Consider the following 57671-nt stretch of genomic DNA (forward strand, 5'->3'; position numbering starts at 1 on the left):
GCTTTGGTCGTAGTGCGTTGATATGTAAAAAGGCTGGATTTAGTGGTGTTGAGATACATGCTGCACATGGTTATTTGATTAATCAATTCTTATCACCATTACACAATTTAAGAAATGATGAGTGGGGAGGTACTCCAGAAAAACGTCGCAAGTTTTTAATGGAAGTCTATGCAGAAATTAGAAAACAAGTAGGGGCATATTTTCCAATTGCGATAAAGCTTAACTCAGCGGATTTTCAAAAAGGTGGATTTACCGAGGAAGACTCTTTAGCAACCATTAAGGCTTTGTCTCAAGCAGGAATTGATTTAATTGAAATTTCAGGTGGTACTTATGAGTCAGGTGTAGCTAAAGCACCTCAAAAAGCATCAACTATTGTCCGTGAAGCATTCTTTATCGATTTTGCTGAAAAGGTTAGGGCACAGGTAAAAACACCATTAATGGTGACAGGTGGCTTTAGGAGTGTTGAAGGTATGAATCAAGCTTTAGGATCAGATGCTTTTGATGTGGTTGGGATTGCTAGACTGATGGCAATTGATCCTGATGCTCCCAAATATCTATTAGCAGGAACCAATAGTGAGCAAACAGTTCAACCAATTAAGACTGGCATAAAAAAGATTGATCAACTTGGGGTTATGGAAGTACTTTGGTATACCCAACAACTTAATCGCATTGCCAAGGGAAGTAATCCAAAACCTAAGGAAAGTGGCTTATGGGCATTTATCAAATCAGTTTTACGTAGTGGTTGGGGAACTTACAAAACACAGCGTACTCGAATCAAATAATAATTTAGTATTTAAATTTATAAAAAAGCACTCTCACAGGAGTGCTTTTTATTATTCAGCTTTTTGGTGAATAGTTCGAGATCCAATTTCAGCACCTGTCACTTTATCAATTACAATCGGTTGAATTTCTGTACCTTGTTCAGCATCAAGAAATATAGGCATTTTCTCAGGATTTTCAAAAGGTTTATGCTTACGACCCCATGCACCGATTACAAATAAAACGGGTAAGAAATCTTTGCCTGCTTGAGTTAATACATATTCTTCACGTGGTGGGTGTTCAGAATATTGTCGTTTTTCAAGTAATCCTTCATCTACTAAAACGGACAAACGTTTAGTCAGCATCGTCGGAGCAATGCCTAAACTTTTACGAAATTGATCAAAGCGTGTAAATCCTGCATGTGCATCACGTAATATCAACATGCTCCATGCATCGCCAAGAACGGATAGACTTCTTGCAATAGGGCAGATTTCTAGGTTGGTATTTTTAGTCATAAAATTAACAAACTTTATAGTAACTACTTAAATGATATTAACATGGTTGGTTTTTTTAAACTATTAAAAATGGCGATTAAGAGCCATATAGATACATTGTATTTAGATTGATTGCATCCATTTAACTTTGTGTGATGGGCTCAATTTTCAGGAAACAATTAGTTTAGCTAAGCAAATCAATTAGCAGAGCAGTAGTGTTCTATCAAGAAGCTTTAAATCATCTGGCACGGTAGGGCTATGGCAATGCCAGTTTTGAGGTTGGAGTTGAAGAAGGCTTAGATATTGTTGAGGAGTTTTACTCGGATGAATCCAAACCAGAACAACATCATCAAACGCATCACTTGAGTCATGTTTAGAATATTCAGAAAGGTTTGCAGCAGTCAGTGCAAGCTTGGAATCAAGAATAAAAGGGATACTTTAATGTATCCCTTTTATTCTTGTCTAAAGAACTATTTTAAATTTTTTTCAAAAAAAATAGCTAATTTATTAAATGGAATTAAATTGACTCTATCGTATAAATCAACATGTCCTGCACCTTTGACATAATAGAGTTCTTTGGGGTGTCCAGCCAGTTTATAAGCTTCCTCACTAAACTCCTTTGAATGTGCCTGATCACCTGTGATAAATAGCATTGGACGAGGTGAAATAGTTTCTATGTCATTAAATGGATAAAAGTTCATAAACTTGATGTTACTAGTTAGCGTTGGATGTGTAGTTGCTTTAGGATCAGCGCCTTTAGGTGTAAATTCCCCACGTGGAGTACGATAGAAGTCATAAAACTCACGTTGAATAGGATGAGTATTGGCAGTGAGCTCGTGTACTGTGCCACTGGTATATTCTATTTTTGCACCTGTAAACTCCGCATAACGCTGTTGAACTGCATCGGCAATGATCTGTTTTCTTTGCTCTAAACTCTGAGAGTGATTCAATGCATTACGATTGGCTGCACCCATATCGTACATGCTAACGGTTGCAATTGCTTTCATGCGTGGATCAATTTTTGCAGCGCTAATGACGAAGCTGCCACTACCACAAATTCCTAAGGCACCAATACGTTCACGGTCAATAAAATCACGGGTGCCTAGATAATCAACTGCTGAGCTAAAAGCTTCACTATAGATGTCATGGGAAACGGCATTGCGAGGTTGTCCTTCGCTTTCACCCCAAAATGGCAAATCAATTGCAAGAGTCACAAAACCTTGCTCTGCCAATTTTTGGGCATACAGCATGGAGCTTTGTTCCCTGACTGCACCCATTGGATGACCAATTATAATTGCAGGTGATTTTGTCCATTTTTTAAGGTCTTTAGGGATCACCAAATTACCTACTACTGCCATATTGTATTGGTTTTTAAAAGTCACTTTCTGGATATTGACTTGACTGCTTTGATAAAAATTATCTGCACCATTTGACATATCTGCTGCCATCGCTGTGGTAGAGGAAAATAAACTTACTGTTGTTGCGGTAATGACTGCTAGCGCAGATTTACGAAATTTGTCGAAGTACTGAATGACGAACATAACGATCTCACTTAATCACAATTGGGTGGCTATTTCACTTGGCGAATCACAACGGTAAATTCAGACTGACTCAAGAATGCTTTCGGCAGATTTTCTATTTTTCCTAGAAAAATAAGTCCATTGGCATAACCGACATCGGAATCTTTATAGAAAATTGCTAAATTTCCCCAAGGCGCGTAATAGGTCAGATCACCAGCTTGGCCTGTGTAACCTTTGGGTGCGGATTGTTGGGAGAGTCTATGAGGTAAGGTGGCAATTTTTTCTGAAGATGCATAATCACTAAGCTTTAATGACAGAGGCAATTGCTTAATAAAATCCTGAGTAGTTGGTGAGGACTCTAAAGTTACAAAAACAGGCTGCTCTGTGCCTGCAATCTCAATCTGAATTTTCATCTTTGATGCTCTTGTTAGAGTCGAATGATGGTCTCGTGGTGGTTTGGCTGTTGTCCATAAAGAAAAACAACTTAAAAAAATTGCCAACATGATCGAACAGCCAATAAAAGCAAAAGAATATTGATTTCTACTCATAATTAAGATGCTCTTAAACTTATTGATTCAGATGCCTATTTACTAACAGATTTTCCAACTTATTCTTGTAATAAACAGGTTGGAAACCTAAGATGAAATTAGTTTAGGTAGTTTTGTTAAGAATGATTAGAGTAAAAAAACAGCATGGACTTATGAATAGCATTCATGAGTTATTCATTGAATTGGCTTATTTCAAGCTATACTGATCGCCATAGCCATTAATACAAAAGCAGATTTTTTATGATAACCAAGGAAAATTACAACGATCTCTATGCTTTTCTAATGGTGACGAGAGAGGGAAGTTTTACTAAAGCTGCTGGAAAACTAGGGGTTTCCCAATCTGCACTTAGCCATGCCATTCGGGGGCTGGAAGAAAGGCTGGGTATGCTGTTACTGACTCGAACAACAAGAAGTGTGTCACCGACAGAAGCAGGAGAACGTTTAAGGCAAACCATTAGTGCCAGTTTCGATCATATCGACAATGAGCTTTCATTGTTGAGTAAGTTACGGGATACACCTGCAGGAACTGTCAGGATTAATGCTAGTAGCCATGCCATCCGACAGATTCTACTGCCAAAACTTCAGCAACTAACACAACGTTATCCTGACATTAATATCGAGTTAACAGCCAACAGCGGAATGGTGGATATTGTTGCTGAACGATTTGATGCAGGTGTCCGTTTTGGTAGCCGTGTTGCAGAGGGTATGATTGCCGTTCGGATCGGCAATGATGTCAAAATGGCTGTGGTGGCAACACCTGACTATTTTGCAAAACACGGTCTGCCGCAGTCTCCACAGGAGTTGACCCAACACGCTTGTATTGGTTTTCGACTCACGACTCATGGCGGCATTTATGCTTGGGAGTTTGAGAAAGATGGACTGGAAATAAAGATCAAGATTAATGGGCAATGGGTTTTTAACGAGTCCTATCATAGTGTTGATGCTGTAAGACTAGGATTGGCAATTGCCTATATTCCAGAAGATATGGTTGAGGATGACTTGCGTAGAGGTGATTTAATCAAGGTACTGGATGAATATAGCATCCAGTTTTCAGGTTACCATTTATATTACCCACATCGCAGACAGCAATCTCCAGCCTTAAGGCTAGTCATTGATACCTTGCGTTTAACAGATAGCGCCATGTAAATGAGGAAAATAGGACACCGATCACCAAGATGATTGCACTTAAAATAACGGTTGCTTGATAGCCTTGCCAGTCGAAAAGTAAGCCACCCGCAGTTGCTCCTAAAGTAATGGCCAACTGAATAATAGCGACCATCAGTCCACCGCCGGCTTCTATTTCATGGGGCAGGGAACGAGTGAGCCAAGTGTTCCATGCTACTGGTGCGGATGTACCAATCAAACCCCATAAAACCATCAATGCTGCAATGATCCAGACCTGATGCCCAAATAAGATAAACGCGCCTGCTAAAAATGCCATTGTGAGTGGAATCAAGATTAAATAACGATACAGATGTTTATGTAATATGTGACTGATCATAAAAGTACCGATCAAACCTGAAACTCCCATGATTAATAGCAAGCTAGAAAGCTGGTTTGCATCCACCAAAGTCACCTTTTCTAAAAAGGGTCGTAAATAGGTAAACAGCGAAAACTGTCCCATAAATAAAAATAAGATAGCAAACATACCTAAGCAGATCACCGGCCGTTTTAATAATAGGAATACATTACCACTCATGTGCTGAGTCTTTATGGGAGGTAGGGACGGCATGGTTTTAACTTGCCAGAGTAGAGCAATGACGGCAATGGGAACAATACAAAAGAAAGCGCCTCTCCAACCAATCACTGAACCCAGAAAACTGCCTAATGGTGCTGCAATTGTGGTGGCTAGGGCATTGCCGCCGTTTAAAAGTCCCAATGCTTTTGGTACTTCATTGAATCGTACTAGTCGCATCACAATGGCTGTGGACATCGACCAGAAGCCACCAATCACAACGCCTAGAATTGATCTTCCAAGTATAAATAAAAGGGAGTTGTGGGCAAAAGTGATAATGACTCCAGACAGTATCATTAGCAAAGTAAGTCCCAACATCACGGAACGGCGATCCCATTTTCGAGTAAATTTGCCAATGGTTAAACTGGCTATGACAGCAAAAATCCCTGAAATTGCAATCGCCTGTCCAACCTGACCCTCAGTCATCTTGAGGTCAAATGCAATTGGTGTAAGCAAACTCACGGGCACAAACTCAGAGGCGATCAGCACCGAACAACATAGAGACATCACGATCACCGCACTCCATGTAGATGTACTCGGCGTTAGATCGGTTGGAGATTGTTTTTCAATAGATAAAGACATACATATCCTGCTTAAAAAAGCATATAGAAATTTAAACTGGAAAGCAGGACACACTAGCAAATCGCTAGGTTGTGAGTTAGGTGCTTTTATTGAATAGAGTTATGAATAATCTGTATGAATGGATAATTTTCAATAATGATTTTTTTACATAAACAGATATTAAGCATACTTTTGAATGATGATTTTTTAGTGAAGAAGTCAATTTTTGAAAATAAATAAAGATATATTTAACTTTTCGATAACTAAATATCAGAAAATTCAGGAAAAATGAGCTCAAAGCAAATACCATCTGGAGTATTGTAAGCCAAATAATCACCTTGATGAAGGGTCATAATTGAGGCAACGATGGATAAACCAAGACCTCCAGTTTGGCTGGTTTGATGGCGGCTAGAAGTGCATTGATAAAAGCGTTCAAATAGAGAATCAAGATGCTCATTTGCAATACTCGTATCACTGGTGATCACATACAAACTAGTTGTTGAGCTTGATCCATCTTGTTGGTTGTTTCGACTACCAATATAAATCTGACGTTGCAAACCACCATGTGTTAGTGCATTCGAAATTAAATTATAAAGTGCTCGTTGTAGTAATTCTGGATCAGCCAATATTTGGGTTTGTTTTAACTGCAAAATAAACTGGCAAGCTTGTTCTTCAGCTTGATGCTCAAAAATGTCACAAATCGTCTCAATCAAGTTGGATAGATCGATCCATTGTTTATTTAACATCACCATCTGACGATCCGCACGTGCAAGAAACAGCATGCTATCAATCATACGTTTTAAGCGTTGGTAATCTTCTAAATTTGAATACAGTACTTCTTTATATTGCTCATTTGTACGCTCACCCATGAGCATAATTTCCGTTTGTCCAATCAGGTTGTTGAGTGGAGTACGAAATTCATGGGCAATATCTTCTGAGAATTGGTTGAGTTGCTGATATCCGATTTCAATTCGGTTCAGCATGGTATTGATGTCTGCCGTCAGTTGTTCAATTTCTGATGGAGCTTGATCAAGCTGAATTCTTTGCTGCAATTTATGGACATTGATTGCCTGAGTTTGTTGTTGCAGTTTTCGTAAAGTACTGAGTCCAAAACGGCTAGCCAGAGCAGACAATATAAAAATCAGTACAATCCCGATGCTCACTGAAACCAATAAGCCATTACGGAATGGCTCAAGAATATTGAGACGTTCAGACCATTGCTTGCCTGCAATGAGCACATAAGGCTTTTGATGAATGTTAATCGTTTTCCATGACAAGCGTGTTGGGTGTTCGGTCTGAGTCAAATCAGTAAATTGGATGCTGCTTGATGTTGTTAATTTAGGAAGGGGAATATTTAAAGGATTAATATCAATCAGGCGTTGATTATGATCCATTAAAATAAATAAGTTATCTTGGTTTCCTAACATATTTTGATAGAGCTTAGGGCGAGCAACAATTTGATTTATATTTTCACTATCTTGTAGAAGTGTTTCGAGTCGTTCAATTCGGTCCGTCAGAGCACGATCTTGTTGGATAATTAAAATTTGATTAATCCCAACATAGCTAATCATTGCCACTACGCATAAAACTAGAGCGCTGCAAAAAGTCACCAGTAGGGTGAGTCTCAATTCTAATGAGTGAAAAATATGATTCATCATGCTTGAACCGATAGCTTATAACCTAAGCCCCGAATCGTATGAATTAACTTTAAATCATGTCCATCATCAATTTTGCTGCGTAAGCGACGTACAGCTACATCGATAAAGTTAGTATCAGTATCAAAATTAATATTCCAAACTTCTGAGGCAATTTGGCGGCGCGTAATAATTTCATCTTGATGCAAAAGCATAAATCGAAGTAGGTTAAATTCCTTCTTACTGAGGTCGATTAATGCATCTTCTCGCCAAACTTTGTGTTGTGTTAAATCCATCTTTAATGACGCAATCGAGAGCTCATTTTCTTGATTATATTGTTGGCGCCTTAAAAGACTTTTGATACGAGCAAGTAATTCAACATAGGAAAATGGTTTTGCTAAATAATCATCAGCTCCCAATTCTAAGCCTTTGACACGATCTAAAATCTGATCCTTTGCAGTTAGAAATATCACGGGAACCTTAGAAAATTGGCGAAGTATTTTCAATACATCCCAACCATCAAGATCAGGCAACATTACATCTAAAATCACCAAAGAATAGGATTTCATTTTTAATCTTTCCAAGCCTTCAAGTCCTGAATGGACGCACTCCGCTGTATAGCCTGACTCAATTAAGCCTTTTACTAAATAAGACGCGATCTTCGTTTCATCTTCGATAATCAGAATACACATTTTTGTTCAGACTCTTTGTGAACATGACAATTTTGTAATGTGATTGTCATGCTGTGGCGGAATAGATTTGTTTAAGATTTTCAAAGCATATCAGGCAGGAATCAATATGAGTAAGCTTAAAATTCTTGGTTTAACGTTACTGTTCAGTAGCACTGTTGCACACTCTGTGGAGCTGAAGCAAGTTTATTCATTGGATCTTCAAACAGCCAAAGTATTAGCCAGTGAAGCTGAGCGTGTATGCAAAAACATTCAGCAAAATATTGCAGTCGCAGTCGTTGATCAAGGTGGTAATACGCTTTATGCACACCGTCATGAGTCTGTGGGTCCACACAATTTAGATGCTGCAGAGCAAAAAGCATTTACAGCATTATCAACGAAAACAGCAACCTTGGCTTTGAGTCAAACAGCAAATAGCAATCCTGATGCAAAAAATTTGACCACCGTGTCTAAGCTGCTGTTATTGGGCGGTGGACTACCTATTCGATATCAAAATCAAGTGGTCGGAGCGATTGGCATTGCTGGAGCAGGCGGTGCTAAAAACGATGATTACTGTGCTACATCTGCCATTCAAATATTGAAAAATCTGTGAGGAGTTTGTGATGTTAAAGAAAATCTTACCTTATTCGCTTATCTTATTCTGTTCAGCAGCATTTGCTGAACAGAACCCATTGAGTGTCCATGTTCTAAATTTGGAAAATGGTTTACCTTCAGCCAATGTTGAAGTTGTTCTTGAAAAAAGCTCTGGTGATCAGTGGATAAAATTGAATCAGAAACTTACGTGTGAAAATGGGCGGATTACTGCGCTATATCCTGAGAACAAAGCGTTGGAAAAAGGGGTTTACAAAGTGACCTTTAAAACTGAGGCTTGGTTCAATCAACAAAAGCAACAAACCTTTTTTCCAGAAGTTCCTGTGATTTTTAAAGTGGATGGAACCGTTAAACATTATCATATTCCTTTATTACTCAGTCCTTATGGTTATTCAACCTATCGCGGAAACTAGAATATAAAAGTGTTGAACATATATTTTCCTTATCGCGTACAGTAAGTTAGCTAGTGTTGAATGTTTCATTCAATGCTAGTTGTACTGCGTTCACTCTTAATTTACATGCCTTGTAAGCGGTCATTGATTCTTCCGCAATTTTCATCAGATTATCGATGTCTAGTTCTTCCTGTGCTTATAGTAATTCAGAATTTTTTAAGTAATGCGTAACCTTTTTTAAAGCTTAGCTCATTTTTACTCTTTAGTGCTTCATTTATATCAAATTTTATTGTTCTCATATGTTTAAATAATCTAAATTTTTTTGATTAGAGTCGGTGTATGGATTTAGTAGCAATTTCTTAACGAGATATCATCACAGGCTGAATAATTGTATTTATTATAAATCTAATCATATTAAGTAAGAAATATTGGCTTATTCATTTGACAACAATACTTTTGTATAAGCCTTTTAAAAGAGACTATTAAAATCAAGAGTTGATTAATTGATCGTATTTAAGCTTTAGTTTATTTATATCAGACTGTATTAAATATGGGATTAATTGATCAAAATTTTCAGGTTCTAAATCATATAAATTTAAATTTAGAAGTTCTTCTATAACATTATCGCTGAAGCGCATTTTTACAGCTTTAGCAGGATTTCCTGAAACAATGCTATAAGGTGCAACATCTTTGGTTACAATACTGCCTGAAGCAACAATTGCACCTTCTCCAATAGTAATTCCTGGCATAATCATAGCTCTCATACCAATCCAAGCACCATCTTGAATTATCGTATCTCCTTTCATTTGATATGCTTCAGTAATATGTTCCATAAATGGATATAAACTAAACCAATCCGTACGATGTGTATTATTTCCTCCCATAAGGATGACAGCTTCTGCTGCAATACATACATAACTACCAATATATAGCCGATCTATTTCCCATAAAGGCTCCCAAGCTTTTAAACTATATTCATCACCATACAGATATCGTACTACGCTTTGTTCAAAGGAATCACTCCATGCATTGCTGTAGTGACTAGTTGTACCTTTAATATGAATATTTGGATTTTTTACTGTCTTGTGTAAATATTCAACTTGAAACCAATGAGGTTTGTTCATTAGCATGATTTAGATCTTAACTATTCGAAGTAAAAAAATTTAAATATATTTAATAAGTGTAGATATATATTAAATGTTATATTATGTAATTTTTGCAAATAGTAAAAGATACAATTAAAAAGGGTTTAGAGTTATTTATAAATATTTTTTAGTCAGGTTAACTTTGTCATATTTTTTGCTTTCAATAAGAGGATTTCATTATACATACTGTTAAGTATGCATAGTATGATTTGAAAATTTATTGCTAGCTAGAAGGAAGTTTTATTGTTTAATTTTTATGTAATAAAGCTAACTTTAAATAATATTAAATCAGGTTAAAAATGGTAGATCATTATAATTATTGGGAGTAACCCCTGTGTACTGACGAAAAAAAGCTATGAAAGCACTATCACTTGAAAAGTCTAAGAATTGTGCGATTTCATTTGTACTCTTATTATCAGCTAACATCTCCATTCCTTTTAATAGTCTCCATTGCTGGCGCCAACTTTGATAATTCATTCCTGTATCCCTTATAAAAATTCTACTAATTGTACGCTCACAAGCACCTATTTTTTTTGCTAAAACATTTAATCTTAGTGGCAATATACCTTGATGAATTTGTTCTATCCATATAGATAATCGATCATCTTGAGGGAATTTCAAATCCCAGCTTTCTTTCGGAGCAGTATGAAGCTCATCAATAAAAACATTAAGAATGTTATTTTGACAGTCTGTAGGCATAGTCCAAGGCCAAAAAGACATACGCTCAATAATTTCAAACAAAAGAGCGTTCACGGAAAAAACCTGTAATGGAGTTTTTGAAAATGGTAAATCTATTGAAAAATATAAAGAGCGATATGCAGTAACGCCTCTCATCATAACGCGATGTACAACACCAGCTGGAATCCACATAGCCCGTCTAGCTGGCAACAGGTATAAAGTTTTTTCCATTTCTATAGTCATGCAACCAGTTGTGGAAAACAAGAGTTGATGGCGGCTATGAGAATGTGGACCCGAGTCATGAGTAGGCATATCTGCAGCAATCCCAACTACTGGTATAGTGAAATAATCTGCATTAAAACAAGTTTCTGAACTAATTTTTACCACGGTGTCCGATTTTAGATATAAATAGTCTTTATTATTGTAATTAGACTTAAAATTTATCGCAATAATATTAATAATTTAATATTTCAGAGAAAATTTTAGCCATGGCAAGTCGTCCACCATTATGGATATTAGTTCTACTAATTATGTTTCCACAATTGGTAGAAACGATTTATAGCCCAGCATTACCCAATATTGCTTTATCTTTTAATATAACTAATGAACGCGCAGCTCAAACTCTTTCGGTATACTTTTTTGCTTTCGCAATTGGTGTAGCGTTGTGGGGGCGGTTGAGTGATGTCATAGGACGACGTCCTGCAATGATTCTTGGTCTAATTATTTATGCATCTGGTTCACTTTTAGCAATTGTCGCTCAAGACTTTAATGTATTGCTATTTGCTCGCATGATTTCTGCTTTAGGTGCAGCTGCAGGATCTGTAGTTGTTCAAACAATATTAAGAGATAGTTATGAGTCAATAATTTTGGCAAAAGTTTTTTCCATTATGGGAGCAGCAGTAGCTGTCAGCCCTGTATTTGGATTAATAAGTGGTGGCTGGATAGTGAGCCTATATGGTCATATGGGCATATTTATAGGATTAACGATACTCGCAATAATTTTAATTCTACTTGTAATTTTTAGTTTACCTGAAACACGTCCAACGTATTCAATTAAACAAAATATAATGAAATTATCATTTTTAATGGCAAAAGATACTAAGCTTTGGCTAAATGCAATCTTAGTTTCATTATTCAATACGATGATCTTTAGTTATTACAGTTTAGGCCCTTTCTTATTTGAAAGACTAGGGTGGGAATCAAAAGAATTTGGATGGACAGGTTTGGCTTTAGCTATCTCAGCTTTATTTGCTAGTTATTTAAATCGTAGATTATTAGCAAAAAGCTTTAAACCTGAAGAGCTAATTCAATATGCTTGTCTATTGTCTATATTATCTAGTGTATTTGTTTTTTTATTGCAAAACTCTCTATGGGTTATTGTTCCAATTTTAGGTGTGGTGATGGCCTATAGTATTGCCATTCCAAACTTACTTAGCCAAGCTTTAATTAGCTATCGTGCGCAAGCTGGAACAGCAGGAGCTTTATTTGGTTTTATTTATTATTTTTTATTAAGTCTGATGCTAGCTATTTCTGGCTTAGTACAAGATTTAGGACTCGTATTAATAGTTTGTGCGCTAACAGCATATTTATGTAAATCAAATTCTATCAACTTCTTAAGATCGTATAGTAATTAATGCGTATACATTATCAAAGGTATTTATAATGAAGTATTTAGTTGTCCCCCTAATATTTATTGTATGTAACAGCATTATGAAGACATCTTATGCGGAAACTATACGTTATAAAAATAGCAAATCTAATGTTCCTGTTGCGACAGCTGTCGAGGTACCACCACTATATTCAACAGTCTATTTATCTGGAAAACTACCAATTAGGAATAGTTATGATAACAATACAAAAAAACAGACTATTCAAGTTCTTAAAGAGATAGAAAAAAGCTTATTGAACATGGGTTTAAGTTTAGCTGATATTGTTAAGCTTCAGGTTTTTTTAGTTGGTGTACCTGAGCTAAATAATAAAATGGATATTGATGGCTTTTCACAAGCTTATATTGAGTTTTTTGGTACTAAACAGCAACCGCATCTACCTAGCAGAACCTTAGTTCAAGTTGCTGCTTTATCTAACAATATGTTAGTTGAAATTGAAGCCACTGCAGTTCGAAAAGTGAATAGTGAAAAATCATCAGCAAAAGATATTTTCCAAAGAGATTGATTTTTTTCAAGCGTTTTTTTTAATGGTAATGATGGATATGAATTTAATGTCAAAAAGTCAAAGTGTGATTGGCACACTTATATTTACAGTATGTATTTCATCGACTAATGCTTCACCATTAGAGGATAAAGTGAACTTGCTTCAACAAAAAGGATGGAAGGTTGGTGTATCAATATTTGATTCTAATTCCAAAAAACTTGAATCAGTAAATGGAGATACTCGTTTCCCATTAGATAGTACTGTCAAAGCTTTAGCATGTGCAAACGTACTTTCAAATGTAGATAAAGGATTGTTATCTTTAGAAAATAAAGTATTGATCGAGGAAAAAGATGTTGTTTCACACTCTCCTGTCACAATGAAACTTATAAATAAAAGCATTACGCTTAGAGATGCTTGTGCTGCAACAACAGCTTATAGTGATAATACTGCTGCAAATATCGCTATATCTTCAGTTGGAGGTCCTCAAAAATTAACTCAATTCATGAGAGAGTTAGGCGATACAAAAACAAGGTCTGATAGATATGAACCAGAACTTGTTATTAATCCAGAATTTGATTTAAGGGATACAACAACTACTGATGCAATGAGTGAAAGTTTAAGTAAGTTACTAGTTGGAAATACACTTTCTAAAAAATCTAGAGAACAACTTAAAAGCTGGATGATGGATAATAAGGTTGCTGACAATATGCTACGAGCGAGGTTACCAAATGGCTGGTCAATAGCAGACCGCTCTGGGGCTAGTGATTATGGTATTAGAGGTATAACATCAATGGTGTGGTCAAAGACTCAAGAACCCTTATTTATAAGTATATATGTAAGAAAAAGCAATACTACACTTGATGAAAGATCAAGAGTAATTAATGAAATTGGCGAAGTTATTTTTAATAGATATAATTAAAAACTAAGATATATGACCTGATCGATAGAAAGCTATTTCATTTCTTAATTATATTTGAAATAGCTTTTTTAACTAATATTTAAAGTCAATACATGCTAAATTTATTAATCTCAAAGATTTCATTGAAAGATATATTGATATCAGTAAACAGCTCCTCAAATTGCATTATCTTTAGCCATTCGACAAATTTAATATCAATTAAATCAAAAAAATCGACATTTTTTAAATCCCGCCCAACTTGTTCCCAAAAATCAGAGTAAAACTTTGCAAAATTAATTACGTAAGAAAAGTTCCCGTAATAATATGAAATATAACTTCGTATATGTATTGGAAGATTTACTACTACATGACTAAGAGCAAAATTAATTTTTAATTGTTGATTATTCCATATATCTGAATTAGGAAATGGGAGTTCAAGATTATTCTCCGACATCCATAATGAAGATCTTTTCATATTCAGCCTTAATTATATTTGATTAGAGTAAGTATAACTTTTAGTTAATTTTATTTGTGTAAATTTTTTTAAAATCAAGCACTTGTTTCTGGCTTCGTAACAAATATAACCCAATCCGCCATATGTCTGTTACATTTTTCAAGATAAGCTCCAAGTTAAGCAGCTTTAACTTCGCGAGGCAGCTTATGAGCCAGGGCATGATGGCAGATCTCACGAGAATAAACAGTTCTGTCAGCTGACCAGATCGAAAGCCATGTGAAGTAATAACACGATTTTTGGGGGATCAGTATAGCCTTAGTAATTTTATGATGAATTAATATCTGATCAGCATAAATCAAAGATCTGCTAGAAATGTTTTCACGGCAATTGAGGATTCTTGATGTATTATCATCAAGTCGATGAATTAAATAATTTTCAATAAATAAACACAAAAAAATTAGTAAAATTTTTTGTAGTAAAAATAGTAGTAAAAAAATTAAATATTTTCATTAGGGTCTGTTGACATTTCATAAAGGTAACCAGATGTATATAAGCTAAAGCAACGGCATTTGAATTTTACTTACTTGTTATTTTTTATACTGCAAATGTCAACACTCCCTAACTGGTCAATTTTTTATTTTTGAAAGTTATACCTAATATTTAGGTCGTTAGATAAGAATAGGTTCCGCTGCTAATTTTTCTGCCAGATATTGAATGAACACACTCAATTTAGGTGGAACATGACGGGTAGGTGGATAGAGCAACCATGCACCACCACTATAATTGGTTTTAAAATGCCAATCAGGTAAAGCTTGAACCAAACTCCCTTGTTCTAAGGCATGGCGTGCCACGAAATAAGGCAAACTGGCAATGCCTAAATGCTGCAAAGCAGCACTCAGACGCACGCCAGTATGATTGGCTGCATAACGACCACGGACGGGTACAGTAATCGATTTCTGTTCTTGCTGGAATTTCCACTTCGAATCATTGGCTTGTTCACCTAAATAAATACACTGGTGCTGCTTTAAATCATGTGGATGTTGCGGTATGCCATTTTTCTGTAAATATTCAGGTGTAGCACAAATTAAATGATCAATATCAATCAGTTTACGTCCCATCAATCCACCTGGCGGTTGTTCAGTAATGCGAATCGCTAGATCTACACCATCATCAATCAAGTCAATATAGCGGTCTTCCAATAGCAGTTGAATATCAATTTTTGGATACAGTGCCAAGAATTCAGGTAGATGCGGATGTAGCATAAAATGCCCAACGGCTTTGGGCACACTGATCCGAATAATACCCTGTGGTTCAATATGAAACTGACCTGAGCTTTCCATCACCGCTTGTGCGGCATTGACCATGTCGACACAGCGTTCATAGACCTGTTGACCACTTTCACTTAAGCGCAGTTTACGGGTCGTACGATGTAATAAACGTGTGCCTAGAGCCCGTTCTAAACGGGCAATCGCACGGCTTACTGCAGAAGGGGTTGAACCGAGCTGACGTGCCGTTTCAGAAAAGCTTTCGGTTTCGACAACTTTGACAAAGGTTGCCATTTCATTTAACAGAACCAGACTTTGATTTGTGCTCATGAAGCAAAAGTTATTTGGATTTTGATTGGATTATCGCGCTTTAAAAAGCGAAATACAATCTTTTTCCTGTAGTCATGATGGAGATAAATCAAATGTGGCAGTTGTATGGACATGAGTTTCTGGCCTTGGCATTGATCCATTTTATGGCAGTCGTTTTACCAGGTCCTGATTTTATTATTACAGTACGACAAAGTGTTCGATATGGCTATTTGATTGGTTGTATCACTGCAATCGGCATTGGTGTCGGCATTTCGGTGCATGTGTTTTATACCTTGGTGGGTGTTGGCGTGCTGATCCAGCAAAGTGTCTGGTTAATGTCGGTATTACGCATAGCTGGAGCGGTTTATTTGATTTATTTGGGCTGGCAATGTTTACGTAGTCAACCGAATGCCAATCTGGATATTTTGGCAGGTGAGGTGATGGGTAAACCGAGTTTAATCCAAGCCTTTAATATGGGATTTCTAACCAATGCGCTGAACCCCAAAGCGACAGTTTTCTTTCTGGCGATTTTTACTACCATTGTTAGCCCGACCACACCGTTAAAGATTCAAATTGGTTATGGCATCTGGATGTGTCTAGTCAATGCTGTGTGGTTTATTTTGGTCAGCATTTTGTTTGCTCAGCCTGTTGTACGGAAACGCTTTTTAGAGTTTGGGGTGTATTTTGAGCGGGTGATGGGGGTTATTCTCGGTGTAGTTGCAATACGATTGATTTGGAGTGTTGCATTTGCCTGAACATAAAAAAGACTGCGCTGAGGCAGTCTTTTTTATTGGAGAGGGGTTAGGCACTTCGTTTGTTTCTGGTCAGTTGATGTAAGACTGACACCAGCAAATCAATTTCTTCCGTGGTGTTATAAAACGCCAAAGAAGGGCGTACAGTTTGTTCTACTCCAAAACGACGCAAGATCGGTTGAGCGCAATGATGCCCTGAACGCACTGCAATCCCATGTTGATTCAGTGCCTTACCCACTTGTTCGGTTGAATAACCGTCAAGGGTAAAGGATATGACACTGGCTTTGTTTCTCGCAGTGCCAATCGGTCTCAAACCTGCGACGCTGCTTAACGCATGCTCGCCATATTCCAGTAAGTCATGTTCATAACGGGCAATATTATGAATGCCAAGGCGCTCAACATATTCCAAAGCAGCACCTAAACCCACCGCATCAGCAATATTACCTGTTCCTGCTTCAAACTTATTTGGGGCAGGTTGGTAAACCACTTTTTCAAAGCTCACATCCTGAATCATATTGCCGCCGCCTTCCCACACTGGCATGGTCTCCAGAATTTCAGGTTTGGCATAAACTGCACCAATGCCTGTCGGTCCAAATACTTTATGCCCTGAGAACACAAAGAAGTCAGCATCAATCGCTTGTACATCAGTTGGCATATGCGAAACAGATTGAGCACCATCGACCAATACGCGGACACCTTTGGCATGGGCAATCTTGATCACTTCTGCCACAGGTGTGACCGTACCTAAGGCATTCGACACTTGGGTAATCGAAATCAGTTTGGTGCGCTCATTAATCAGTTTTGGCAGTTCTTCCAAAATGATTTGCCCCGTATCATCCACAGGAATGACACGAAGCTTGGCACCGACTTTTTTGGTGAGCTGAAACCAAGGTACGATATTGGCGTGATGCTCAAGATGCGAAACAATAATCTCATCATCTTCACCAATATTCTGTTCGCCCCATGTCTTGGCAATCATGTTGATGCCTTCGGTGGTGCCACGAACAAAAATAATTTCTTTTGATGATTTTGCTCCAATAAAACGTGCCACCACATTACGTGCATGTTCATAGGCGTCGGTTGCACGTGCTGCCAGCTCATGTGCAGCACGATGAATATTGGAATTTTCGTGCTGATAAAAATACGCAATGCGATCAATCACACTTTGTGGCTTCTGCGTGGTCGCTGCATTGTCAAACCAAACTAAGGGCCGCCCATTGACGCGTTCTTGCAAAATGGGGAAGTTACGACGGATCGCTTGAATATCCAAGGGCTGAGCGGCATTGGCAACAAACTGTGGTTGTGAAGGTTGGTAAGTGCCATAACCCGCGTTGCTTTGTGGCAAATCTAAAAAGTAGAAACTTGAAGATGCAGTACTTTTGGGTTGGGTTGAATTCGGCTGATCTTGCTGCAACAAGCTTTTTAACGCATCGCCATGTGGTAATTGAAATGATTGTGCAGTAGCAAAACTGGCAGCATCAAATTCAGAACTTGATGTGCTGGGTGCTGCAAAATCACTTAAAAAATAAAATGGAGATGCCTCGCTTGCCGATGGATGAGAAGGTTCAACCAAAGGCACATTCGGTGCACTATGAATGGCCTGTGGAAAATTCGGTTCAATCGGTGGACGAGGTAAATTTGCTCCCCCAACCACTGGCGCAGAAGCAATCGCACGACGTTCAGGATAATCTGGATAGTTTGGAATATGCTCGGGATATTCAGGATTCAAACTTTTTTCATAAGCAATATTGGGCGCACGTCCACTTAACGCTGCTAAAGGTTCAGCAGGCTGGGGTTGATGGGGAGGTGTACCGACATTGGGCAAGTCCAAATTCAAACCAGAAGGGTGGCTACTGCCTGAGCTTGGCAGCGTAGCAAAAAACTCAGAGGCAAGCCTTGAAAGTGTTGCTTCATCTGGAAAGTTGGACGGTGGGCTAACACCGACCACTTCTGAACCCGTCGGACTACCGTGTACATTACTTGTAGATAATTGGGTAGTCATGATACTTGTCCACCTCCACATCTTCGAGTATAGCCAATGCATCTTCAGTCAATACCGCCAATGAGCAGTATAATGAGATCAGATAAGACGCAATCGCATTACGGTTGATGCCCATGAAGCGTACAGAAAGGCCAGGAGATTGTTCACCTGCTAAACCTGGTTGGAATAATCCCACCACACCTTGGCGTTTTTCACCCACACGCAGTAACAAAATTTTGGTTTTACCGTCTTCTACAGGAATCTTATTCGATGGAATCAGTGGAACACCGCGCCATGTGATGAACTGTGAACCGAATAAACTCACGGTTGGTGGTGGAACACCACGACGGGTACATTCACGACCGAATGCAGCAATCGCATCTGGGTGGGCAAGGAAGAAGCCTGGTTCTTTCCAAACTTTACGAAGTAAATCATCGAAGTCATCTGGCGTTGGTGGACTATTCAGAGTAGAGATACGTTGGTCATCTGCCACGCTTGCCAATAAACCATATTCAGGGTTATTGATCAGCTCGCTTTCTTGACGTTCTTTAATGGTTTCAATGGTTAAGCGTAATTGTTCTTTAATTTGATCGTGTGGACTGCTGTAGAGATCGGCAACACGAGTATGAATATCTAAAACGGTAGAAACACCATTTAAGAAATATTCACGCGGTTGCGCATCATAATCAACAAAGGTTTGGGGCAACATGGCTTCATCACGTTGTGTACACGCAACTTGGATATCATCGGTATTGCTGACACGGTTAACGCGATAGATACCTGCTTCAACAGGAATCCATTGCAATAAATGTGTAAGCCAACGTGGAGTAATGGTCGAAAGTTGTGGAACGGTCTTGGTGGCATTGGCAAGCTGTCTAGCTGCATGATCACCAAGTGCAAGTTGAACTTTATCGTTGGTTTTTGCCATGAATAAATTTTCCTATTGTGTTTGGCTTTGTTGATAAAATTGTTTATTTAAAAATGCTCTATGAGTTATTCAATAAATCTAAAAAATAATTGAAGTTGGTAAATTATTAATATGAGATAAATCTTATTCATTACTCATATGAATATAGTTGTGAACAATAAATATATTGAGCATGTAAATATTTATTATTTAAAATAAATGCCTTTTAATAAGGTTCTATTAAACTTTATTGCTATATATAAACTCACTTGGTGATTGTAAAATTTGGCTATCTGCTGCAACACTATGTGTTAACCAAACATTTCCTCCAATAATTGAACCTTTACCGATGGTGATATGACCTAAAATAGTCGCGCCTGCATAAATCACCACTTGATCTTCCACAATTGGGTGACGAGCGTAATCTTTCTTCAATGCACCATCATCGGTTAGCTCGAAACGCTTCGCTCCTAAGGTGACTGCTTGATAAATACGTACATATTCACCAATCACGGAAGTTTCTCCAATCACGACACCAGTCCCATGATCGATAAAAAAACCTTTGCCAATTTTCGCGCCGGGATGGATATCAATTCCTGTTGCAGAATGTGCTAATTCGGAAATAATTCGAGAGAGTAAAGGAACGCTTGGGTAGAGCTGATGTGCTATCCGATGGTATATAATCGCGAAAATACCAGGATAACAAAGTAAGACCTCATCGACACTATGTGCAGCAGGATCACCTTCATAAGCCGCACAGACATCAGCATCTAATAAACGTCGAATGTCAGGTAGGGTATTGGCAAAATCTTGTACAATTGTTTGAGCTAGTATGATTTGTTGTTCGTAAAGCAGACGTTCGTTATTTGAAACTGGAATGGGCTTAACACGGCTTTTAGCTTCATAATTTAATGCAAGCTTAACTTGTGAAAATAACTCGCTGAGCACACGGTCAATTGTATAGGCAATATAATAATCTTCAGTTTCTTGTTTTAAGTCACTAGGACCAAGTCGCATTGGAAATAAAATGCCGCATAAATCATCTAAAATTGATTTAAGAGATTCTTTCGAAGGCAGCTCACGCCCACCAAATTCTTTAATTCGATGTTGTTGTTCTCTCCATTCATGTCGTGCAAGTTGCAAACCTTCAAAGACAGGTTGTATTTTCCATTGGCTCATGCGTTTTCCTTGCGAATTAAATTAAAAAAGAGTCTTCAAATTTGATTTTTATTTAACTTTAATCTTGTACCCAAGGTAAGTGATGTATACGCCAGCCGTTGCTTTGATTGCGTTGTTGTTGCTCGTTCAAATCACCTTCAAAACCTTCAAGCACGTTATAAACCTGCGCAAAGCCTGCACTAAATGCAGCCGTTGCAGCTAAGGCAGAACGTTTGCCACTGCGACATAAAAGTAAAATGGTTTTATCTTTGCCAATTTTGCTATCCAACTCTTTTAGGAATCTTGGATTTCGATTAAAGCTCGTGCCAGTAGCCCAAGCGATGTGAATACTTTCAGGAACATAACCTACAAACACACGCTCTTCGTTGGTACGTACATCGACTAAAACAGCTAGACCTTGCTCAACCAAATACCAAGCATCTGTGGGTGGTATGCTTCCAGTAAAATCGAGTTCATTTTCCTCAGCATAATGTTGAGCACGTTGTAATATTTCTAGTGGATTTTTTGATAAACCATCAGTAGCAGAGCTGGATTCTACAGTTTGGGTAGAATCAAATTGAGCATTCATTTTTATGACCTTTAATACAGCTTTGGAATATTTTTTATCTTATTTATATTTTTAAATGCTGTGAAATAATCAAAATTTATTTATATATCTAAATAAGATAAATAAGATAAATAAGATAAATAAGATAAATAAGATAAATAAGATAAATAAGATAAATAAGATAAATAAGATAAATAAGCGAACCATTTAAATAAATTATGAATATATAAATTTATTATGAACTTTTAAAATGCTTTCTAAATGATATAACGGGGCATGATTTGATTTTGTTTTAGATCACTTTGTTTCTAAAATAATTTGGCATTTCAATTGGGAGGAATATTGAAAATATTTTAAAGCTTCGCTCAGAGATGAGTTGCAGAAAATGATTTTATAAGGTGTCGAATTTGAAAAACAACATGTTAAACTAGGCTACTTGTCTTTTAGTACACATGATTTTCTCTATGTTTCAACAAGAAATCTCTCAACTCAACCTACAACAATTCAAAGCAGGTGAGAAACGCTGGATTGGTTCCTTACTCGGATCTTCCGCAGCATTATTATTCAAAGAAATTGCGACTCAAAGTTCAAATCTTTATATGATTGTAGCGAGAAATAATCAACATCTCGCACAACTCGAAAGTGAGCTTGAGTTTTATGGCATCAAACCCATCATTTTTCCCGATTGGGAAATTCTACCTTATGACCGTTTATCTCCTCATCAAGACATTGTTTCCGAACGGTTATCCATTTTATCGAATATGCCTCAAAAAGGTATTTTGCTGATTTCTGCCAGTACATTGGCACAACGGGTTGCACCATACGCTTGGGTTGTTGGTGAGCACTTTGATATTAAAGTTGGACTAAGACTTAATTTAGAGGCACAAAAAAAGCAATTGGTTCAAGCTGGCTATCGTTTAGTAGATACCGTTTATGATCATGGTGAATTTGCAGTTCGTGGCAGTATCATGGATATTTTTGCTTCTGGACAAAATGAACCCATTCGGATTGATTTATTTGATGATGAGATCGAGAGTTTAAAATTCTTTGACCCTGAAACACAAAGAACCACTGAATCCTTAAAAAATTTCACTGTTTTGCCTGCTAAAGAGTTCCCTTTGAAAGAGGGGCGATCAATTTTTAGAGATCGTTACGCAGAAAGCTTTCCGACTGCAAACCCAAAGAAAAATCCAATTTACCAAGATGTACTAGAAGGAATTGCCACACCTGGTTTGGAATTTTATCTGCCTTTGTTCTTTGATAAGAGTTTAATGGAAGCACAAAGTATATTCACTACGTACTTACCAAAGAATTGCGTTGTCATTACAAATAACGAAGTTGAAGATGAATTAATTAACTTTTGGAAAGAAGTGGTAAGACGTTATGAAGATCGTCGTCATAACATAGATCAACCTATTCTTCCGCCAGAAGATTTGTTTTTAATGCCGAATCATATATTACAAGCATTAAATCAATTTCCTAGAATTATCGCGTCAGCTGAAATATTTGATCAGAAAGCTGGGGTTTTGAATCTATCTGCTGAACAGCCACCTAAACTTGCAGTTGATCCTAAAAAACCACAACCTTTCGAAGCAGTTAAACAATACATCGATCAAGCCCAGCATCCAGTTCTATTAGTCGCGGAAAGTGCTGGTCGTCGCGAAACGTTAAAAGATGCTTTACGTTCAGTATTGGGCGATATTCAAAATGTTGAAAGTTTTGCTAAGTTCCAATCTGAAAAATTACAAGTTGCCATTACCAGCGCGCCTCTAGACAGGGGGTTGTTGCTGAGTCATCAGCTTTCAGTTATTTCTGAAAATCAACTCTATGAACACCGCGTAGTACAACGCCGTCGCAAGCGTCAACAAGACGTATCCGAAGAGTTTTTAATCCGTAGTTTGACTGAACTCAATATTGGCGCACCTGTTGTTCATATTGATCATGGTGTTGGTCGTTATGCAGGATTAATCACTTTAGAAATTGATCAACAAGATCATGAATTTTTGCAGCTAGATTATGCAGATGGTGCAAAAGTTTATGTGCCTGTGACGAACTTGCATCTGATCAGTCGCTATAGTGGTGGTGATCCAGATCTTGCACCTTTACACAAGCTCGGGACGGATACTTGGAATAAAGCAAAACGTAAAGCACTAGAACAAATTCATGATGTGGCAGCAGAATTATTACATATCCAAGCACGTCGTCAGTCTAAACCTGGCTTTGCATTTGAACTTGACCATACAGGTTATATGCAGTTTTCGAGTGGTTTTGCTTATGAGGAAACTTTAGACCAAGCAAATGCAATTGAAGCTACATTACACGATATGCAATTGGCTAAACCAATGGATCGTTTGGTGTGTGGCGATGTTGGTTTTGGTAAAACAGAAGTTGCGATGCGTGCTGCTTTTGTTGCGGTTCAAAATAATAAACAAGTTGCAGTTTTAGTACCGACCACCTTATTAGCCCAACAACATTTTGAGTCATTTAAAGATCGATTTGCTGACACAGCTGTACGTATTGAGGTGCTTTCTCGTTTTGGTAGTAATAAAACGCACCTGAAAATCATTGAAGATTTGGCTGAAGGTAAAGTAGATATTGTTGTCGGCACACATAAAATTTTGCAAGAAAATATACAATTCAAAAATCTTGGTTTAATGATTGTAGATGAAGAACATCGTTTTGGTGTTCGAGATAAAGAGCGAATCAAAGCCCTTCGAGCAGATGTTGATATGCTGACTTTAACGGCTACCCCGATTCCACGTACCTTAAATATGGCTTTTTCTGGTATGCGCGATTTATCGATTATCGCAACACCACCAGCACGCCGTTTGGCAGTAAAAACTTTTGTTCAAGAGCATACTGATGATTCAGTCAAAGAGGCAATTCTTCGAGAGTTATTACGTGGTGGGCAGGTTTATTTACTCCATAATGAAGTTGATACGATTGAACGTGCTGCCGAAACTATTCGAAATTTAGTTCCTGAAGCACGTGTTGCAGTTGCGCATGGTCAAATGCGAGAACGTGAACTCGAACAAGTCATGCAACAGTTCTATCATAAAGAATATAACGTATTGGTGTGCTCGACGATTATTGAAACAGGTATTGATGTACCAAATGCCAATACAATTATTATTGAGCGGGCAGATAAATTAGGACTTGCACAGTTGCATCAATTACGTGGTCGTGTAGGACGTTCACATCACCAAGCTTATGCGTATTTATTAGTGCCATCACTTAAACATTTAAAAGGCGATGCAGAAAAACGTTTGGATGCAATTCAACGTGCTTCAACTTTGGGTGCAGGTTTTATGTTGGCAACCGAAGACTTGGAAATACGTGGAGCAGGCGAGTTATTGGGTGAGCAACAAAGTGGTTCGATGCAAGCGATTGGATATAGTTTGTATATGGAAATGCTTGAAAAAGCGACCAAAGCCATTCAAAAAGGTAAAACACCAAACTTTGATGCACCACTGTCATTGACTGCTGAAATTAGTTTGCATATGCCAGCATTAATTCCAGATGATTATTTGGGTGATGTACACCAACGTTTATTGTTCTATAAGCGTATTAGTAATACCGATAGTCAAGAAAAGCTTGATAACATTCGAATGGAGTTGATTGATCGTTTTGGGATACCGCCACAACCAGTAAAACAACTGTTTAGTGTTCATCAAGTGCGTTTGAGAGCTGAGCAACTTGGTATTACGAAAATAGATATGAACAGCAATGGTGGTTATGTCGAATTCGCACCTGATACGCCTGTGCAGGCGATTAGCATCATTCAACTTATGCAAAAAAATCCAACCCATTACAGGATGGAAGGTGGTCAGCGTCTTAAAGTGACGGTGCAATTAGCGGAATACGATAAACGAATTCAGTTCATCAATGATCTTTTAAGTAAGCTGTTAGCTGAGTTGAAAAGTTAGTTGAAAAGTGGATTTTTGCTGCTTAAATGAGCATGTGTAATGCTTTGAAATTGAAGAATCATCTTTTGGTCAGATGTATGCAGAATAAATGAGGAAAATCATTGTTATTTGTAATCAAACAGGTTACTAATAATATTCACATCAAAACTGATGTGGTAGTATTGATCATCATTATTTTGCATCATTTATAAAGATATGTTTAGTTTGCATCCACAACTTGCTCAAGATACATTTTTTGTAGGCGACTTTCCGCTTTCAACATGTCGTTTAATGAATGATATGCAATTCCCTTGGTTGATACTTGTACCTCGTGTACCTGGTATCACAGAGTTATATGAACTCAGCCAAGCAGATCAAGAACAGTTCTTGCGCGAATCAAGCTGGTTATCTAGTCAATTAGCGCGAGTTTTCCGTGCAGATAAGATGAATGTTGCAGCATTGGGGAACATGGTTCCTCAGTTACATTTTCATCATGTTGTACGTTATCAAAATGATGTTGCATGGCCTAAGCCAGTTTGGGGAACACCTGCAGTGCCATATAGTAATGATGTATTGGCTCATATGCGTCAAACATTAATGCTTGCACTACGTGGTCAAGGTGATATGCCTTTCGATTGGCGTATGGACTAATTCACTCAGTAGAATAAAAACATCTTCTATAATAAGAAAGGAGGATAGAGTGCCACTAGATAGGTTAATTGATAAAGAACCTAGGCAGTTCGCATACTTTCATCGTTTGATGGGATATTCGATTCTGTCACTTATTTTGGTAATTTATACATTTACCTCTTCGAGTGCTAGCTATCAACTTTATATCCTTCCTTTATTATTAGTTTACTTTCTGCTTTGTCCTCGATTGGAAAAGTGGCTGCAATATAAGTTTGATAAAAATACTGAAAAAAATGTTCTTTTTGCTTGTGAAGCGGTCATTGTTGCAATTGTTCTATCGGGTATACATCTTAGTTTAGTTCCTACGTTTACCATTCTATTCGCTTTACTCTATGTCGGTTTAAATAACAAAATCACCTTACCAATTTCCTGTCTTATTGGTCTTATCGGTGTTTTAACATTCTATTTCTGTACCTATTTCCTATTTGGTGCGGAAGAATACTTTGAACCAACCAATCCAGAGCTAACAGTGGTTAGCTTACTAGGGTTGATGATGTTTATTGTGATTGGTAATTACTACCAACATCGTCGTTTAGATATCTTAGGACAACAGCGTCAGCATTATCATAATCAAATGACGCGATATATTGCTTTTGCGAATCAATTAAGTCGCTACGCGCCCTTACAGTTATGGCAATCTATTATGCGTGGTGAAGCTGAAGCTAAAATTGAATATAAACGTAAAAAACTCACCATATTCTTTTCAGATATTCAAGGTTTCACCGAATTATCAGAAACACTTATTCCAGATGATTTGGCATTTCTGCTTAATGATTATCTGAGTCACATGACTGAGATTGCTAAGCAATACGAAGCGACTGTTGATAAATTCATGGGTGATGCCATTCTTATTTTCTTCGGAGATCCAAACTCGCAAGGTGTAGAGCCAGATGCGAAATCTTGTGTAGAAATGGCCATCGCTATGCGTCAGCAAATGAAATTGCTACGTGAACGTTGGAAGAAAATGGGTTATCCAGCTTTGCATATTCGTATGGGGATTAGTACGGGGTATTGTCACGTCGGCAATTATGGTGCTTCACATCGTATGGCTTATACAATTGTAGGGCGTGATGTAAACTTGGCTGCTCGATTACAATCCGCGGCAGAAGTGGATGAAATCTTAATTGCTGATGATACACATCAACTGATTAAAAATGAGTTTTTATGTGTTCCTAAAGTACCTATTTATTTAAAAGGTATACAAGGGCCTGTGAAAACTTGGCAAGTGATGGAAAAATTCACGGGTAAAAAGTCGGATACGCAAAAATGGTTCGACTTTGAATACAAGGGTTTTCACTTGGTGTTGAATCTTGAAGAGGTTCAGAATTATGAATATCCTGAGTTGGTTGAAATCTTAGAGAAAATGATTCAAAGAATTAAGACTCAACAAAAAATTACGAATGCACAAGGCATCCCACGACTTACCTTAGATGATGAAGTGAAACAAACATAACTTATCAATTATTACAGTCATAAAAAAACTCCTCTTAAGAGAGGAGTTTTTGATTTGGAAATAGATTAATGATTCTCTGAAGCGTGGTTAATGGTGTATTTAGGAATTTCAATTTCTAAATCTTCATCAACAATTTTAACTTGGCATGAAAGGCGAGAGTCAGGCTCTAGACCCCACGCACGATCAAGTAAATCAGCTTCAACATCATTCATTTCATCAAGGCTATCAAAGCCTCTGCGCACGACCACATGGCATGTTGTACATGCAGCAGACATGTCGCAAGCATGTTCAATTTTAATGCCTTGTTTCAATAAACTTTGGCATAAATTGGCGTTTTGTTCGACTTCAAATTCTGCACCTTCAGGACAGATTTGTGCATGAGGAAGAACTTTAATACGTGGCATATTGATCACCTATACCTTTAATTTGAGTTAGACCAATCTTCAAGTTTTGTACCCTTCAAGGCATGGTCAATATGTCGATTCATACGCAGTGCAGCAAATGCATCGCTGTGAATTTTAAGTTGTTGAGCGGCGTGCTCAATTGCTTCAAGCTCATTGGTTTTTAGACGTGCTTTAAGTGCTTCTGCTGCTAAAATTAAATCTCGAGCTTGTTGCTGAGAGAGTAAATCAGTGTCAGCTTTTAAGGCTTGTTCCAATGCTTCTAACTCGCGTTGTGCTTCAACTTTAGTTTCTTGCAAATGACGAAGCTGTTTATCTTCTTCAGCATGTTTGAAACCTTCGACCAATAAGCGTTCTGTATCTGTTTCTGACAATCCATAAGATGGTTTGATATCAATTTGTGCTTGAACACCAGAGGTTGTTTCTTTGGCAGATACAGTGAGTAGACCATCAGCATCAACTTGGAACGTCACTTCAATACGTGCTTGACCCGCGGTCATAGGAGGAATGCCGTGTAAAACAAAACGACCTAATGATCGGCAATGTTCAACTAAATCGCGTTCACCTTGAACTACATGAATCAACATCGCTGTTTGACCATCTTGATATGTCGTAAATTCTTGACGACGAGCAACAGGAATTGCTGTATTACGTGAAATTAAACGTTCAACCAAACCGCCCATCGTTTCTAAACCAAGAGAAAGAGGCGTAACATCAAGCAGCAATGAACCATCTTGGCTATTACCAATCAATTGGTTGGCAGTGATTGAGGCACCAATAGCAACCACTTCATCTGGGTTGATGGTGCATAATGGCTCACGTTCAAATAATTCACGTACAGCTTTTTGTACTGCATATGAACGTGTTGAACCACCAACTAAAACGACATGTTCAATATCATCTAGTTCTAATTTGGCATCACGTAATACGCGTTTACAGACGCTCATCGTTTTATCGAGTGCAACCTGAATGATTGATTCAAATGTTGAACGATCTAAGGTTAAAAGATTGTCGAGTAATTTTAACTCAGCAGACTGATGTTCAGTTAAATATTCTTTTGCTTGACGAGCAGCAATGATAAAAACAGCGTATTCTTCATCGCTTAGAGTATCGATGTTGAGTTGTTTTTTTGCCCATTTAACAATTAGACGATCAAGGTCATCACCACCTAGAGCCGTATGACCACCCGTCGCTAGAACTTCAAAAACACCTTCTGAGAATCGTAAAATTGACACATCAAAAGTACCACCACCTAAATCATAAATCACATAATTACGATCAGTGCTAAGGTTAGTCTCTTGATCTAATCCATAAGCAACAGCAGCAGCAGTAGGTTCATTGAGCAATCGTAAAACATTTAAGCCTGCGAGTTGAGCTGCGTCTCGAGTTGCTTGACGTTGGGCTTCATCAAAATATGCAGGAACTGTAATGACTGCGCCATTTACAGGATTGTTCAAACTTGTTTCTGCTCGGTCTTTTAATTGTTTTAAAATTTCAGCAGAAATTTCGACTGGTGTTTTACGTCCTGCGGCGGTTTCAAACGCAGGCATTTCATTTTCAGCACCTGTAAGCGTATATGGATGCTGAAATTTAATATCTGCTTGTGAACGACCCATAAAGCGTTTAACAGAAACAACAGTATTTTTAGGATCTACCAACATAAAAGGTTTGGCTTCATAACCAAAAGTGGTCACATCCTTGGCAAAATGAACAATAGAGGGCAATAACACTCTATCTTTATCATCTTGTAGAACTTTCGGTTTTCCCGATAGCACTGTCGCCACTAGAGAGTGGGTTGTCCCTAAGTCAATGCCAATCGCAATACGGTGCTGATGCGGGGCAGTCGCTTGACCTGGTTCAGCAATTTGCAAAAGTGCCATGCGTGAGATATCCCTTGAAAATAATTGGTAACAGCGGACTAAAAATCATCATCTAGATTGAAGCTATCGTTATCATCAAGCATGCGATCTTCAGCTTTTTCAATATCATTGACTACGCGTTGGAAGAAACGTAACTTGCGAACTGTATCACGTGCTTCAGCCCAATCTTCCTCAGAATAATCAATTTTAAATTCACGAATGAGACCATCAATCCATTGCTGAATTTCAACTTTCAATGTCTCAAGTTGTGTCGTAGAAGATGCCTCATCGAGTTGTTCACGCATTTCAAGTGCTGATTGCAAAAACTCAAAGTCGCTGATCGATTGGTCAAGATGATGATCTTGTTTTTTTAAGGCAAGCAGGTAGGCTGCACGACTATCAACTTGAGACAGTACTTTATAAGCCTGATTAATATTACTTGACTTGATCAAAGCTTGATCTTTATCGATGGCTTTATCTGGATGATATTGCTGTTGCAAATTTAAAAATTGTTTCTTTAAAATTGCTAAATCTATATCGAGTGCTTCTGGTAGTTGGAACAACTCAAAATGATTCATGGGAGATGAATTCCGATAGTGGTAAATACATCAAAACAGTGCGGAACACACTGTTTTGAAGAAAAAGAAAAAGGGAGTGGGTTAAACAGTAAATGATTCACCGCAACCACATTCACCCTTTTGATTTGGGTTACTAAATTCAAAACCTTCATTGAGACCATTTTTGACATAGTCCATCTCTAAACCATCGAGATAAACTAAGCTTTTAGGGTCAACAAAAACTTTTACACCGAATTGTTCAAATATTTGATCATGTGAATCAACAGCGTCCACAAATTCAAGTACATAAGCCAATCCAGAACAACCCGAAGTTTTCACACCAACACGAATGCCTTCACCCTTACCACGATTTTGTAGGTAATTGCTGATGTGAGTCGCAGCATTTTCAGTTAAATGGATCATGAAAACTCCAATGTTTTTTCGGTAATCACACAGCTTTCGCTTTTTTGCCGCGATAGTCTTCGATCGCAGCTTTAATTGCATCTTCAGCCAATACAGAGCAGTGAACTTTTACTGGTGGCAGAGCAAGCTCAGTTGCAATGTCGATGTTCTTGATGGTTTGCGCTTCATCAAGAGTCTTGCCTTTCAACCACTCAGTTACAAGTGAGCTTGATGCAATTGCAGAACCACAACCATAAGTTTTAAAGCGTGCTTCTTCGATTACGCCATTATCGTCGACTTGAATCTGTAAGCGCATAACATCGCCACAAGCTGGTGCGCCGACCATACCTGTACCTACGTTTTCTGCATTCTTGTCTAATACGCCAACATTACGAGGGTTTTCGTAATGATCAATTACTTTTTCGCTATAAGCCATGTTGCTTCTCCAAAACTCGGGGTCAGCCTAATATTAATTAATATGAGGGTGAAAACACATTTTTCAATTGAAAGTTCAATGAATTAGTGTTCAGCCCATTCAACTGTTGAAAGGTCAATACCTTCTTTATACATATCCCAAAGCGGAGAAAGTTCACGAAGTTTCTCAACAGCAGCTTTGGTAATTGTTAACACGTGATCAATATCTGCTTCAGTTGTGTATTTACCAAAACTAAAACGAATTGAACTGTGTGCTAGCTCATCAGATAAACCTAAAGCACGTAGTACATAAGAAGGCTCTAATGTTGCAGATGTACATGCAGAACCACTTGAAACTGCTGCATCTTTTAATGCCATCATCAATGACTCACCTTCAACAAAGTTAAAGCTGACATTCAAATAGTTTGCAACATTCTGAGTAGGGTGGCCGTTTAAGAATACTTGCTCTAAATCTTGTAAACCATTCCAAAGTTTGTCACGTAATTTGCGAATACGTTCTTGCTCGGCATGCATTGTTTTGCCTGCGATTTCAAACGCTTCACCCATACCTACGATTTGATGTGTTGGTAAAGTACCAGAACGCATACCACGCTCATGGCCACCACCATGCATTTGGGCTTTTAGACGAACACGTGGGCTACGGCGTACAAAAAGTGCACCGATACCTTTTGGGGCGTAAATTTTGTGACCAGAGAAGCTCATTAAGTCAACTTTCATCGTTGAAAGATCGATGTCAACTTTTCCAGCAGCTTGAGCAGCATCGACATGTAAGAATGTCTTATTAGCGCGTGTTAACTCACCAATTGCTGCAACGTCAGTAATCGTACCGATTTCGTTGTTCACCATCATAAGTGAAACAAGAATAGTATCTGGACGTAAAGCAGCTTGAACCATTTCAGGTGTAATTAAACCTGTACGTGGTTCAGGCTCTAAATATGTAATTTCAAAACCTTGTTCTTCAAGTTCGCGACAAGTATCGAGAACCGCTTTGTGTTCAATTTTACTTGTAATAATGTGTTTGCCTTTAGAACCATAAAACTGAGCAATACCTTTTAATGCTAAGTTGTCAGATTCAGTTGCACCTGAAGTCCAAACGATTTCACGTGGGTCAGCTTTGATTAAATTTGCAACTTGCTCACGTGCATATTCAGCTTTTTCTTCAGACTGCCAGCCATAGGCATGTGAACGTGAAGCGGGATTACCAAAAGTTCCTTCGAACGTTAAGCACTCCATCATTTTTTCCGCAACTTCAGGCAGAACAGGAGTGGTTGCTGCGTAATCAAGATAAATTGGACGTTTCATGTCAAATACCTGTAACCGATAAGAGGGCTGAATCTAAACTAACTGTATTTTGACGCAAAGCGACAGTTTGTACATTGTCACGTGCGATAAGATCAGCAAGAGAGATTTTTGCAAGATAATCGGCAATATGGTGGGAGAGTTCTTGCCATAAGTCATGCGTTAAACACATCGCACCATTTTGGCAGTTGCCTTTATGATCGCAACGGGTCGCATCAACAGTTTCATTTACAGCTTCGATGATTTCTAGCACAGTAATTTCAGTGGCATTCCGCGCAAGATGATAACCACCATTTGCTCCGCGTACACTTGAAACTAAGCCATGACGTTTAAGTTTTGCGAATAACTGTTCTAAATAAGCGACTGATATGGATTGACGAGCTGCAATTTCTGCAAGCGTTATCGTTTGTTCAGTTGGCTGCAAAGCTAAATCAAGTAGAGCAGTCACTGCGTAACGACCGCGAGTTGTAAGACGCATGATTCGGTACACATGGTTAGACTAGATGTCTAAATTTTATGAATTCCGACTAAAATAGTCAAGTTTTTTTAATTGGGAATATCAATCAGAAACATGAAATGTGTCTTAATTATTATGCCCATAGATTATACACAAAATATGCAATAAAAATAAAGCTTAATACAGCAAAGCTGATATTGATTAAACGTTGACGTTTCTGCATACGTAGTATGCGATTTTTATATTGTTTAACTTCGACTAATAACGTATTAATTTCCGAGCGTTGTTCATCAATTTTATCTAAAAGAGGTGCTATGCGTTGATGAGATGCCACTGCTTCAGCATCGTCGTTAAAGATACTAAGCCATTGTTTCCAATTCGATAATATACTGCTTAAAGTAAGGTGAGGGACTAAATCAAGCCATTCCTCAATAAGTGTACTGTCACCTAAAATACGCATATTAGAAATGCTACGTTGATTGTTAAACACAAAGATCTTAATTAAATCGATGAGTGTGCTATTAATCTCTAAATCAATTTGACGATCTAATACTTTAGTATCAAACAAAAGACCTTTTTCAGTAAATTGAATATAAAAATCAAAGAAGGGGATGTAGCTATTAATTCGAATAGTGATTTTTCGATCGATGAGTTTCTTGGCTTGAAGGCGTAAAGCAGCATCATGCGTAAGGATGAAAGAAAAAAAAGTTTCTAAAACAATGATGACAATGTTTAGCAACAAATCGGGATGTTTATGTCTTTGTTGCGTATCGCTCATAAGTCTATTTTTCCTTACCAATCAATTTATAAAGCCAAAGTATGTAAACAGTGAGTATCCTTACTCGATTGTTAAAAATAATTTACATGACTTTATTGCTTTGTAGAACAGTTTTTTAAAACGATCAAGTCTTAACTTTGATATTATAAAAACATTTTTATGGTTAAATACGACATACAGTTTGTAAAGTGCTTGGGAGCATGGGTCTATGGATAACTCAAATACAGAAAATACGGGTGAAGACGCAGAGGTGAAAACTAAACTAAAATCAAAGAGTTCTAAGAAATCTGCGCTCGATTTCAAAAAATATACACAACAGATTTGGTTGGCAGGATTAGGTGCATTTTCACGTGCTGAAGAGGAAGGAAATAAATTATTCGACTCTTTAGTCAAGGTTGGAGAAGAGCTTGAATCTAAAACTGTAGACTTCGCTGATAATACTGTTGGTAAAGTGACAGAGAAAGCCAAAGAGTCAGTAACAGATACCAAAGACAAAGTTGAGAAAATCTTAGACACTGGTGTCAACCATTCTCTTAATCGCATTGGACTGGTTACTCCCAAAGATCTTCAGCATATCGAACAACTTTTAGTACAACTGCATATTAAAGTGGACGCACTGATAGAAGAAAATAACGAGTTAAAGTCTAAATTGAATAAAAAGTAAAAAAATTAAAGACACTCGTCTGTTTATGTCGTATTTCAGTATTTATTTTTACTAAATAGCCTTTCTAGTATTGCGTTATCCCCCAAAGCATTGCTATAAAGGCGTCATGGCCTTTTAAACTATAGCCTTGGATCTTAACAAACGATATTAAGAGGATATTTTTTATCATGAATAAATCAGAATTAATTGATGCGATTGCTGAAAAAGGGGGAGTATCTAAATCGGATGCTGGTAAGGCACTCGATGCAACAATTGCGTCAATCACTGAAGCACTTAAAAAAGGTGATACGGTTACTTTAGTTGGTTTTGGTACTTTTAGCGTAAAAGAACGTGCTGCACGTACTGGTCGTAATCCTAAAACTGGTGAAGAGTTGCAAATTAAAGCAAGCAAAGTACCTAGTTTTAAACCAGGTAAGGGTTTAAAAGATTCAGTTGCGTAATCTTTTTAAATCAATAAACGCACCATCTTGGGTGCGTTTTTTATTTATTAAATGAAATCGTTAATTTGCGGCTTTTTCTGCATTCATTCGTTTAGTTTTTTCAGTTAAAATTGCCTCGAAATAAAATATTGGAATTCTCATGGAATCATTTCGTACACTCATTAAGGGGTGGCTTGGCAAAGTCCTTCTCGTTTTGTTTTTGACTCCTTTAGCGCTTGTAGGTATTGAAGGATATTTTAGTGGTGGCAACAAAGCAGATGTAGCGAAATCGGTAAACGATCAGGATATTTCTAATAAAGAAGTAGAAAGTGCAACCAAAAACTATAAAGATCAATATTTATCATTAGTTAAAGGTGATGAATCACTTTTAAATCTGCCTGTTATTCAACAAAAGGCTTTGGATGCATTAATTGCACGTTCACTATTGCAACAACAAGCCGAAAAATTAGGTATTACATTAAGTGATGCTCAGCTAGAGCAAATGCTTGCTCAACAACCTACTTTTCAAGAAAATGGTCAATTTTCGCAAAAGCTTTATGAAAATTACTTACGTTCTGTTGGGATGACCAATCAAGCTTTGATCACAAGTTTACGCCAAGATCATGCTTTGAAAATGATCTCATCAACTTTGATGGATTATGCTTTGGTAAGTCAGTCTGATTTACAACAGCTTGCAAATTTACAAACAGAACAACGTACTTTGCATTTAGCAAGTATCAAGTTAGATGATTATAAAAAAGGCTTAACTGTATCTAATCAGGAAATTGCTGATTACTACAACAAGCATAAAAATGAATTTAAACAAGTTGCCAGTGTCGATGTTGATTATGTTGTATTGAGCCCATCGTTACTACCTCAAGCGAATTTAGCTGTTACTGATGCAGACTTACAGCAAGCCTATAAAGCATTTGTAGATAAACAACAGCAAGAAGCTAAGCGCGAAGTTAAACATATTTTAATCACAACAGATTCTCGTAATGATGCAGCCGCTCAGAAGCTAGCAAATGAAGTTTATGCTAAAATTCAAGCAGGTATGACATTTGCTCAAGCCGCAGCAGAGTTCTCGGAAGATCCAGGTTCAAAAGCGCAGGGTGGTTTGGTTGATTCATATGCACCAGGTGTTTTCTCAGCAGATTTTGATAATGCTGTAAATGCATTGAAAAATGGTCAAATTTCTAAACCTGTAAAAACACAATATGGCTATCACTTGATTGAGGCAAATTCTCCAACAGTAAAACTGCCATCATTTGAATCAGAAAAAGCACGCCTTACTGCTGAAATGCAGAAAGCGAAGACTGCAAATTTATTTAGTGACACCGTCAATAATCTAAATGAAATGGTTGTCGGGAATGACTCATTGGATGCAGTAGCACAAGAAGTTAAAGCTGCAAGAGTTCAATCTGCGAATGGCATAACATTAGCAACTCAAGATCTGATCTTAAGTGATTTGAGTGTTAAAGCTAAGCTATTTAGCGACGACGTTAAAAATGGTGATCGCAACGCATCTTCTAATATCCAGTTAGCAAATGGTGACACAGTTTGGATAAAAGTACGAAACTATCATCAAGCAGGCATTAAACCTTTAGCTCAAGCAACTTCAGCGGTTAAGGCTAAAGTGATTGAAGAAAAAGCGTATAAAGCTGCTCAAGCAAAAATAGCAACTATTTTAGCTGATTTCAAAACGCAACCTGCTGCACAAGTTGTTCCTAAGGCACAAGTTACTTTTGAGAATGCAGGTACCTTTGCTCGTTCTCAGGGGTTGAAGCGTGAAATTGAGCGTGCTGCATTTAGTATTCCAGCACCAACTAAAGAAGGTATGTGGTCAGCTACTACAGCTAAATTGCCGAATGAGTTGGTGATTGTTGCTGTCTCAAATGTAAATACTGAAGCTGCTCGAGCTTTACCACCAGAACAGTTGGCTGAATTAGCAAAACTTTACCAACAATTCCGTGGTCAGCAAATTTTAGAAGATTATACTGAGTATCTAAAATCTCAAGCGAAGATCAAATAATTTTGCTCTAAGCAATAAAAAACCAGTTCTTTTGAACTGGTTTTTTATTGAATGAATTACAAGCTACTTTTTCTGGATAAATTTTGCTTCTTCAGATTGAGGGTATTGGTTTAACAACTTGGTTTTATATTGATTAGCTAATGCATTATTTTTATCGACTTCTTTTGCAATGCTATAAAGTTGATAAACGGCACGAGATGCTTTTGCAGAATTTGGATAGCGCGTAGCAACAATATTGTAGTTTTGTTTTGCTGCTTTATAGTCAACTGGTTCAATAGCTAAATAAAATTCAGCTAGCCAAAAATATGCATTTCCAACATAAATACCATTTGGATGGTTCTTAATAAAGTTTTGCATGGGTTGAATGGCTTTTTTTGCTCCACCTTGCTTATAGGCATCCAAGGCAACCGTATATGCTGCTTTCTCTAACTCAATTTGATTATTGGTGCTGTTGGTTGTGGCTGTTGAGTTTTGTTGTGGTTGAACGACAGGTGTTTGAAGCTGTGCAGGTGCAGTTTGCTGCGCAGTAACACCAGTTGCAGTGTTGTCTGATGCTGAAGTGTTTGTACTGGCTGTTTCTGTTGTTGCATTCTCTGTTTCAGTATTTTCTTCTGGCGGATCAATTTTTTGAGAGAGCAGTTCTAAACGTTGATCTAAGTCTGTATAGCGATTTGCTAACTCTTTTTTTAGTTGCTCAATTGCGTTGTCATGTTCTTCAAGCTGACCTCTTAATTTACGAATGTCTTCTTCAAGCTTTTGGTTTTTTTGCATGATTTCCCAGTTTAAGCTCGGAGTACCTGCAACCACGCTATTTGCTTGTTGTTGACTTAACGATCGGGATTCAATAGGAATATTGGCATATAAATGTGTGCTGCCAAATAGCGCTATAAACAATGCAGAATGCTTTTTTAGCATGAAAATTCGTCCATAAAGTTTGAAATAAAGCTAAAGGCAAACAAGTCTTTATTCTTCACTTGTTATATGCCTGATATACGATTTTTGATTTAGTCATTAAAACAGCAACTCATGTAAATGCAATACATGTTTACAATCTTCAAGCACTTTTGAATAGAAATAGTTCGATTCTGTTTAATCTTTAAACATGATTTAGTGTGAATAGTGATTTTGAAATAGTGATTGATGCTGATTTAAGCAATTGAATCAAAAAATGAATTAAATACATAAGCAAGACTTGCAACACGAATAAAAATCTCTATACTCTATCTTGCAATGGTAGCCCTGCTGGTAGCTTCGCAATTGTACTCTATGAACCCCGCCAGGACCGGAAGGTAGCAACGGTAATAGAACTATGATGTGCCGAAGTCATGCTAGTAGGGTTGCCACCATTTATTCTTCGCTCGTTCGAGCAATCGCTTTCATAATCACATCCATATCAAATCCTCTATATTGTAAAAATCGAATTTGCTTGGCTTTTATTTTTTGGTCTTTTGTGACTTCTTCGCCAAATTTCTTTATCTTCAATTGATACGCTTGTTGTAACCAGTCTACTTCTTCTAATTCTTGTGTAATCAGCTCGGCATCTAGATGTTTAGCTTTTAATGTTTGCTTAATACGCTGTAAACCTTTTCCTTTTCGAATTTGACTTGCAAGTGTTAGTTCGGCTACACGTTGATCACTTTGATAATTTTGTTCTGCTAGTTCTTCTACTAGCTTTGTCACTTCCTCTGGGTTGACTGCATATTGATTAAGCTTAGTTATTAATTCAACTTGAGAGTAATCACGACGAGTCAGTAGAGCAAAGGCGTAAGAGCGTAATCTTGAGCCTGTAAGCGTTTTAGGTTTCTCAGTCTTATCTGAATTAAACATAGTTTCCTCATTAAAGAAAAACGCCCCGAAGGGCGTTTCAGTTTAGCTTTCTAAATACTCTGGCTCTTCAATTTCAGCCTGGGCTGCTTCATTTTTGTTTTTGGTGAGAAGCTGCTCACGAATGACCTTTTCAATTTCTTGAGCCATCACTGGATTCTCTTCAAAATGACGAATCACGTTATTTTTACCTTGTCCAATTTTATTACCTTGATATGAATACCAAGCACCCGCTTTTTGGACGATATCTTGTTGAACAGCTAAATCAACAAGTTCACCTAATTGGTTCGTGCCTTTACCATACATAATTTGGAAGACTGCTTCTTTGAACGGAGGTGCCATTTTGTTTTTAACAACTTTAACGCGTGTTTCGTTACCTGTAATTTCATCGCCTTCTTTAACTGCACCAATACGACGAATATCCAAACGAACAGAAGCATAGAATTTGAGTGCGTTACCGCCAGTTGTTGTTTCTGGGCTACCAAACATCACACCAATCTTCATACGAATTTGGTTAATGAAGATCACCATACAATTTGAGCGTTTTGCATTACCTGTGATTTTACGTAATGCTTGACTCATCAAACGTGCCTGTAGACCCATATGTGAGTCACCCATTTCGCCTTCAATCTCGGCTTTTGGGGTAAGTGCAGCAACGGAGTCGACAACAATGAGATCAATTGCACCTGAGCGAACCAGCATATCTGCAATTTCTAAAGCTTGTTCACCGTGGTCAGGCTGGGAAACGAGCAAATTATCAATATCAACACCCAATTTACGAGCGTATTCAGGATCTAAAGCATGTTCGGCATCGATAAAGGCACATGTACCACCATTCTTTTGACATTGCGCAATTGCTTGTAATGTCATGGTTGTTTTACCTGATGATTCAGGACCGTAAATCTCAACAATACGACCTTTAGGTAATCCACCAATTCCTAGTGCAATATCTAGGGTTAATGAACCTGTAGAAACTGCTTCAACAGCTAATACGGTATTGTCGCCTAAGCGCATTACTGTATTTTTACCAAATTGCTTCTCAATCTGACCTAAGGCAGCTTGTAGCGCTTTGCTTTTATTATCATCCATCTCAAAACCTCAAAACTTTATTTCTTAACGACTAACCCAAGTGGATGTACTGAATCTCAACTTGTTGGGACTTAGGTATAGTGGCAGATTCTAGTTGTTTATTCCACATCTGATCTGTGTCAATACGACACAAAATGACGCATCCAAATTAGAAAATTTTATTCATCATGATAAGACCATGATTGTACATTTTCTTGTTTAAAACGATTGATATGACGACGATCTTTTTTACTTGGTCGATGATCAGGTCGGGCTAGATTATGCAATTTTCGTTGTGAGGCATGCAACTCTCGACGCTCAATACTTTCAGCTGTTTCTTCATAAAGTAACTGTGCGGTAGGCGCACCACCACGGATAGCAGAAAGTGCTTTAATCACGACTGTTTTCTTTTCAAAGCCTTGTTGAATCGTAAGTTCCATGCCGACACGAACATCTCTAGAAACTTTGACACGATCATTGTGGTGATGGACTTTGCCACCTTCGATTGCAGCTTTAGCAATTGAGCGTGTTTTAAAAAAACGTGCTGCCCAAAGCCATTTATCAATACGCATGGCATCCATGCTTTCTGGTTCATGCTGTCTTGGCATCTGTTACCTGTTGGTTGGTTTCAAGATAATCAAAAAGTTCAGTTAAATGATCAAGTGCAGGATAAGCTAACTCGGTTTTTGATCTAGGCATTTTATTGCTTGAAGGCTGTAAAATGCTGAATAATTGATGTATACCAAAGTCCTCAGCACCTTTAAGTACAGCAACAGTATCATCAATGAATACAGCTTGTGCAGGATCAAATGGATGCAAGAGTTGAAGCTTTTGCCAGAACGCCACTTCTTCTTTGGCATGTCCAAGTTCTTCACTGCTGACCATAAGTTCAAAGTAGGGGCTTAACTCAACATTTTCAAGTTTTAGTTCTAAACCAGCGCGGTCTGCATTGGTCAGTAACCAACAGCGATAACCTTGTGCGTTTAATTGTTTTAATAATTCATGACAACCGATTCTGGCTTTGATTTTATCTCGATGATCATATTGTAATTGAATAACATCCACACCAACTTTCTCAGTCCAGTAAGCCGAAGAATACCAAGATAGTGTATGCTTATGTTGTTGGTAAAATTGAAACAGCGTTTTTTGACTTTGTTCTAAACTATACTGATGCACTTGAGCATGACGCTCAGGCAAACACTGATTCCAAATAAAATCATCAAATGCTAAATCGAGTAATGTACCATCCATGTCAAACATGGCGATAGGCTGCTGCTGTAAATCTGAATATGACATAAGGTTAATCTATGTTTATTAAAACGCTTGCTCCACAAGACCACTTGATTTCACAACTTGTGCCAATTATGGCGCAGGCAAGTCAAATATTATTGGAAGAATACCAAAGTTATTGTGCTGGATGCGAGTTTAATATTCAGGAAAAAAGTGATGATTCACCTGTTACGCAAGCTGATTTAAAAGTAAATCATTTTCTACTCAAACAATTGGCAACAGTAACGCCTGAATTACCTGTATTGTCAGAAGAAAGTGATTACTCTGCGCGAGCAGAATGGAAAAGTTGTTGGATGCTTGATCCTTTAGATGGTACTAAAGAATTTATTCATGAGCGCGATGAATTTACAATTAATCTTAGTCTGATTGAAAATAATGAAACAACATTTGCGATTATTGCAGTGCCTTGCGAGCAACTTATATATATCGGCTATACATCGCAACTACCATATAAATACAGTATTAGTCGTGATGAATGGTATCAATATCAAATTGAAGAACATGCTTTAGAAGCACCTATTCAGATTGGCTTAAGTCATCACAGTAAAAATCCAAAATATAAAAACTTCATTGAACCAATTTTACGTTTTCGTGAAGTAGAGCGTCGTGAAGCTGGCAGTGCTTATAAATTTTGTATGATGCTTGAAGGTGAAATTGATATTTATCCTCGTTTTCATCCAACGTCAGAATGGGATACCAGTTCAGGGCAATCTTTATTGGAAAGTATTGGTGGTGGTTTAATGACATTAGATGGTAAACCCTTCCAATATAATCAGCGTGAGACTGTTTTAAATAATGGCTTTATCGCATTTAAAGATCAATATAGTAAAAAAATAGCTTATGAAGCTTTACGTGATTCTGGGATTTTAGATTGAGAGTTTGGCTATGCATGTTATAGTGGCTTAAACATTTATTTTTAATAATTAAATATGGCCCTGCATTTACTGCCGAAAAGTATGTTTGAAGCGATTGATTTGCTTCCTGATACTTCAATCCCCGTTACTTTATTTACACGCCATTCATTACGTGAACTGGTGAATGGACAGGGCTTGGCTGGATATGATTTGCAATTAACAGAGCAGGGACGAGAACTTGCTTATGTTTGGGGGCAATATTTAATTCAGAATTCTGATCGAGCTATTCAGCATTGTATTTCTAGTCCAATCCAACGTTGTGTTGATACCGCAGCGTTAATGATTGAAGGTGCTGATGTAACTCATAAAGTTAAAAATACGCATACCATTGAAATCGTTGAGCAGCGGTTATTGGTAGAGCCAGGTAGTTTTGTATTAGATATTCAGCAAGCCGCCCCATATTTTCGTAAACAGGGTGCATTAGGCTTTATTAATAGTTTTGTTAACAATGCTTTGCCGGGAATGAAACATCCGATTACAGGTGTATTTGATGTTTTGGAACTGCTTTACCACACGCATCCAACTCAGCAAAAAGGACTCAGTTTGGCAGTGAGTCATGATACGATTTTAGCTGCAATAGTTGCAGTTATTTCGGGTAAAAATCAAATTGATCAGGCAGATTGGCCAGACATGATGGAAGGCTTATTTGTATGGTTCGAGGGAGAGGATTTTAGCAACAGTAAATTAAAATGGATTTGGCGTGGAAAAAAACAAGAACTAGTCATTAAAGATTTTAAAAATAAATAAAAAAATGGTTCTTATTCACATAATATTTAATATTTGTTGACTGAGCTGACAAAAGTTCATGTATTTGATCATTCGATAAATTACATACAATCCAAAAAACTTGTTATTATATTAAGTGTATGATTTCTAATAATTTTAACTATTACACATAAATTATACTTATCAATATTCTAATACACTTTTTCTTGGGGAAATGTGATGCAATTACGACTTAAACATTTAACAGTATGCTTATTATCAACCATGCTGATTGCTTGTGGCGGAGGTGGAGAGGGTGAAAATAATCCTAAACCGAATGAACCGCCTAAAGACAACTCTTCAGGTTCAGAGAATAACCAGAATCCAAAGCCCGATGGTGGGAGTAATGAATTACCGGGTGATGGGTCTGCTGAAACACCCGATAATGGATCAGGAAGTGAAAATCCTGCTCCAGTTCCAGAAAAGTATCCTGAACCTAAAAAAGATGCAATGGATGATTCGATTTTAGGTTTTTACGATTATGATAAATTAGGTCAAACACGTGTCTTAAGAAATGATTTAACAGGTAGTTTTGCTGCAATGATTCAGTTTGCACAAAGCCATGTAGTCAATCCTAAAAATAATGAAAAAGATTCAATGCCACGTTTAACGACTGAGAAGGATGCATTATTACTAGTAAGTCCTTTGGCTGAAATGGGTGATCTACAACAGCTACAAGTCGGAATATATCAAGGTAGTCAACTTGTACGAACTGTAAAATTAAAGGAACCTTCGCGGATTGCTGCTTCAGATCAATCCAATTCAGATACACGATCACCTGTAAACTATTCTAAACGTGCGTGGACAGTCGCATTAAAATGGAATGAAATTAGAGCGGGTCTAAATCTTCGAATCATTGATCCAATAAATAACCGCGTTGGTGAATTAACCGCAGAGAATATTGATTTGGCTGCGCCAGGTGAGTTGGTTGTACAAAATATTCGTTTAGGTTTATTGACAGATTCGCCTAAATCCAATGGTCACTATATGTTATTGGAGCCAGAAAAGGCTGGAACTGATTATTTTCAAACTATTCCTGCTGCTCGAATGATTGTCTCAAAATATGAAGATCTCAAGTTGGACAAAGTAATGGTTGCAAGTGGCGTCATTTATGACGTTGCGAGCTCGACAACGGGTGATGTATATAGTGGAGATATGCGTGAGAACACCGCTAAGTCGACTTTTGGTGTAGGCATAAATCTTGCCAATTGGGGAATTACTAGTGCATCAATGGCAAGCCAAGAACAACCACAACTTACTCAAAGTGTGATCACGCATTATGCACGAGGAAAGTATAGTAATGGTGATGTCACGCATGGTCTAAGTGGTGGTAATGGTATGCTGACACTTATCGATTCTGTAGGAAATGAATTTAGTCATGAAATCGGTCATCACTACGGATTAGGGCATTACCCTGGCTCTGTAGGCAATAATATGTTTTGGGCAGCGCATCATGCGGATAGTGGATGGGGTTATATCGCCTTTAGAAATAAAATGCGAGGTAATTTAAACTGGTCAACCACGAATTTGGGTGATGGTAGTAATGGTGTGCCCAATTTTCTAAATAAGTATGCCTATGGTTGGGATGCAATGTCAGGCGGGGCAACGGCAAGTAGCATCTCTAAATATACGCATTACACTGGTTATAGCACTTATCTTAAAATCCAACCTGCATTTGATCGCTACGTTTGGGACGCTTCTTCACCTACAGGGTATAAAAAGTGGAACTCTATTACACGTACAATGGATGTTGCACAGCCAAAAACGCCTAACTCAAATAATGTTTGGTATAACAGTGCTGATGGTAATTACTTGAAACCAAGATTATTTAGTGTGCCTGTTTATACAATTTTAGGTGGCTATGATCCTGTTAATCAAAAAGGTTTAATCTATCCAGCGGCTAAAGGAAATTGGGGAAATGTGTTTAATTTACCGCAGGTTAATCCAAACAGTGCTACAGCACAGTGTTGGCTCAATATTCAGTTTGCGAGTGCTAGTCAAAATATTGCATTAGCACCTCAGCGGATGAATACCAATAGTAATGCGAATAAATTCCATGTAAATGTGGCGCAAAGTGAATCACCTCAACAAGCTAAACTGTATTGTAAAAAAGCAAATGAAGCAGCAGTTTTACTTTCAAGCATCACTATTCCTGCAACAAACACACCATTATCACCTTACGTCGTGATTGGTAAAGAAGCTGGATACTCAGCATTAAAGGCGATTGAACTTCCACATTTTGAACAAGCGTTGCTACAAAATAAGGATAAAGCAGTCGTAAGTCTTTCTCCTGAATCTAAATTATTATTTGATTCATATCGTACATTTAAAGATGAGTTATCACTTGATGCTCAAAATGAGATGCAACGTTTTGTTCAACAGCAAATTAAACTTTATCGATTAAATCGTTGGATCAATGTTTATCGTTCAGATTTAACCAATTTAAACGCTGATGCTGTAACTGCATTTAATGCATTTGTTGAAAAATTGGATTTAAAAAATGATTTTACGTTCAATTCTACAAGCACACTCATGAACAAGACCAACTGTTTAAAAGTTGAAAAATTAGCAACGGGTCAATTAAATACTTTTATTAGTGGGGCAAGTGGTTGTACAGGAGATGACTCTGAAAAGTGGATGTATGATGCTTTAGGTAAAATTCATAATAAGCAATATATTGATCAATGTTTAACAACACTGTCTGGTAATGTGGTTAATTTAATGCCTTGTAGTGGTACAGCATCTCAGATTTGGGAAGTGGATACCGCACAACAGGCGATCAAACAATCTAATCAATGTTTTGATTTAGAGGGTGGTTATCTTACTAATAATCGTGCTCGTTTAATCCGCTATAGATGTACCAATGGCGGGAATCAAAAATGGACATCGCTTCCAATAAATAACAGCTTAATTCTGGCTGGTTTATCATCGAAAAACCTACCAATCGCAACAAAATTACTTAAGGTTAATCCGTAGGTGATATTTTAAGTCTTTGTATTGAATTAATGGCATAAAACCTTGCATAGGATTTATGCCATTTCTTTTAAATAACAAGTTACATATAAGTTTAAAAACTGTGCTTTCAAAAAAATCTCTTTTTGGGCATTATAAAAAAATAAAAAAAGATAAACTTGACGCATAATTGGATAAAAAGATGTTATTAAACACGATTTATTTGTGGGAATCTGAGATATTTACAGGTAAAGTTCCTGCCGAAGATGATTCACATCAGGCTGCATTAGAGTTGCACCAACAATATGGCAAAGTATCAAGTCATGGTAAAACGTTGAAGGCTTGGTTAGATTTATTTTCGAGTAAAATTTGTGATCCAGAATATCAAAATTATTTTACAGATCAGACCCAACAGTGGGTAAGTTCGCTGAAGGAACAATTTTCTCAGGGATTATCTGCAAGTGTGCAACTAGATGTTCTTGCTTTAGAAGCACAAAACGATGCCTTGTATCGCGTATTTTATGAAGCGGTACATGCAACGGGTGTAGGCTGTTATGAGCCTGATTATAATATATGGGCAATAGGTGAGCTTCAATCACCCCAAGATGCTATTTCAACAATGTTGCAGCCTTATTTGTTAGCGCCATTAATTGCAAAACAAACAGAAACTCATATGGTTGATAAAGTAGCCATAAATCGCAGTGAATTTCAGATTCCTCAAAATATGAATGAAGCTGAACAATTGATGAGTAAATGGTTTCAAGAACAATCTTATTCGCGAGATCTAAAGCTGAATGTTTTTAACATTGCACATGACTATATCTCTCGTTGGGGGAATGTTGAGCATCCTGAACGTTCAATTGATACAGGGTATCGATGTTTTTTATTAACGCAGCAATATGATGGTATTTTTTATCAGCTTAAATTGGTGCTAAGAAAATTAACCATTAGCCCAATGGTCTCTTTTGCTATAGATATGACCAATCGATTTATTCCTACAGAATTACAAGAACAAATACCTGAACGTCTTATTTTTCGATTGAGACCAGTTGATATTGTAACTCTTGATCAATTTAGTCAAAAAGATAAATTAAGTTTCGATTTGTCTGGAAGATGGGATTCCGCCAACGATATCCATAAGTTTCTTAGTCAATTAGATGCTTATATCAATTTTATTTTTTCGCATTTAGGTCATGGAAATATAGATAACTTACAAGCTTGGGCATATCACGCTATGCCATTAAATCAGCGAGTTGATTTGGATTTTCGTGTAGAGTTAATGATGATTGCCCTAAGCCAAGATCATGATTTCCTGAATGAACGATATCAATTCTATAAGACGTTATTTATTCAAAATAATTTAAGAGCGCACGATTTATTTTTATTGGAAGATAGCTACAAATGCTGTCAAAAAATTATAGCAATTGTGCAAAATGAAAGAACATGCTTGTCACCATTTGCATAAACTGAAGGCAATAAAAAAGCCCGAAAATCGGGCTTTTTTATACGATCAAATTAGTTAGCTAACGCTTTAACTTGAGCATTTAAGCGGCTCTTGTGACGAGCAGCTTTGTTTTTGTGGATGATACCTTTATCAGCCATACGGTCGATTACAGGTACAGCTGTTTTATAAGCTTCTGAAGCAACAGCATAATCACCAGCAGCGATCGCATTTACAGTACGTTTGATGTAAGTACGAACCATAGAACGCAAGCTTGCGTTGTGTTTGCGTGCTTTAACGTTTTGACGAGCACGTTTTTTAGCTTGAGCAGAGTTTGCCACTCGTGCACTCCTTAAAAATAAGTTGGTCTGGGCGGGCTGAAGTTAAAACCAATAAATTGGCAACATTCACCAGCCCGTAAACAAGTGGCATATTTTGAGGAAACTAAGCCCCGAAGTCAAGCTTTGTCATGTTTTTAAGTGCATTTAACAGATGATAAACGTGCAAGAAAACGTTACATTAGGTCGAGTAATGACTTAAGTGGAATAAAAATGAAAATAGGTGATAAAAAAGCAATCGTCATTGGTGCAACCGGATTAGTCGGACAAGCCTTGATTGATGAGTTACAACAATTAGAAGATTTTAGTGCAATTACAGTTATTGTACGTAAAAAGTCTGACACATTAAATGCTTATAGCAAGGTGACTCAGCTGGTTTTAGAAGATTTTCTTTTACTCAATGATGAAGATGTAAGTTCACATACACATGCTTTTAGTTGTTTGGGTAGTACGATAAAACAAGCAGGTTCTAAACAAGCATTTTATGCAATTGATTATGAAATTAACGCGCATTTTGCAGACCTAATTCAAGATAAAAATATTCATTTCTTAATTGTGAGCGCATTAGGTGCTGATGCAAATTCGCCTATTTTTTATAATAAAGTGAAAGGTGAGTTGGAGGATTATCTGAAAAGTTTATCAATTTATAAACTATCTATTTTTCAGCCTTCGCTTTTAATTGGCAAATGAAGTGATGTTCGTATTTTAGAGGACGTAGCGCAAACTTTATTTAAATTGGTTGAAAAAACATGGACCAAGCCGTTTAAATTTAAACCTGTAACCGCTGAGCAATTAGCGCATACAATGGTTGTTGCAGCGCAAAGTCAGACCGCCATATTCAAACTTTATGACAATTTAAGCATACAACAAACGCAGTAATGGAGAATTTAAGTGACAACAGCAACTTTCGTAACTTGTGATTTATTAGATGATAATCCAGAAAAAGATTTACAAGTCGTTATACCTTCCTTAGATGGTAAATTCTTTAAAAGCTATGGTGCTCGTAAAACCTTTGGTGGGCAAGTCGTAACTGTAAAGTGTTTCGAGGATAACTCTCGTGTTAAAGAGCTTTTAGCAACGGATGGTACTGGTAAGGTATTGGTTGTTGATGGTGGTGCATCAATGCGTTGCGCACTTATGGGAGATTTGATTGCAGAATCAGCTGTAAAGAATCACTGGAATGGAGTGGTGATTTATGGTTGTGTGCGTGATGTGGATGCAATTGCGGAATTAGATTTAGGTGTACATGCATTGGCTGCAATACCACAAAAAAGTAATCGTAAGGGCATAGGTGAAGTAGACATCACATTGTATTTTGGTGGCGTGACGATCAGTTCTGGTGATTATATCTATGCAGATAATAACGGAATTGTGATTGCAAAAGAAAAATTAGTCGACTGCTAAAAGGATAACAGTATGCTTAAAATGGTGAGTCATCAGTTTAAAGTTTTACAATCAGTAGCTGCAACACTGATCGAAGGTGGACGTGGGGTATCAGGAACACCATTTCCGAATCAACCTGCGAAGCCGATTAAGCTCTATGAGTTTGAAGGTTCACCATTTTGCCGCCGTGTCCGTGAAGTCATCACAATGTTAAATCTAGATGTTGAAATTTATCCATGTCCTAAAGGCGGACAAAAATATCGCCAAGTTGTAAAAGAAAAGGGCGGTAAAAGACAGTTTCCATTTTTGATTGATGAAAACACAGGTGATCAACTCTACGAGTCACAAGAGATCATTCATCATCTGTTTAAGCATTATGGCAAAACAGGGCATACACCTAAAAAATATAGCTATTATCCAAAATTACCATATATTTCGACCTTAGCAACTGTTGCGAATGCCGCTCGCGGTGTGTGGATCAATAAGCAAATTATAGATCGCCCAGCGCCTACAGAGCTTTTAGAATTGTGGAGCTTTGAAGCGAGTCCATATACACGTTTAGTACGTGAGGTTCTTACTGAATTAGAATTACCTTATATTTTACACAACGTACCAAAAGAGCGTTGGCAAGATATGGGACCTGCCATTTTACGTTTAAAACCTGGTCCATATATTCCTTTGCCGAATGGCAAGCGTGAGAAGACTGTCGAAATAATGGGACGTGATATTCAAGTTCCATTTTTAATTGATCCAAACACAGGCGTGAAGATGTTTGAGTCGGCTAAGATTGTTGATTATTTGAAAAAACAATATGGTTAACCTGATTTAGAAAAGCATCCTTTTAAGGGTGCTTTTTTATTCCTGATTGATTGTTAGCTTGCATCAATGGGTACTTTATCGTTTTAATAAGCAAGTCATCAAAGCAAAGCTGTATAGATAGATCATATGTTAAGCCAACTAACTAGCTTATTCAAAAGTTCAAAGGAAACACCTGAACAGCTATTCCTTAAAGAAAATGACTTGGTTTTTGATAGTCGTGGTGCAATTTATAAAGGCATCGTTTTGAATGAGTTGGGATTTCGTCTGGAATATTTCTCAAACCGAAAGTTAGATCGATTTGACGATCTCGAAAAGCTATTTCGGATTGCACCGCAAATTAATGAAAAGATCGATCTAGAAATACACTCACAGCGTTTTGTTGAGCGGTTGGGGAATACAGAAGAAAATCTTAAACAGTTGAAGCAAGCGATTAAAGTTTTAAATGATTATTATGTGAAGTTTAAAAGAGCTAGATAGCCTAAGCAACAACGTGATCTTTAAAGTGTAACATCCAAACGATAAAGCTCATGAACCAAAGACAAATTGCGAAAAATATAATAATAGATAAATGTCTTTCTTCACCAGCTAAGAAATGGAGTAGAACAAAACATAGCCCCAAAAATAGGAAGATATTTATGATGAATAACCACATGTTTTAATATCCATTTTGTGCTTGATGATAGGTTTTACTTACTAAGATATAAGGAACAAAAATACAAAACGTTAGGTAGAAAATAAAATTGAAATTAAGAGCATAAGTTATTAAAAAAGATAGCGAAGCACCAAAAGAACTATTGAATAATCTTTTTCCAGTTTTAAAGTGATGAATAGGGTGTATAACTAGAGCTTTTTTAAATGATAGCTCTGCCAGATAGAATCCAAAAGCAAATAGCATGATCAAGAATATTGGATGCCAAGTACCAATGTAAAAGAGTTGATCAAATAGAAATGACTGCATGTGCTATATTTTTATAGATATTGGTTTATTTAATCATAATTATAATAAAAAAGGGATTTAATCCAAAGATTTAATCCCTTTTTGTTTCAGGCTAGCAATTATTTTTCAATAATAGCAGTTACACCTTGACCACCAGCAGCACAGATCGAAACTAAGATGCGACCAGAACCTTTTTGGTTTAAGATTTTTGCAGCAGTCGCGATGATACGACCACCAGTAGCAGCAAATGGGTGACCAGCAGCTAAAGAAGAACCTTTAACGTTTAATTTGCTACGATCAATTGAACCTAAAGGTGCATCTAAACCTAAACGCTCTTTACAGAATTTTTCATCTTCCCAAGCTTTCAAAGTAGAAAGAACTTGTGATGCAAATGCTTCATGAATTTCATAGTAGTCGAAATCTTGAAGTTTAAGACCAGCACGCTCAAGCATACGCGGAACTGCATAAGCAGGCGCCATCAATAAGCCTTCTTTCTTACCAACGAAATCAACTGCAGCTGTTTCAGAGAACGTTAAGTAAGCAAGAACTTCGTGACCATTTGCTTTAGCCCATTCTTCAGACGCTAAAAGTACACATGAAGCACCATCAGTAAGTGGAGTAGAGTTACCCGCTGTCATTGTTGCAGCTTCGCCTTTACCAAATACTGGTTTTAATTTAGCTAATTTTTCAGCAGTTGAATCAGCACGTAAGTTGTTATCACGGCTTAAGCCTAGGAATGGCGTAATTAGGTCATCGAAGAAACCTTCTTCGTATGCTTTCGCCATTTTTTGGTGAGAAGACGCAGCTAAAGCATCTTGCTCTTCACGTGGAATACCCCACTCAAGCGCAGTAATTGCTTGATGGTCACCCATAGATAAACCAGTACGTGGTTCACCATTTTTAGGTGCATCCATAAGATCTTTAACATTGATCTTAGAAAGTGCTTTTAAGCGATCTTTACCCGTTTTAGCAATGTTAAGCTCAAGTAAAGCTTTACGTAAACCATCACCAAATGCGATAGGTGCATCAGATGTAGTATCAACACCACCAGCGATACCCACTTCGATTTGACCTAGAGCAATTTTGTTTGCTACTTGGAATGCTGCTTGTAAACCAGTACCACAAGCTTGTTGAAGATCACAAGCTGGTGTTTCAGGAGCAAGTTGAGTATTTAAAACACACTCACGAGTCATGTTGAAGTCACGGCTGTGTTTTAATACTGCGCCAGCAACAACTTCACCCAAACGTTGACCTTGTAGGTTGAAGCGCTCAACCAAACCGTTTAACGCAGCAGTAAACATGTCAATGTTAGAAGCTGTGAAATAAGCGCCGTTAGAGCGAGCGAAAGGAATACGGTTACCGCCGATAATGGCAACACGGCGCACAGTGTTTTGGCTCATGGTTTTATCCTGTTGAACAGAAGGTTTGGTTGTTTTAGCTGATGCTGCTTTTGTCGTACTAGAAGAAGCAGTACTTTTCGGACTACGAGTGGTAGTACGAGTTGTCTTAGGTGTCGTGCTTGCTGCTTTTGAAGTTGTGCTAGCAGTTTTACGTGTAGTAGAAGCTGCTTTTGATGTATTTGACACATTTTCTTCAGCAGAATTTTCGACTGCTGGATTTTCTTGAGTTGTTTTGCTCATAAGGCTTTTCCAAGCATAATTGCGATATTCTTGTGATAACAATACCATATTTACAATACTGCTGTATTGACTAGAATGACGCTTTAGACCACATTCAGGTCAAGACATCAGAACATGAACTCAAGTATGATTTGTTATGAGTCAATCAGACATTGATTTCATGTTTTTAGGCTAACATGAAGCATATGTTTGTAGAAAATTCATTTGTATGAGAGATAATAATCATGACCGATCAATACCAAGCATTTACACAATCACCTTTGGGTAAGTTTGTTGTAAAAAATTTAGGTTTACCATCGCCAGTAACGTTAGAACGTTTTGAAAGTGCTCAACCTGTTGTGAATGGTGCCGTATTGTTTGGCGCTGCTCCATCAAGCACGATTTCTGCTGCTATTGCTCAAGTACTTAGCAATATCCATGCAGATAGTTATGTGGGTAATAATGTTGAATTACAACAAACTGCTGCAAAAGTTGGTTTAAATCTTCGTCCTTTAAATGCTGATGATAAAGAGTCAAAGTTTAAAGCGGTGGTATTTGATGCTTCTGGTATTCAAGATTCTGAACAATTAAAAGCATTGTATGACTTCTTTAATCCAATCGTTCGTCAAATTTCTAGTTCTGGTCGTGTGATTGTTATTGGTACAACACCAGAAACAGCTAAGACCGTAAAACAAGCAATTGCACAACGTGCGCTTGAAGGCTTTGTTAAATCTGCTGGTAAGGAATTTAAAAAAGGGATTACTGCTCAAGTGGTTTATGTTGATCAAGGTGCTGAAGAAAACCTAGAGTCAACTTTACGGTTCTTAATCTCTCCGCGTTCAGCTTATGTTTCTGGTCAAGTGATCCGTGTTTCTAAAGCTGATGTGGTTGACTTAGATTGGGCGAAGCCACTTGCAGGTAAAACGGCATTAGTAACAGGTGCGAGCCGTGGTATTGGTGAAGCAATCGCTCATGTTCTTGCTCGTGATGGCGCGCATGTGATTTGCTTAGACGTTCCACAACAACAAGCTGATTTAGAGCGTGTTGCAGGTTCAATTGGTGGCTCAGTATTGGCAATTGATATTACTGCTGCTGATGCGGGTGAAAAAATCAAAACTGCTGCTGCAAAACAAGGTGGTTTAGACGTTATTGTTCACAACGCGGGTATTACTCGTGATAAAACTTTGGCAAATATGAAGCCTGAGCTTTGGGATCTAGTCATCAACATTAACTTATCTGCTATTGAGCGCGTTAACGATTACTTACTTTCTAATGATGGTTTAAATGCAAATGGTCGTATCGTTTGTGTATCATCAATCAGTGGTATCGCTGGTAACTTAGGTCAAACTAACTATGCTGTTTCTAAAGCAGGTGTGATTGGTTTAGTGAAGTTTACTGCGCCTACATTAAAGAATGGCATTACCATTAATGCTGTTGCACCAGGTTTCATTGAAACTCAAATGACTGCTGCGATTCCTTTTGCGATTCGTGAAGCAGGTCGTCGTATGAACTCAATGAATCAAGGTGGTTTGCCTGTAGATGTCGCTGAAGCGATTGCTTGGTATGCATCAACAGGTTCAACAGGTGTGACTGGTAACGTAGTACGCGTTTGTGGTCAAAGCCTGTTAGGTGCTTAAGCATTAAGGTTTTGAAGAGGGGTGCTAGTGCATCCCTTTTTTATAAAAATATAGAAAGGTTTATTATGAATACACGTCATTTTAGTCAATTACCAAAACCTTATTTAGCTTATCCAAAAGTTATCCAAGGTTTAATTTTCAAAAAGCCGAAAGGTGAAAAAGTTTTGCCACAAGTTGAATATGTGGTTGATACACTCAAAATTGATGCAAAACATTTAGAAAGCTACAACGAAATTTGTGGTTTTAAAAATGATGGATTTGTACCTGCAATTTACTTGGCAGTATTATCTCAAAGCTTGCAAATGCACATGATGACGAGCGAAGCGTTCCCATTTGCGATATTAGGTTTGGTGCATATCCGTAACCAGATCAAACAAACACGCAAAATTGGTGTAGATGAGCAGATTACATTGTCATGTAAATTTGGCGAGCTACAACCACATGATAAAGGCTTACAGTTTGATTTCATCACAACTGCAAAAGTTGGTGGTGAAGTGGTGATGGAAAGTTTAACAACTTACTTATCTCGCCAAAAAACTGAGAAAAAAGCATCTGAAAAAGCGAAAGAAAATAAAGAGCCAGCTTATCAGCCGCAAACAGAATGGAATATTTCTGAGAATACTGGTCGCCGTTATGCAATGATTTCAGGTGACTTTAATTTGATTCATATCCACGCTGTTACAGCAAAAGCATTTGGTTTTAAACAAGCAATTGCACATGGTATGTGGAGTAAAGCAAAAGCATTAGCTAGCCTTGAACTTCCAAATGCGTATGAAGCAGATGTCTGGTTCAAGTTACCTATGTTTTTACCTTCAACAGTAGAGTTTTTAACTGCGATTGAACCAAAACAAACTGAGTTCTTAATTCGTAATGTAAAATCTAAAAAACCACATGTTGCGGGTACAGTAAAAGCCCTTTAATACCATCATGTATTTCTAATGATCCCTTTTGTTCGCAAGAGGGATATTCTAAAAATATAAATATCATAAGGATTTGAGCTTTGATTAAAGAACTTTTATTAGCCGATACTCATAATTATCGTGGCACAGTTGATGAACGGTTTTCTGATTTAGCACGTCAGTTTAGCCGTTTTCAAGATGCAAGAAGCGATCGGGGTGGTGCGGCTTTGGTTGTTTATTTCCAAGGCAAAAAAGTTGTCGATATATTTACAGGTAAAAAATCTCAAGAAGAAGATTGGCAGTCTGATACTTTGGCAATGTGCTATTCAACAGGTAAAGGAATCTTAGCAACGCTTGCACATATTTTAGTAAGTGAAGGCTTACTTGATTACGAGCAACCAATTGCAAATTATTGGCCTGAATTTGCTCAAAATGGTAAAGCGAATATCACATTAAGGCACGTGTTATCTCATCAAACGGGTCTATTTGATATTCGTAACCTTATCGATTCAGCAACAGAAATGTTAGATTGGCAACATATGTTAGAGGTTGTAGCAGGTGCTACGCCACGCTTTGCAGCAGGGCAAAGTTATGCGTATCAACCATTAACTTATGGTTGGATTTTGGGGGGTGTGGTTGAGAAAGCTGCTAAACAACCTTTAAATTGGCTAATGCAACGTTATTTAGTTCAGCCGCTCGAATTGAATGGAGCGTATTTTGGCGTACCAAGTTCAGAATTGAATCGTGTCGCTCGCTTAATATCAAAACCAAAAACGCATGTTACTTCTAAACCTCAAGTTCAAAAGATTAATCAATCGCGCAAGTCATCCTTGTCTGAAAAACTATTAGAACTATCAGGACAAAGCCCACAAGATTTTAAAGATGCGATGATTCCAAAAGGAATGAATCATTTTAGCTTTTTTAGTGATGCTGGCTTACAGGCAATTATTCCTGCTGCAAATGGGGTGTTTACTGCGGATAGTTTAGCAAAAGTTTACGCTATGCTTGCCAATAAAGGGCAGTGGAATGGTGAGCAGTTGATTCGCCCTGAGATTTTCAAGCAGTTAGGTAAAGTGCAATTCACAGCACGTGATCGAGTCATGCCTATTCCAATGCATTGGCGTTTGGGGTATCACCGTATTTTAACGATGGGTAAGCGTGCACCACATGGTTTTGGTCATGTTGGTTTTAATGGCTCGGGTGCTTGGTGTGATCCTGATCGCGGAATCAGTTTTGCTTACACGCATAATTTTAATGTCACATCTGCGACAGGCGATTATCGTTTATGGGGTTTGAGCCAAGAAACTTTACGTTGTGCAGATGAAATATTAAATGGTCGTAAGGGCTGGTTTTAATTGATTTTATTTTGAATAAGGCGGAATATGATAAATCACCGCCTCATATTTGCTTTCTGTTTTGTATCCAGCAATAGTTCCACCTAAAAATTCAGCCAGTTTACGACTTGGCTGATTATCTACTGCAACAGGGTATACAAAGTATTGCGCGGATATATTGCGAGAAGCCCAACAAAAGACTTCAAGCAATGCTTCTTTAGCAAAACCATGATTGTGACAATCTTCCCGAATCCACAAACCCAGTTCAGGGGTTAAAGTGTGTATCCGATGTAAGCCAATAAGACCAATAAAACGTAGATTTTCTTTATCACGTAATACGAAGTGAAGGTCAGTGGCGTTTGCTTCAGCAATCAGCCATTTTTTACAGATATGTTCTAATGCTTCAAGACTTTGAGCTGGTTCCCACGTCATATATCGAGTTAACGTTGGTGTTATACAGGGATAGATATCAGCTATATCTTCAATAGAAAATATGAATAAATTCAGCCTAGAACTTTCTAAAATTGGTATTTCCATTTTTTATTTCATGCATAAATCTTTTTTAAATATCAACTTAACTTTAATTTTTAAGTCAACGCTCATGATCATTGTAACTTCATATTTTTGCTGTCTTGTTCCTCTAAATTGGAACGACTAAACTCAAGATTATACTATTTAGTAAAATTAATAAATAAGAGGACTTATGTGCTGAATTACGCACTTTTACAGCAAATCATATAGAGTAACAATCTTCGTTAAAATTACAGCTTCTGTTTGGATATTTAGTCTATTAACTTGAATGGTTAAGCAGATTGTTGCTAAACTGTGATAAAAATAAGATTATGATTTTAAATAATATATTTTAAATATTGATTGAGGTGGGAGGTTATTTTTGCTATTCTTTTTGTGCAAAAAAAGCACAAAAAAGGAAAATAAATGAAATTAAGTCTTAGAGTGATTTGTATAGCAGGACTATTGGCTGCCTCAGCAGTTTATGCGTCTACTACATTATCTCCAAATCAAAATAGTAATAGTGGCAATATCCCAACGGGTTATGCTGATCTAAAATTTGTTTTAGCAAATGGCAACTGGGTAAAAAATATTTATTTGCCAAATAACGCAAATAATTTAGATAAGGTAACTATTCAATCAACAGCGGGCTATAAAAGTTACTTAGATACTTCAAATACAAATTTACCCATTGAAGTGCTTGAAATTCAAAGCGGAGATACTTTTCAATTTGTCTATAATTCAACTTCAAAGAAATGGGTGGCTCAACTTGCTATTGTAAGTCCGAGTAATAATTCACAAGTTGAACAAATCGCATTAAGTAATATTAAATTACAGCAGGTTTCAGTTGCCGATGGAAAATGGGCAAAAACAATTGTGTTGCCAACTAATGTGATGGATGGTGCTTTAGTTCAAGTTGTTTCCACTGCGGCTTATGCTTCTGAAATTTCGAAAGATAATTTACTTTTTGGTAGTAGCTATAATCTAAATAATGGCAGTGAATACTGGCTGAAATATAACGCTGCTTTACAGAAATGGGTGCCTGAGTTTATTAAACCCGTTAAAATAAACGTTAAGGATATTGGAACAAGCTTAAATGCTGTAACGACACCTGTGACGGAAGTTAATTTTGCAGATGCAAATTGGGTTTCAAATTTCACATTGCCAACTACTGCAAATGATCGTGATCGTATCATTATTAAATCAACAGCAACTTGGGCTGCAAAAATTAATAATACGAATATCAATAGTAGTGCGACATTGAGTCTGAAAACAGGTGATCAATATGAGTTTATGTATGTAACAGATAAGGCTCATTGGGTTCTAATGTCTGCTCCAACAAAAACTATTAGTTCAAGCAGTGAAATTGCTTCAACTTTACCCAATATGACTCAGCCTACA

Annotated in this window: 54 protein-coding genes, 1 other RNA gene and 4 pseudogenes (2 of these 59 running past the window's edge); 28 read left to right on the top strand and 31 right to left on the bottom strand. The window is 37.5% G+C overall.

Going from position 1 to position 57671, the window contains the following annotated elements; genetic code table 11:
- Nucleotides 1-782, top strand: the 3' portion of a protein-coding gene (locus F933_RS02725; protein WP_005058315.1) for an NADH:flavin oxidoreductase/NADH oxidase family protein. It extends 469 nt beyond the left edge of the window; only the last 782 of its 1251 coding nucleotides appear in the window; its start codon lies beyond the left edge, outside the window; the stop codon is at nt 780-782.
- Between the two features lie 51 nt (nt 783-833).
- Here the strand turns inward: F933_RS02725 and F933_RS02730 are convergent, their stop codons facing one another.
- The gene (locus tag F933_RS02730; protein WP_005058316.1) at nt 834-1274 is read right to left on the bottom strand and encodes a winged helix-turn-helix transcriptional regulator; all 441 of its coding nucleotides are present in this window, start codon (nt 1272-1274) and stop codon (nt 834-836) included.
- Between the two features lie 115 nt (nt 1275-1389).
- Here F933_RS02730 and F933_RS17355 point away from each other — a divergent pair.
- Nucleotides 1390-1630, top strand: a pseudogene (locus F933_RS17355) (recombination directionality factor); the annotation flags it as partial.
- Nucleotides 1631-1723: 93 nt separating this feature from the next.
- On the opposite strand, the gene F933_RS02735 reads toward F933_RS17355, so the two are convergent.
- Nucleotides 1724-2794: an alpha/beta hydrolase gene (locus F933_RS02735; protein WP_005058319.1), complete on the bottom strand. Its 1071-nt coding sequence runs from the start codon at nt 2792-2794 to the stop codon at nt 1724-1726.
- A gap of 29 nt (nt 2795-2823) precedes the next feature.
- On the bottom strand, nt 2824-3321 hold the full coding sequence (locus F933_RS02740; RefSeq protein ID WP_005058321.1) for a cyclophilin-like fold protein: 498 nt from the start codon (nt 3319-3321) through the stop codon (nt 2824-2826).
- A 240-nt stretch (nt 3322-3561) separates the two neighbouring features.
- On the opposite strand from F933_RS02740, the gene F933_RS02745 reads away from it, so the two are divergent.
- Nucleotides 3562-4467, top strand: a complete 906-nt coding sequence (locus F933_RS02745; protein ID WP_005053278.1) for a LysR family transcriptional regulator — start codon at nt 3562-3564, stop codon at nt 4465-4467.
- Here the strand turns inward: F933_RS02745 and F933_RS02750 are convergent.
- The 3 genes from F933_RS02750 to F933_RS02760 form a co-directional block, all read right to left on the bottom strand.
- Nucleotides 4430-5638, bottom strand: a complete 1209-nt coding sequence (locus F933_RS02750; RefSeq protein WP_005058323.1) for an MFS transporter — start codon at nt 5636-5638, stop codon at nt 4430-4432. The two genes, F933_RS02745 and F933_RS02750, sit on opposite strands and share 38 nt — an antisense overlap.
- 242 nt (nt 5639-5880) lie before the next feature.
- A complete protein-coding gene (locus F933_RS02755) occupies nt 5881-7275 on the bottom strand; it encodes a heavy metal sensor histidine kinase (protein WP_005058325.1) in 1395 nt (464 codons plus the stop codon).
- Entirely contained in the window at nt 7272-7943 is a 672-nt protein-coding gene (locus F933_RS02760; RefSeq protein ID WP_005058327.1) for a heavy metal response regulator transcription factor, read from the bottom strand. Before F933_RS02760 ends, F933_RS02755 begins: the two co-directional genes overlap by 4 nt.
- A gap of 106 nt (nt 7944-8049) precedes the next feature.
- Here F933_RS02760 and F933_RS02765 point away from each other — a divergent pair, with 106 nt between their 5' ends.
- Both F933_RS02765 and uraH read left to right on the top strand, forming a co-directional pair.
- A complete protein-coding gene (locus F933_RS02765; RefSeq protein ID WP_005058329.1) occupies nt 8050-8532 on the top strand; it encodes a GlcG/HbpS family heme-binding protein in 483 nt (160 codons plus the stop codon).
- Between the two features lie 10 nt (nt 8533-8542).
- On the top strand, nt 8543-8944 hold the full coding sequence (gene uraH / locus F933_RS02770; protein WP_005058330.1) for a hydroxyisourate hydrolase: 402 nt from the start codon (nt 8543-8545) through the stop codon (nt 8942-8944).
- A gap of 46 nt (nt 8945-8990) precedes the next feature.
- Here uraH and xseB read toward each other — a convergent pair.
- The 3 genes and pseudogenes from xseB to F933_RS02780 form a co-directional block, all read right to left on the bottom strand.
- Nucleotides 8991-9222, bottom strand: a pseudogene (gene xseB / locus F933_RS16935) (exodeoxyribonuclease VII small subunit).
- A 189-nt stretch (nt 9223-9411) separates the two neighbouring features.
- Nucleotides 9412-10053, bottom strand: coding sequence for a CatB-related O-acetyltransferase (locus F933_RS02775; protein WP_005058331.1), 642 nt, complete (start codon nt 10051-10053; stop codon nt 9412-9414).
- 303 nt (nt 10054-10356) lie between these two features.
- Entirely contained in the window at nt 10357-11133 is a 777-nt protein-coding gene (locus F933_RS02780; RefSeq protein WP_005058332.1) for an AraC family transcriptional regulator, read from the bottom strand.
- Nucleotides 11134-11234: 101 nt separating this feature from the next.
- On the opposite strand from F933_RS02780, the gene F933_RS02785 reads away from it, so the two are divergent.
- Genes F933_RS02785 through bla form a run of 3 tightly spaced genes read left to right on the top strand, consistent with a single transcriptional unit; the run spans nt 11235 to nt 13816 of the window.
- The gene (locus tag F933_RS02785) at nt 11235-12380 is read left to right on the top strand and encodes a multidrug effflux MFS transporter (RefSeq protein WP_005058334.1); all 1146 of its coding nucleotides are present in this window, start codon (nt 11235-11237) and stop codon (nt 12378-12380) included.
- 28 nt (nt 12381-12408) lie between these two features.
- Nucleotides 12409-12918, top strand: a complete 510-nt coding sequence (locus F933_RS02790; RefSeq protein ID WP_005058336.1) for a Rid family hydrolase — start codon at nt 12409-12411, stop codon at nt 12916-12918.
- Nucleotides 12878-13816 (top strand): class A beta-lactamase, encoded by a 939-nt coding sequence (bla, locus tag F933_RS02795; protein WP_228127862.1) that lies wholly within the window; start codon nt 12878-12880, stop codon nt 13814-13816. The genes F933_RS02790 and bla overlap by 41 nt, the downstream gene beginning before the upstream one ends.
- Before the next feature lie 528 nt (nt 13817-14344).
- On the opposite strand, the pseudogene F933_RS17525 reads toward bla, so the two are convergent.
- Nucleotides 14345-14564 (bottom strand): annotated as a pseudogene (locus F933_RS17525) (tyrosine-type recombinase/integrase); the annotation flags it as partial.
- Between the two features lie 353 nt (nt 14565-14917).
- Nucleotides 14918-15844: a LysR family transcriptional regulator gene (locus tag F933_RS02805; protein WP_005058343.1), complete on the bottom strand. Its 927-nt coding sequence runs from the start codon at nt 15842-15844 to the stop codon at nt 14918-14920.
- Between the two features lie 92 nt (nt 15845-15936).
- Between F933_RS02805 and F933_RS02810 the strand changes: the two genes are divergently transcribed.
- Complete coding sequence (locus F933_RS02810) at nt 15937-16578, top strand: LysE family translocator (protein WP_005058345.1); 642 nt, start codon at nt 15937-15939, stop codon at nt 16576-16578.
- Between the two features lie 46 nt (nt 16579-16624).
- Here the strand turns inward: F933_RS02810 and F933_RS02815 are convergent, their stop codons facing one another.
- From F933_RS02815 to F933_RS02830, 4 genes are all read right to left on the bottom strand, one after another.
- On the bottom strand, nt 16625-18577 hold the full coding sequence (locus tag F933_RS02815) for a family 2A encapsulin nanocompartment cargo protein cysteine desulfurase (protein ID WP_005058347.1): 1953 nt from the start codon (nt 18575-18577) through the stop codon (nt 16625-16627).
- Nucleotides 18552-19484 (bottom strand): family 2A encapsulin nanocompartment shell protein, encoded by a 933-nt coding sequence (locus F933_RS02820; RefSeq protein WP_005058349.1) that lies wholly within the window; start codon nt 19482-19484, stop codon nt 18552-18554. The genes F933_RS02815 and F933_RS02820 overlap by 26 nt, the downstream gene beginning before the upstream one ends.
- Nucleotides 19485-19703: 219 nt before the next feature.
- Nucleotides 19704-20642, bottom strand: a complete 939-nt coding sequence (epsC, locus tag F933_RS02825; protein ID WP_005058351.1) for a serine O-acetyltransferase EpsC — start codon at nt 20640-20642, stop codon at nt 19704-19706.
- Nucleotides 20643-20700: 58 nt separating this feature from the next.
- Nucleotides 20701-21210 (bottom strand): rhodanese-like domain-containing protein, encoded by a 510-nt coding sequence (locus tag F933_RS02830; RefSeq protein ID WP_005058353.1) that lies wholly within the window; start codon nt 21208-21210, stop codon nt 20701-20703.
- Nucleotides 21211-21653: 443 nt separating this feature from the next.
- On the opposite strand from F933_RS02830, the gene mfd reads away from it, so the two are divergent.
- From mfd to F933_RS02845, 3 genes are all read left to right on the top strand, one after another.
- Nucleotides 21654-25115, top strand: a complete 3462-nt coding sequence (gene mfd, locus F933_RS02835) for a transcription-repair coupling factor (RefSeq protein ID WP_167539056.1) — start codon at nt 21654-21656, stop codon at nt 25113-25115.
- Between the two features lie 195 nt (nt 25116-25310).
- Complete coding sequence (locus F933_RS02840) at nt 25311-25745, top strand: HIT domain-containing protein (RefSeq protein WP_005053297.1); 435 nt, start codon at nt 25311-25313, stop codon at nt 25743-25745.
- A gap of 49 nt (nt 25746-25794) precedes the next feature.
- Nucleotides 25795-27237 carry an adenylate/guanylate cyclase domain-containing protein gene (locus tag F933_RS02845; protein ID WP_005058357.1) on the top strand — a complete coding sequence of 481 codons (1443 nt, stop codon included), beginning with the start codon at nt 25795-25797 and terminating at the stop codon, nt 27235-27237.
- Nucleotides 27238-27302: 65 nt separating this feature from the next.
- Here the strand turns inward: F933_RS02845 and fdx are convergent, their stop codons facing one another.
- From fdx to F933_RS02885, 8 genes are all read right to left on the bottom strand, one after another.
- Nucleotides 27303-27641 (bottom strand): ISC system 2Fe-2S type ferredoxin, encoded by a 339-nt coding sequence (fdx, locus tag F933_RS02850; protein ID WP_005058360.1) that lies wholly within the window; start codon nt 27639-27641, stop codon nt 27303-27305.
- 17 nt (nt 27642-27658) lie between these two features.
- Entirely contained in the window at nt 27659-29518 is a 1860-nt protein-coding gene (hscA, locus tag F933_RS02855; protein WP_005058363.1) for a Fe-S protein assembly chaperone HscA, read from the bottom strand.
- A 38-nt stretch (nt 29519-29556) separates the two neighbouring features.
- The gene (gene hscB / locus F933_RS02860; RefSeq protein ID WP_005058365.1) at nt 29557-30075 is read right to left on the bottom strand and encodes a Fe-S protein assembly co-chaperone HscB; all 519 of its coding nucleotides are present in this window, start codon (nt 30073-30075) and stop codon (nt 29557-29559) included.
- Between the two features lie 81 nt (nt 30076-30156).
- Nucleotides 30157-30477, bottom strand: a complete 321-nt coding sequence (iscA, locus tag F933_RS02865) for an iron-sulfur cluster assembly protein IscA (protein ID WP_005053304.1) — start codon at nt 30475-30477, stop codon at nt 30157-30159.
- A gap of 25 nt (nt 30478-30502) precedes the next feature.
- Nucleotides 30503-30892: a Fe-S cluster assembly scaffold IscU gene (iscU, locus tag F933_RS02870; protein ID WP_005053305.1), complete on the bottom strand. Its 390-nt coding sequence runs from the start codon at nt 30890-30892 to the stop codon at nt 30503-30505.
- A gap of 83 nt (nt 30893-30975) precedes the next feature.
- Complete coding sequence (locus F933_RS02875) at nt 30976-32193, bottom strand: IscS subfamily cysteine desulfurase (protein ID WP_005058366.1); 1218 nt, start codon at nt 32191-32193, stop codon at nt 30976-30978.
- 1 nt (nt 32194) lies between these two features.
- On the bottom strand, nt 32195-32668 hold the full coding sequence (locus F933_RS02880) for an Rrf2 family transcriptional regulator (RefSeq protein WP_005053307.1): 474 nt from the start codon (nt 32666-32668) through the stop codon (nt 32195-32197).
- Between the two features lie 112 nt (nt 32669-32780).
- A complete protein-coding gene (locus F933_RS02885; RefSeq protein ID WP_005058367.1) occupies nt 32781-33425 on the bottom strand; it encodes a hypothetical protein in 645 nt (214 codons plus the stop codon).
- A gap of 208 nt (nt 33426-33633) precedes the next feature.
- Here F933_RS02885 and F933_RS02890 point away from each other — a divergent pair, with 208 nt between their 5' ends.
- From F933_RS02890 to F933_RS02900, 3 genes are all read left to right on the top strand, one after another.
- Nucleotides 33634-34089, top strand: a complete 456-nt coding sequence (locus F933_RS02890) for a phasin family protein (RefSeq protein WP_005058368.1) — start codon at nt 33634-33636, stop codon at nt 34087-34089.
- A gap of 167 nt (nt 34090-34256) precedes the next feature.
- Nucleotides 34257-34529, top strand: coding sequence for an HU family DNA-binding protein (locus tag F933_RS02895; RefSeq protein WP_004878739.1), 273 nt, complete (start codon nt 34257-34259; stop codon nt 34527-34529).
- Between the two features lie 139 nt (nt 34530-34668).
- Nucleotides 34669-36540, top strand: coding sequence for a SurA N-terminal domain-containing protein (locus F933_RS02900; RefSeq protein ID WP_005058369.1), 1872 nt, complete (start codon nt 34669-34671; stop codon nt 36538-36540).
- A gap of 63 nt (nt 36541-36603) precedes the next feature.
- On the opposite strand, the gene F933_RS02905 is transcribed toward F933_RS02900, so the two are convergent.
- Nucleotides 36604-37455 (bottom strand): YbgF trimerization domain-containing protein, encoded by an 852-nt coding sequence (locus F933_RS02905; RefSeq protein ID WP_005058370.1) that lies wholly within the window; start codon nt 37453-37455, stop codon nt 36604-36606.
- A 325-nt stretch (nt 37456-37780) separates the two neighbouring features.
- Between F933_RS02905 and ffs the strand changes: the two genes are divergently transcribed.
- An RNA gene (gene ffs / locus F933_RS16945) (signal recognition particle sRNA small type) lies at nt 37781-37877 on the top strand.
- A 10-nt stretch (nt 37878-37887) separates the two neighbouring features.
- Here the strand turns inward: ffs and F933_RS02910 are convergent.
- From F933_RS02910 to F933_RS02925, 4 genes are all read right to left on the bottom strand, one after another.
- Nucleotides 37888-38367: a regulatory protein RecX gene (locus tag F933_RS02910; RefSeq protein ID WP_005058371.1), complete on the bottom strand. Its 480-nt coding sequence runs from the start codon at nt 38365-38367 to the stop codon at nt 37888-37890.
- A gap of 42 nt (nt 38368-38409) precedes the next feature.
- On the bottom strand, nt 38410-39453 hold the full coding sequence (gene recA / locus F933_RS02915) for a recombinase RecA (RefSeq protein ID WP_005053313.1): 1044 nt from the start codon (nt 39451-39453) through the stop codon (nt 38410-38412).
- A gap of 158 nt (nt 39454-39611) precedes the next feature.
- Nucleotides 39612-40040, bottom strand: a complete 429-nt coding sequence (locus tag F933_RS02920; protein ID WP_005058372.1) for an RNA-binding S4 domain-containing protein — start codon at nt 40038-40040, stop codon at nt 39612-39614.
- Nucleotides 40024-40728, bottom strand: coding sequence for an HAD-IA family hydrolase (locus F933_RS02925; RefSeq protein ID WP_005058374.1), 705 nt, complete (start codon nt 40726-40728; stop codon nt 40024-40026). Before F933_RS02925 ends, F933_RS02920 begins: the two co-directional genes overlap by 17 nt.
- 11 nt (nt 40729-40739) lie before the next feature.
- Between F933_RS02925 and F933_RS02930 the strand changes: the two genes are divergently transcribed.
- From F933_RS02930 to F933_RS02945, 4 genes are all read left to right on the top strand, one after another.
- Nucleotides 40740-41597, top strand: coding sequence for a 3'(2'),5'-bisphosphate nucleotidase CysQ family protein (locus F933_RS02930; protein WP_005058375.1), 858 nt, complete (start codon nt 40740-40742; stop codon nt 41595-41597).
- Between the two features lie 54 nt (nt 41598-41651).
- A complete protein-coding gene (locus F933_RS02935) occupies nt 41652-42383 on the top strand; it encodes a histidine phosphatase family protein (protein ID WP_005058379.1) in 732 nt (243 codons plus the stop codon).
- A 198-nt stretch (nt 42384-42581) separates the two neighbouring features.
- On the top strand, nt 42582-45377 hold the full coding sequence (locus F933_RS02940; RefSeq protein ID WP_005058380.1) for a M66 family metalloprotease: 2796 nt from the start codon (nt 42582-42584) through the stop codon (nt 45375-45377).
- Between the two features lie 178 nt (nt 45378-45555).
- Nucleotides 45556-46818: a hypothetical protein gene (locus F933_RS02945; RefSeq protein WP_005058383.1), complete on the top strand. Its 1263-nt coding sequence runs from the start codon at nt 45556-45558 to the stop codon at nt 46816-46818.
- A 50-nt stretch (nt 46819-46868) separates the two neighbouring features.
- Here the strand turns inward: F933_RS02945 and rpsT are convergent, their stop codons facing one another.
- A complete protein-coding gene (rpsT, locus tag F933_RS02950; protein WP_005053324.1) occupies nt 46869-47135 on the bottom strand; it encodes a 30S ribosomal protein S20 in 267 nt (88 codons plus the stop codon).
- Nucleotides 47136-47345: 210 nt separating this feature from the next.
- Between rpsT and F933_RS02955 the strand changes: the two are divergent.
- From F933_RS02955 to F933_RS02970, 4 genes and pseudogenes are all read left to right on the top strand, one after another.
- A pseudogene (locus F933_RS02955) lies at nt 47346-48011 on the top strand (Rossmann-fold NAD(P)-binding domain-containing protein).
- 12 nt (nt 48012-48023) lie between these two features.
- Complete coding sequence (gene rraA, locus F933_RS02960) at nt 48024-48536, top strand: ribonuclease E activity regulator RraA (RefSeq protein ID WP_005058387.1); 513 nt, start codon at nt 48024-48026, stop codon at nt 48534-48536.
- Nucleotides 48537-48548: 12 nt separating this feature from the next.
- Nucleotides 48549-49334, top strand: coding sequence for a glutathione S-transferase N-terminal domain-containing protein (locus F933_RS02965; RefSeq protein WP_005058389.1), 786 nt, complete (start codon nt 48549-48551; stop codon nt 49332-49334).
- A gap of 126 nt (nt 49335-49460) precedes the next feature.
- Nucleotides 49461-49811, top strand: a complete 351-nt coding sequence (locus F933_RS02970; protein ID WP_005058391.1) for a hypothetical protein — start codon at nt 49461-49463, stop codon at nt 49809-49811.
- Nucleotides 49812-50390: 579 nt separating this feature from the next.
- On the opposite strand, the gene F933_RS02980 is transcribed toward F933_RS02970, so the two are convergent.
- Nucleotides 50391-51911, bottom strand: a complete 1521-nt coding sequence (locus F933_RS02980) for an acetyl-CoA C-acetyltransferase (RefSeq protein ID WP_005058395.1) — start codon at nt 51909-51911, stop codon at nt 50391-50393.
- Nucleotides 51912-52135: 224 nt separating this feature from the next.
- Between F933_RS02980 and F933_RS02985 the strand changes: the two genes are divergently transcribed.
- From F933_RS02985 to F933_RS02995, 3 genes are all read left to right on the top strand, one after another.
- Nucleotides 52136-53527, top strand: a complete 1392-nt coding sequence (locus F933_RS02985) for a 3-oxoacyl-ACP reductase (protein ID WP_005058396.1) — start codon at nt 52136-52138, stop codon at nt 53525-53527.
- Nucleotides 53528-53592: 65 nt separating this feature from the next.
- Nucleotides 53593-54447 carry a MaoC family dehydratase gene (locus tag F933_RS02990; RefSeq protein WP_005053334.1) on the top strand — a complete coding sequence of 285 codons (855 nt, stop codon included), beginning with the start codon at nt 53593-53595 and terminating at the stop codon, nt 54445-54447.
- A gap of 80 nt (nt 54448-54527) precedes the next feature.
- A complete protein-coding gene (locus F933_RS02995; RefSeq protein WP_005058398.1) occupies nt 54528-55781 on the top strand; it encodes a serine hydrolase domain-containing protein in 1254 nt (417 codons plus the stop codon).
- 6 nt (nt 55782-55787) lie between these two features.
- Here the strand turns inward: F933_RS02995 and F933_RS03000 are convergent, their stop codons facing one another.
- A complete protein-coding gene (locus F933_RS03000; RefSeq protein WP_005058400.1) occupies nt 55788-56297 on the bottom strand; it encodes a GNAT family N-acetyltransferase in 510 nt (169 codons plus the stop codon).
- A gap of 399 nt (nt 56298-56696) precedes the next feature.
- Between F933_RS03000 and cpaA the strand changes: the two genes are divergently transcribed.
- Nucleotides 56697-57671, top strand: partial view of a metalloendopeptidase CpaA gene (cpaA, locus tag F933_RS03005; protein WP_005058403.1) — the 5' portion only. The gene runs 804 nt beyond the window's last position; the window shows 975 of its 1779 coding nt (coding positions 1-975); it begins with the start codon at nt 56697-56699; the stop codon falls past the right edge of the window.

It is taken from the genome of Acinetobacter beijerinckii CIP 110307 (genome assembly GCF_000369005.1).
Lineage (GTDB): Bacteria > Pseudomonadota > Gammaproteobacteria > Pseudomonadales > Moraxellaceae > Acinetobacter > Acinetobacter beijerinckii.

Coding starts and splice junctions, on each gene's coding strand:
- F933_RS02730 (WP_005058316.1), bottom strand. CDS start 1,274: ATGACTAAAAATACCAACCTAGAAATCTGCCCTATTGCAAGAAGTCTA.
- F933_RS02735 (WP_005058319.1), bottom strand. CDS start 2,794: ATGTTCGTCATTCAGTACTTCGACAAATTTCGTAAATCTGCGCTAGCA.
- F933_RS02740 (WP_005058321.1), bottom strand. CDS start 3,321: ATGAGTAGAAATCAATATTCTTTTGCTTTTATTGGCTGTTCGATCATG.
- F933_RS02745 (WP_005053278.1), top strand. CDS start 3,562: ATGATAACCAAGGAAAATTACAACGATCTCTATGCTTTTCTAATGGTG.
- F933_RS02750 (WP_005058323.1), bottom strand. CDS start 5,638: ATGTCTTTATCTATTGAAAAACAATCTCCAACCGATCTAACGCCGAGT.
- F933_RS02755 (WP_005058325.1), bottom strand. CDS start 7,275: ATGATGAATCATATTTTTCACTCATTAGAATTGAGACTCACCCTACTG.
- F933_RS02760 (WP_005058327.1), bottom strand. CDS start 7,943: ATGTGTATTCTGATTATCGAAGATGAAACGAAGATCGCGTCTTATTTA.
- F933_RS02765 (WP_005058329.1), top strand. CDS start 8,050: ATGAGTAAGCTTAAAATTCTTGGTTTAACGTTACTGTTCAGTAGCACT.
- uraH (WP_005058330.1), top strand. CDS start 8,543: ATGTTAAAGAAAATCTTACCTTATTCGCTTATCTTATTCTGTTCAGCA.
- F933_RS02775 (WP_005058331.1), bottom strand. CDS start 10,053: ATGCTAATGAACAAACCTCATTGGTTTCAAGTTGAATATTTACACAAG.
- F933_RS02785 (WP_005058334.1), top strand. CDS start 11,235: ATGGCAAGTCGTCCACCATTATGGATATTAGTTCTACTAATTATGTTT.
- F933_RS02790 (WP_005058336.1), top strand. CDS start 12,409: ATGAAGTATTTAGTTGTCCCCCTAATATTTATTGTATGTAACAGCATT.
- F933_RS02805 (WP_005058343.1), bottom strand. CDS start 15,844: ATGAGCACAAATCAAAGTCTGGTTCTGTTAAATGAAATGGCAACCTTT.
- F933_RS02810 (WP_005058345.1), top strand. CDS start 15,937: ATGTGGCAGTTGTATGGACATGAGTTTCTGGCCTTGGCATTGATCCAT.
- F933_RS02815 (WP_005058347.1), bottom strand. CDS start 18,577: ATGACTACCCAATTATCTACAAGTAATGTACACGGTAGTCCGACGGGT.
- F933_RS02820 (WP_005058349.1), bottom strand. CDS start 19,484: ATGGCAAAAACCAACGATAAAGTTCAACTTGCACTTGGTGATCATGCA.
- epsC (WP_005058351.1), bottom strand. CDS start 20,642: ATGAGCCAATGGAAAATACAACCTGTCTTTGAAGGTTTGCAACTTGCA.
- F933_RS02830 (WP_005058353.1), bottom strand. CDS start 21,210: ATGAATGCTCAATTTGATTCTACCCAAACTGTAGAATCCAGCTCTGCT.
- mfd (WP_167539056.1), top strand. CDS start 21,654: ATGTTTCAACAAGAAATCTCTCAACTCAACCTACAACAATTCAAAGCA.
- F933_RS02840 (WP_005053297.1), top strand. CDS start 25,311: ATGTTTAGTTTGCATCCACAACTTGCTCAAGATACATTTTTTGTAGGC.
- fdx (WP_005058360.1), bottom strand. CDS start 27,641: ATGCCACGTATTAAAGTTCTTCCTCATGCACAAATCTGTCCTGAAGGT.
- hscA (WP_005058363.1), bottom strand. CDS start 29,518: ATGGCACTTTTGCAAATTGCTGAACCAGGTCAAGCGACTGCCCCGCAT.
- hscB (WP_005058365.1), bottom strand. CDS start 30,075: ATGAATCATTTTGAGTTGTTCCAACTACCAGAAGCACTCGATATAGAT.
- iscA (WP_005053304.1), bottom strand. CDS start 30,477: ATGATCCATTTAACTGAAAATGCTGCGACTCACATCAGCAATTACCTA.
- iscU (WP_005053305.1), bottom strand. CDS start 30,892: ATGGCTTATAGCGAAAAAGTAATTGATCATTACGAAAACCCTCGTAAT.
- F933_RS02875 (WP_005058366.1), bottom strand. CDS start 32,193: ATGAAACGTCCAATTTATCTTGATTACGCAGCAACCACTCCTGTTCTG.
- F933_RS02880 (WP_005053307.1), bottom strand. CDS start 32,668: ATGCGTCTTACAACTCGCGGTCGTTACGCAGTGACTGCTCTACTTGAT.
- F933_RS02885 (WP_005058367.1), bottom strand. CDS start 33,425: ATGAGCGATACGCAACAAAGACATAAACATCCCGATTTGTTGCTAAAC.
- F933_RS02890 (WP_005058368.1), top strand. CDS start 33,634: ATGGATAACTCAAATACAGAAAATACGGGTGAAGACGCAGAGGTGAAA.
- F933_RS02895 (WP_004878739.1), top strand. CDS start 34,257: ATGAATAAATCAGAATTAATTGATGCGATTGCTGAAAAAGGGGGAGTA.
- F933_RS02900 (WP_005058369.1), top strand. CDS start 34,669: ATGGAATCATTTCGTACACTCATTAAGGGGTGGCTTGGCAAAGTCCTT.
- F933_RS02905 (WP_005058370.1), bottom strand. CDS start 37,455: ATGCTAAAAAAGCATTCTGCATTGTTTATAGCGCTATTTGGCAGCACA.
- F933_RS02910 (WP_005058371.1), bottom strand. CDS start 38,367: ATGTTTAATTCAGATAAGACTGAGAAACCTAAAACGCTTACAGGCTCA.
- recA (WP_005053313.1), bottom strand. CDS start 39,453: ATGGATGATAATAAAAGCAAAGCGCTACAAGCTGCCTTAGGTCAGATT.
- F933_RS02920 (WP_005058372.1), bottom strand. CDS start 40,040: ATGCCAAGACAGCATGAACCAGAAAGCATGGATGCCATGCGTATTGAT.
- F933_RS02925 (WP_005058374.1), bottom strand. CDS start 40,728: ATGTCATATTCAGATTTACAGCAGCAGCCTATCGCCATGTTTGACATG.
- F933_RS02930 (WP_005058375.1), top strand. CDS start 40,740: ATGTTTATTAAAACGCTTGCTCCACAAGACCACTTGATTTCACAACTT.
- F933_RS02935 (WP_005058379.1), top strand. CDS start 41,652: ATGGCCCTGCATTTACTGCCGAAAAGTATGTTTGAAGCGATTGATTTG.
- F933_RS02940 (WP_005058380.1), top strand. CDS start 42,582: ATGCAATTACGACTTAAACATTTAACAGTATGCTTATTATCAACCATG.
- F933_RS02945 (WP_005058383.1), top strand. CDS start 45,556: ATGTTATTAAACACGATTTATTTGTGGGAATCTGAGATATTTACAGGT.
- F933_RS02965 (WP_005058389.1), top strand. CDS start 48,549: ATGCTTAAAATGGTGAGTCATCAGTTTAAAGTTTTACAATCAGTAGCT.
- F933_RS02970 (WP_005058391.1), top strand. CDS start 49,461: ATGTTAAGCCAACTAACTAGCTTATTCAAAAGTTCAAAGGAAACACCT.
- F933_RS02980 (WP_005058395.1), bottom strand. CDS start 51,911: ATGAGCAAAACAACTCAAGAAAATCCAGCAGTCGAAAATTCTGCTGAA.
- F933_RS02985 (WP_005058396.1), top strand. CDS start 52,136: ATGACCGATCAATACCAAGCATTTACACAATCACCTTTGGGTAAGTTT.
- F933_RS02990 (WP_005053334.1), top strand. CDS start 53,593: ATGAATACACGTCATTTTAGTCAATTACCAAAACCTTATTTAGCTTAT.
- F933_RS03000 (WP_005058400.1), bottom strand. CDS start 56,297: ATGGAAATACCAATTTTAGAAAGTTCTAGGCTGAATTTATTCATATTT.